The 55,044-nt window shown below is 58.8% G+C and carries 55 protein-coding genes, 2 tRNA genes and 1 other RNA gene (1 of these 58 running past the window's edge); 30 read left to right on the top strand and 28 right to left on the bottom strand.

What is annotated here, in order from left to right:
* The first annotated feature begins 527 nt into the window (after positions 1-527).
* Both gmk and ACYBHZ_RS08330 read left to right on the top strand, forming a co-directional pair.
* A complete protein-coding gene (gmk, locus tag ACYBHZ_RS08335; RefSeq protein WP_460273794.1) occupies positions 528-1,175 on the top strand; it encodes a guanylate kinase in 648 nt (215 codons plus the stop codon).
* Complete coding sequence (locus ACYBHZ_RS08330) at positions 1,172-1,699, top strand: gamma carbonic anhydrase family protein (protein WP_460273793.1); 528 nt, start codon at positions 1,172-1,174, stop codon at positions 1,697-1,699. The genes gmk and ACYBHZ_RS08330 overlap by 4 nt, the downstream gene beginning before the upstream one ends.
* A 35-nt stretch (positions 1,700-1,734) precedes the next feature.
* On the opposite strand, the gene ACYBHZ_RS08325 is transcribed toward ACYBHZ_RS08330, so the two are convergent.
* A complete protein-coding gene (locus tag ACYBHZ_RS08325) occupies positions 1,735-2,151 on the bottom strand; it encodes a hypothetical protein (protein ID WP_460273792.1) in 417 nt (138 codons plus the stop codon).
* A gap of 252 nt (positions 2,152-2,403) precedes the next feature.
* Between ACYBHZ_RS08325 and ACYBHZ_RS08320 the strand changes: the two genes are divergently transcribed.
* The 8 genes from ACYBHZ_RS08320 (at position 2,404) to ACYBHZ_RS08285 (ending at position 10,805) form a co-directional block, all read left to right on the top strand.
* Positions 2,404-3,471 (top strand): sensor histidine kinase, encoded by a 1,068-nt coding sequence (locus ACYBHZ_RS08320; protein ID WP_460273791.1) that lies wholly within the window; start codon positions 2,404-2,406, stop codon positions 3,469-3,471.
* A 280-nt stretch (positions 3,472-3,751) separates the two neighbouring features.
* Complete coding sequence (locus ACYBHZ_RS08315; protein ID WP_460273790.1) at positions 3,752-4,783, top strand: substrate-binding domain-containing protein; 1,032 nt, start codon at positions 3,752-3,754, stop codon at positions 4,781-4,783.
* 145 nt (positions 4,784-4,928) lie between these two features.
* Positions 4,929-6,392, top strand: coding sequence for a phosphate ABC transporter permease subunit PstC (pstC, locus tag ACYBHZ_RS08310; RefSeq protein WP_460273789.1), 1,464 nt, complete (start codon positions 4,929-4,931; stop codon positions 6,390-6,392).
* Positions 6,392-7,738: a phosphate ABC transporter permease PstA gene (gene pstA, locus ACYBHZ_RS08305; protein WP_460273788.1), complete on the top strand. Its 1,347-nt coding sequence runs from the start codon at positions 6,392-6,394 to the stop codon at positions 7,736-7,738. The genes pstC and pstA overlap by 1 nt, the downstream gene beginning before the upstream one ends.
* A gap of 23 nt (positions 7,739-7,761) precedes the next feature.
* Positions 7,762-8,559 carry a phosphate ABC transporter ATP-binding protein PstB gene (gene pstB, locus ACYBHZ_RS08300; protein ID WP_460273787.1) on the top strand — a complete coding sequence of 266 codons (798 nt, stop codon included), beginning with the start codon at positions 7,762-7,764 and terminating at the stop codon, positions 8,557-8,559.
* A gap of 14 nt (positions 8,560-8,573) precedes the next feature.
* The gene (gene phoU, locus ACYBHZ_RS08295; protein WP_460273786.1) at positions 8,574-9,296 is read left to right on the top strand and encodes a phosphate signaling complex protein PhoU; all 723 of its coding nucleotides are present in this window, start codon (positions 8,574-8,576) and stop codon (positions 9,294-9,296) included.
* A complete protein-coding gene (gene phoB, locus ACYBHZ_RS08290) occupies positions 9,296-9,985 on the top strand; it encodes a phosphate regulon transcriptional regulator PhoB (protein ID WP_460273785.1) in 690 nt (229 codons plus the stop codon). Before phoU ends, phoB begins: the two co-directional genes overlap by 1 nt.
* A 154-nt stretch (positions 9,986-10,139) precedes the next feature.
* Positions 10,140-10,805: a GntR family transcriptional regulator gene (locus tag ACYBHZ_RS08285; protein ID WP_460273784.1), complete on the top strand. Its 666-nt coding sequence runs from the start codon at positions 10,140-10,142 to the stop codon at positions 10,803-10,805.
* 14 nt (positions 10,806-10,819) lie between these two features.
* Here ACYBHZ_RS08285 and ACYBHZ_RS08280 read toward each other — a convergent pair whose 3' ends face one another.
* From ACYBHZ_RS08280 to ACYBHZ_RS08255, 6 genes are all read right to left on the bottom strand, one after another.
* Positions 10,820-12,259, bottom strand: a complete 1,440-nt coding sequence (locus ACYBHZ_RS08280; RefSeq protein WP_460273783.1) for an aldehyde dehydrogenase family protein — start codon at positions 12,257-12,259, stop codon at positions 10,820-10,822.
* A 38-nt stretch (positions 12,260-12,297) separates the two neighbouring features.
* Positions 12,298-13,599 (bottom strand): NAD(P)/FAD-dependent oxidoreductase, encoded by a 1,302-nt coding sequence (locus ACYBHZ_RS08275; protein ID WP_460273782.1) that lies wholly within the window; start codon positions 13,597-13,599, stop codon positions 12,298-12,300.
* Between the two features lie 28 nt (positions 13,600-13,627).
* Positions 13,628-15,013: an aspartate aminotransferase family protein gene (locus ACYBHZ_RS08270; protein ID WP_460273781.1), complete on the bottom strand. Its 1,386-nt coding sequence runs from the start codon at positions 15,011-15,013 to the stop codon at positions 13,628-13,630.
* 343 nt (positions 15,014-15,356) lie between these two features.
* Positions 15,357-15,866: a YcbK family protein gene (locus ACYBHZ_RS08265; RefSeq protein WP_460273780.1), complete on the bottom strand. Its 510-nt coding sequence runs from the start codon at positions 15,864-15,866 to the stop codon at positions 15,357-15,359.
* A gap of 264 nt (positions 15,867-16,130) precedes the next feature.
* Positions 16,131-16,205: transfer RNA gene (locus ACYBHZ_RS08260), tRNA-Asn, on the bottom strand.
* A gap of 82 nt (positions 16,206-16,287) precedes the next feature.
* Positions 16,288-17,178, bottom strand: a complete 891-nt coding sequence (locus tag ACYBHZ_RS08255; protein ID WP_460273779.1) for an MBL fold metallo-hydrolase — start codon at positions 17,176-17,178, stop codon at positions 16,288-16,290.
* A gap of 46 nt (positions 17,179-17,224) precedes the next feature.
* Here ACYBHZ_RS08255 and ACYBHZ_RS08250 point away from each other — a divergent pair, with 46 nt between their 5' ends.
* Positions 17,225-18,556 carry an ATP-binding protein gene (locus ACYBHZ_RS08250; RefSeq protein WP_460273778.1) on the top strand — a complete coding sequence of 444 codons (1,332 nt, stop codon included), beginning with the start codon at positions 17,225-17,227 and terminating at the stop codon, positions 18,554-18,556.
* A 59-nt stretch (positions 18,557-18,615) separates the two neighbouring features.
* Here the strand turns inward: ACYBHZ_RS08250 and ACYBHZ_RS08245 are convergent.
* Positions 18,616-18,692: transfer RNA gene (locus ACYBHZ_RS08245), tRNA-Ile, on the bottom strand.
* Positions 18,693-18,811: 119 nt separating this feature from the next.
* Here ACYBHZ_RS08245 and purM point away from each other — a divergent pair.
* From purM to rnd, 3 genes are all read left to right on the top strand, one after another.
* Complete coding sequence (gene purM / locus ACYBHZ_RS08240) at positions 18,812-19,858, top strand: phosphoribosylformylglycinamidine cyclo-ligase (protein WP_460273777.1); 1,047 nt, start codon at positions 18,812-18,814, stop codon at positions 19,856-19,858.
* A complete protein-coding gene (purN, locus tag ACYBHZ_RS08235) occupies positions 19,855-20,466 on the top strand; it encodes a phosphoribosylglycinamide formyltransferase (RefSeq protein ID WP_460273776.1) in 612 nt (203 codons plus the stop codon). The genes purM and purN overlap by 4 nt, the downstream gene beginning before the upstream one ends.
* A 261-nt stretch (positions 20,467-20,727) precedes the next feature.
* Entirely contained in the window at positions 20,728-21,885 is a 1,158-nt protein-coding gene (rnd, locus tag ACYBHZ_RS08230) for a ribonuclease D (protein ID WP_460273775.1), read from the top strand.
* Between the two features lie 9 nt (positions 21,886-21,894).
* Here rnd and ACYBHZ_RS08225 read toward each other — a convergent pair whose 3' ends face one another.
* The 4 genes from ACYBHZ_RS08225 to mazG all read right to left on the bottom strand — a co-directional run bounded on the left by ACYBHZ_RS08225 (position 21,895) and on the right by mazG (position 25,438).
* Positions 21,895-22,383: a GNAT family N-acetyltransferase gene (locus ACYBHZ_RS08225; RefSeq protein ID WP_460273774.1), complete on the bottom strand. Its 489-nt coding sequence runs from the start codon at positions 22,381-22,383 to the stop codon at positions 21,895-21,897.
* A 207-nt stretch (positions 22,384-22,590) separates the two neighbouring features.
* On the bottom strand, positions 22,591-23,079 hold the full coding sequence (locus ACYBHZ_RS08220; RefSeq protein WP_460273773.1) for a GNAT family N-acetyltransferase: 489 nt from the start codon (positions 23,077-23,079) through the stop codon (positions 22,591-22,593).
* Positions 23,080-23,480: 401 nt separating this feature from the next.
* The gene (locus ACYBHZ_RS08215) at positions 23,481-24,488 is read right to left on the bottom strand and encodes a Fe(3+) ABC transporter substrate-binding protein (RefSeq protein ID WP_460273772.1); all 1,008 of its coding nucleotides are present in this window, start codon (positions 24,486-24,488) and stop codon (positions 23,481-23,483) included.
* A gap of 116 nt (positions 24,489-24,604) precedes the next feature.
* Positions 24,605-25,438, bottom strand: coding sequence for a nucleoside triphosphate pyrophosphohydrolase (gene mazG, locus ACYBHZ_RS08210; RefSeq protein ID WP_460273771.1), 834 nt, complete (start codon positions 25,436-25,438; stop codon positions 24,605-24,607).
* Between the two features lie 191 nt (positions 25,439-25,629).
* Here mazG and cysS point away from each other — a divergent pair, with 191 nt between their 5' ends.
* From cysS to ACYBHZ_RS08195, 3 genes are all read left to right on the top strand, one after another.
* Positions 25,630-27,045, top strand: a complete 1,416-nt coding sequence (cysS, locus tag ACYBHZ_RS08205) for a cysteine--tRNA ligase (RefSeq protein ID WP_460273770.1) — start codon at positions 25,630-25,632, stop codon at positions 27,043-27,045.
* 112 nt (positions 27,046-27,157) lie between these two features.
* Positions 27,158-28,798, top strand: a complete 1,641-nt coding sequence (gene cimA, locus ACYBHZ_RS08200; protein WP_460273769.1) for a citramalate synthase — start codon at positions 27,158-27,160, stop codon at positions 28,796-28,798.
* A gap of 12 nt (positions 28,799-28,810) precedes the next feature.
* Positions 28,811-29,590, top strand: coding sequence for a squalene/phytoene synthase family protein (locus ACYBHZ_RS08195; RefSeq protein WP_460273768.1), 780 nt, complete (start codon positions 28,811-28,813; stop codon positions 29,588-29,590).
* Here ACYBHZ_RS08195 and ACYBHZ_RS08190 read toward each other — a convergent pair.
* From ACYBHZ_RS08190 to ACYBHZ_RS08140, 11 genes are all read right to left on the bottom strand, one after another.
* Entirely contained in the window at positions 29,563-29,796 is a 234-nt protein-coding gene (locus tag ACYBHZ_RS08190) for a ribbon-helix-helix domain-containing protein (protein ID WP_460273767.1), read from the bottom strand. The genes ACYBHZ_RS08195 and ACYBHZ_RS08190 overlap by 28 nt on opposite strands.
* Positions 29,793-29,972, bottom strand: a complete 180-nt coding sequence (locus ACYBHZ_RS08185) for a DUF4169 family protein (protein WP_460273766.1) — start codon at positions 29,970-29,972, stop codon at positions 29,793-29,795. The genes ACYBHZ_RS08190 and ACYBHZ_RS08185 overlap by 4 nt, the downstream gene beginning before the upstream one ends.
* Positions 29,973-30,056: 84 nt before the next feature.
* A complete protein-coding gene (locus tag ACYBHZ_RS08180; RefSeq protein ID WP_460273765.1) occupies positions 30,057-30,398 on the bottom strand; it encodes a hypothetical protein in 342 nt (113 codons plus the stop codon).
* 115 nt (positions 30,399-30,513) lie between these two features.
* Positions 30,514-31,908 (bottom strand): class II fumarate hydratase, encoded by a 1,395-nt coding sequence (gene fumC / locus ACYBHZ_RS08175; protein ID WP_460273764.1) that lies wholly within the window; start codon positions 31,906-31,908, stop codon positions 30,514-30,516.
* A gap of 261 nt (positions 31,909-32,169) precedes the next feature.
* On the bottom strand, positions 32,170-32,661 hold the full coding sequence (locus ACYBHZ_RS08170) for an SspB family protein (protein ID WP_460273763.1): 492 nt from the start codon (positions 32,659-32,661) through the stop codon (positions 32,170-32,172).
* Between the two features lie 61 nt (positions 32,662-32,722).
* Positions 32,723-33,976, bottom strand: coding sequence for a chromate efflux transporter (gene chrA, locus ACYBHZ_RS08165; RefSeq protein ID WP_460273762.1), 1,254 nt, complete (start codon positions 33,974-33,976; stop codon positions 32,723-32,725).
* Positions 33,977-34,051: 75 nt separating this feature from the next.
* Positions 34,052-34,810, bottom strand: a complete 759-nt coding sequence (locus tag ACYBHZ_RS08160; protein WP_460273761.1) for a phytochelatin synthase family protein — start codon at positions 34,808-34,810, stop codon at positions 34,052-34,054.
* Between the two features lie 113 nt (positions 34,811-34,923).
* Positions 34,924-35,349 (bottom strand): ester cyclase, encoded by a 426-nt coding sequence (locus ACYBHZ_RS08155; protein WP_460273760.1) that lies wholly within the window; start codon positions 35,347-35,349, stop codon positions 34,924-34,926.
* A gap of 169 nt (positions 35,350-35,518) precedes the next feature.
* Positions 35,519-35,894: a transfer-messenger RNA gene (ssrA, locus tag ACYBHZ_RS08150) on the bottom strand.
* Between the two features lie 80 nt (positions 35,895-35,974).
* Positions 35,975-37,015 carry an extracellular solute-binding protein gene (locus ACYBHZ_RS08145; protein ID WP_460273759.1) on the bottom strand — a complete coding sequence of 347 codons (1,041 nt, stop codon included), beginning with the start codon at positions 37,013-37,015 and terminating at the stop codon, positions 35,975-35,977.
* Between the two features lie 204 nt (positions 37,016-37,219).
* The gene (locus tag ACYBHZ_RS08140; RefSeq protein ID WP_460273758.1) at positions 37,220-38,443 is read right to left on the bottom strand and encodes a multidrug effflux MFS transporter; all 1,224 of its coding nucleotides are present in this window, start codon (positions 38,441-38,443) and stop codon (positions 37,220-37,222) included.
* Positions 38,444-38,634: 191 nt separating this feature from the next.
* On the opposite strand from ACYBHZ_RS08140, the gene ACYBHZ_RS08135 reads away from it, so the two are divergent.
* A complete protein-coding gene (locus ACYBHZ_RS08135) occupies positions 38,635-39,432 on the top strand; it encodes an IclR family transcriptional regulator (protein ID WP_460273757.1) in 798 nt (265 codons plus the stop codon).
* Here ACYBHZ_RS08135 and ACYBHZ_RS08130 read toward each other — a convergent pair.
* Positions 39,429-40,142 carry a FadR/GntR family transcriptional regulator gene (locus ACYBHZ_RS08130; protein WP_460273756.1) on the bottom strand — a complete coding sequence of 238 codons (714 nt, stop codon included), beginning with the start codon at positions 40,140-40,142 and terminating at the stop codon, positions 39,429-39,431. The two genes, ACYBHZ_RS08135 and ACYBHZ_RS08130, sit on opposite strands and share 4 nt — an antisense overlap.
* Positions 40,143-40,244: 102 nt before the next feature.
* Between ACYBHZ_RS08130 and ACYBHZ_RS08125 the strand changes: the two genes are divergently transcribed.
* The gene (locus ACYBHZ_RS08125; RefSeq protein WP_460273755.1) at positions 40,245-41,234 is read left to right on the top strand and encodes an MDR family oxidoreductase; all 990 of its coding nucleotides are present in this window, start codon (positions 40,245-40,247) and stop codon (positions 41,232-41,234) included.
* Positions 41,235-41,301: 67 nt separating this feature from the next.
* The gene (locus tag ACYBHZ_RS08120) at positions 41,302-42,123 is read left to right on the top strand and encodes a sulfite exporter TauE/SafE family protein (RefSeq protein WP_460273754.1); all 822 of its coding nucleotides are present in this window, start codon (positions 41,302-41,304) and stop codon (positions 42,121-42,123) included.
* Positions 42,124-42,177: 54 nt separating this feature from the next.
* On the opposite strand, the gene ACYBHZ_RS08115 is transcribed toward ACYBHZ_RS08120, so the two are convergent.
* Genes ACYBHZ_RS08115 through ccmI form a run of 3 tightly spaced genes read right to left on the bottom strand, consistent with a single transcriptional unit; the run spans position 42,178 to position 44,128 of the window.
* A complete protein-coding gene (locus tag ACYBHZ_RS08115; RefSeq protein ID WP_460273753.1) occupies positions 42,178-42,423 on the bottom strand; it encodes a DUF1289 domain-containing protein in 246 nt (81 codons plus the stop codon).
* On the bottom strand, positions 42,423-42,896 hold the full coding sequence (ruvX, locus tag ACYBHZ_RS08110; RefSeq protein ID WP_460273752.1) for a Holliday junction resolvase RuvX: 474 nt from the start codon (positions 42,894-42,896) through the stop codon (positions 42,423-42,425). The genes ACYBHZ_RS08115 and ruvX overlap by 1 nt, the downstream gene beginning before the upstream one ends.
* Positions 42,893-44,128 carry a c-type cytochrome biogenesis protein CcmI gene (ccmI, locus tag ACYBHZ_RS08105; RefSeq protein WP_460273751.1) on the bottom strand — a complete coding sequence of 412 codons (1,236 nt, stop codon included), beginning with the start codon at positions 44,126-44,128 and terminating at the stop codon, positions 42,893-42,895. Before ccmI ends, ruvX begins: the two co-directional genes overlap by 4 nt.
* 222 nt (positions 44,129-44,350) lie before the next feature.
* Between ccmI and ACYBHZ_RS08100 the strand changes: the two genes are divergently transcribed.
* The 4 genes from ACYBHZ_RS08100 (at position 44,351) to rarD (ending at position 47,710) form a co-directional block, all read left to right on the top strand.
* The gene (locus tag ACYBHZ_RS08100) at positions 44,351-44,512 is read left to right on the top strand and encodes a hypothetical protein (protein ID WP_460273750.1); all 162 of its coding nucleotides are present in this window, start codon (positions 44,351-44,353) and stop codon (positions 44,510-44,512) included.
* Between the two features lie 296 nt (positions 44,513-44,808).
* Positions 44,809-45,408: a superoxide dismutase gene (locus tag ACYBHZ_RS08095; protein ID WP_460273749.1), complete on the top strand. Its 600-nt coding sequence runs from the start codon at positions 44,809-44,811 to the stop codon at positions 45,406-45,408.
* 142 nt (positions 45,409-45,550) lie between these two features.
* Positions 45,551-46,711 (top strand): amidohydrolase, encoded by a 1,161-nt coding sequence (locus ACYBHZ_RS08090; RefSeq protein ID WP_460273748.1) that lies wholly within the window; start codon positions 45,551-45,553, stop codon positions 46,709-46,711.
* A gap of 63 nt (positions 46,712-46,774) precedes the next feature.
* Positions 46,775-47,710: an EamA family transporter RarD gene (gene rarD / locus ACYBHZ_RS08085; protein ID WP_460273747.1), complete on the top strand. Its 936-nt coding sequence runs from the start codon at positions 46,775-46,777 to the stop codon at positions 47,708-47,710.
* Here the strand turns inward: rarD and ACYBHZ_RS08080 are convergent.
* On the bottom strand, positions 47,662-48,231 hold the full coding sequence (locus tag ACYBHZ_RS08080; RefSeq protein ID WP_460273746.1) for an LOG family protein: 570 nt from the start codon (positions 48,229-48,231) through the stop codon (positions 47,662-47,664). The genes rarD and ACYBHZ_RS08080 overlap by 49 nt on opposite strands.
* A 142-nt stretch (positions 48,232-48,373) precedes the next feature.
* On the opposite strand from ACYBHZ_RS08080, the gene ACYBHZ_RS08075 reads away from it, so the two are divergent.
* The 6 genes from ACYBHZ_RS08075 to ACYBHZ_RS08050 all read left to right on the top strand — a co-directional run.
* Positions 48,374-49,612, top strand: coding sequence for a LysM peptidoglycan-binding domain-containing protein (locus ACYBHZ_RS08075; RefSeq protein ID WP_460273745.1), 1,239 nt, complete (start codon positions 48,374-48,376; stop codon positions 49,610-49,612).
* 131 nt (positions 49,613-49,743) lie between these two features.
* A complete protein-coding gene (locus ACYBHZ_RS08070; RefSeq protein ID WP_460273744.1) occupies positions 49,744-51,573 on the top strand; it encodes an ABCB family ABC transporter ATP-binding protein/permease in 1,830 nt (609 codons plus the stop codon).
* A 67-nt stretch (positions 51,574-51,640) separates the two neighbouring features.
* Positions 51,641-53,035, top strand: a complete 1,395-nt coding sequence (locus tag ACYBHZ_RS08065) for a cryptochrome/photolyase family protein (protein ID WP_460273743.1) — start codon at positions 51,641-51,643, stop codon at positions 53,033-53,035.
* An 85-nt stretch (positions 53,036-53,120) separates the two neighbouring features.
* Positions 53,121-54,383: a class I SAM-dependent methyltransferase gene (locus ACYBHZ_RS08060; RefSeq protein WP_460273742.1), complete on the top strand. Its 1,263-nt coding sequence runs from the start codon at positions 53,121-53,123 to the stop codon at positions 54,381-54,383.
* Positions 54,384-54,406: 23 nt separating this feature from the next.
* A complete protein-coding gene (locus ACYBHZ_RS08055; RefSeq protein ID WP_460273741.1) occupies positions 54,407-54,847 on the top strand; it encodes a TrgA family protein in 441 nt (146 codons plus the stop codon).
* Positions 54,838-55,044: the start of an NUDIX domain-containing protein gene (locus ACYBHZ_RS08050; RefSeq protein WP_460273740.1), read on the top strand. It continues 666 nt past the right edge of the window; only the first 207 of its 873 coding nucleotides appear in the window; it begins with the start codon at positions 54,838-54,840; the stop codon falls past the right edge of the window. The genes ACYBHZ_RS08055 and ACYBHZ_RS08050 overlap by 10 nt, the downstream gene beginning before the upstream one ends.

Below are 55,044 nucleotides of genomic sequence, written 5' to 3'. Positions count from 1 at the left end.
TCTGAACACTGTTCCGACGCCTGTGATGGCCTCGGATGTTCCCGCAGTTGCATTTGATTTTTGGTCTGACCAGAAGGCTGGTCGCCTTGTTGACCCGAATATGCCACGAACTTGCCTGATTTGGTGGAAAATCCTAACGAATGGTTAACATGAAACAAAATGATGGCGTATTGGAAATTCCCATAATGACGTAAGGGTAATCTTCTGTTCTGTGCAAAAAATGGAAAGCAAAAGTAAAACAAGACGTTGTTTTTCTTGCACGATGGGCTCGCGAGGCCATTCCCGAGGTTTCACAACTGAGGTTGTGGCATTTTCATCTCTTTTGCTCCGTCCGCTTTGAGGTGTTGCGAAGCGTTTTCGCTGTGTAGGTTGTAACGATACCGCTGAGTCTTTTTTGTTGAAGTGCCGCATTTAGGCCTTAATTGAGGTCGCCTTTTTCATGCGGTGTCTCATTGGTTGCCTGCTTTCCAAGCCGCATAGGGGCTGCTAAGGACGGATCAAGCATTGGCACAGGGGAGATCTTGCACATGACTGCCGACCGGCGTGGCCTTTTGATTATTCTGTCCTCGCCCTCGGGCGCAGGGAAATCCACGCTCGCGCGTCGCCTGATGCAATGGGACGAGAGCCTGAATTTCTCCGTATCTGCGACGACCCGTTCCCCCCGCGAGGGGGAGGAGAATGGCGTCCACTATCACTTCGTTGATGAGCCGGAGTTCAAAAAGATGGTCGATGAAGGCGAGATGCTGGAGCACGCCAATGTGTTCGGCAATTACTATGGTTCCCCGGCCGGTCCTGTCCGTGAGGCGATCGAAGAGGGGCGCGATGTTCTGTTCGACGTCGATTGGCAGGGGGCGCAACAAATCTCCAATTCCGTGCTGCGCGATCACGTGCTGTCGGTGTTCATCCTGCCGCCCTCGATCACCGAGCTGCGTCGTCGTCTCGAAGGGCGGGGTGTGGACGCGCCCGAGGTAATCGCCAAGCGGATGAAGCAAAGCTGGGACGAGATCAGCCATTGGGATGGCTATCACTATGTTCTGGTGAATGACGATCTCGACGTGACTTTCGAACGCTTGAAGACCATCGTATCGGCGGAGCGGCTGAAACGTGCGCAACAACCGGGCCTCATGGGCTTCGTGCGCAAACTTCAGGCGGAATTCGAGGAGGTCGAGGGATGACGCTGTATACTTTGGACGATCACGCGCCGGTTCTGCCGGAGAATGGCGACTATTGGGTCGCGCCGGATGCGAATGTGATCGGTAAGGTTGTGCTGGAAGAGGCCACGAGCATTTGGTTTGGCGCAACGCTGCGCGGTGACAATGAGATGATCTTCGTGGGCGAGGGGACGAATATCCAGGAAAGCACGGTCTGCCATACGGATATGGGCTATCCTTTGAGCATCGGCGCGGGCTGTACCATTGGGCATAAAGCGATGCTGCATGGCTGCACGATCGGGGAGAACACCCTGATCGGAATGGGCGCGACGGTTCTCAATGGCGCGAAGATTGGCAAGAACTGTCTGATCGGGGCCTGTGCGCTGATCACGGAAGGCAAGGAAATTCCCGATGGCTCTTTGGTGATGGGAAGCCCGGGCAAGATTGTCCGCGAGCTGACCGAGGCACAGATCGCCGGGCTGAAGGCCTCTGCCTTGCATTACCAACAGAATGCGCGACGGTATCGCGACGGTCTAAAAGCGATCTGATCTTGGGGGGGCCTGCGGGGCCCCTTATTTCTGGCTCAGTGCACAATAGCCGGGGCGATATCATCTTCCGGGCGCAGCACGTCCAGATCAAGGTTCGGATACAAGGTGCGAAGCTCTCTCTTGATCATGTCCGGACGCGGCATGCCGCGCGCAATGATATGAAGCATGCCCTTATATCCGGACATGGTGAGAAAATCCGCCAGATTCAGGCAATCGAAAGTGTCGGTGAGAACCGGTGCAACAACACTCATCGGGCCAATGCTGCTCAAAAGCTCCGGGGTGAGCTCAGAAAATTCGATAAAAAAGTCGCCGGTACGGTGGGGGAAATAGGTATTGAGGGTGTGCGGGGACTGAGGCGCGCCCACCATAAGAACCAGACCTTCCTCGTCGGCCTGTGATCCGAGCGTTCCGGTCGCGAGCTGCGCAAATGCTTTTTGTCTAATGCTGCCCATGTGCCCGATGTCCTATTTTATTTGTTTCGTTTTCTGCGACAAAACGAGCAAAAGTACAGATAATGCAACAATATTTTTCTCAAAATGGGAAATAGTTGCATGTTGCAAGGGTTGTGATCTTGGGCAGAGCAAACATCTGTATGTGCCGCGCAGGGTTTGGCAACACAACAGAGCCGGTCGGGTTTGATCTATTCGACCTGTCATGAAAGGGTTACATGCCCGCTATAGGCAGCCTGCAATCAGGATTTTTCGATGCAATACACTGTGACAACTCGGTCTCACGACAGCGACATGGTCGGCGCCCTCGCGGATGCCATGCCATTCCCTGTCGTCGCCATTGGGCGTGATGAGCGGATCATGGCGGCCAATGCGCCCGCGCGTGCGCTGTTCAATGAGCAGATGGTCGGGCGGCATTACATCACTGTTCTGCGGCAACCGATGCTTTTGGATGCGATTGAGAACGTGTTGCGCCTGTCCGAACCGGCCGAGGCGGTGTATCGGATCACGGAGAGCCAGCGCGAACTGGTCTATGATGTGGTGCTGCGCCCGGTGATCGCCGGGGATTTCGCCTGTGTCACCGTCGCCTTCGAAGATAAGACCGAACTCTACGAGGCCGGGCAGATGCGCCGCGACTTCGTGGCGAATGTGAGCCATGAGTTGCGGACGCCTTTGACGGCGGTGCTTGGGTTCATTGAGACGCTCTTGGGGCCGGCGGCAGAAGATTCCAAGGCCCGCGAGCGCTTCCTCGGAATTATGGACCGTGAAGCCAAGCGGATGAATCGGATCGTTGGTGATTTGCTGTCGCTGAGCCGTGTGGAATCGGAGCGCCGGGTGCGCCCGACCGATCAGGTCGATGTGGCCGCGCTTCTGCGGTCGGTCGTGTTGAGTTTGCAGCCCGTGGCCGCCGCGCAAAACGTGACGCTTATTGTCGAAGGTGCCGAGGGCAGCGAAGAGGTGCCGGGAGATCACGATCAGCTGACACAGGTGTTCACCAACCTGATCGAGAACGCGATCAAATACGGCGGGCGCGACCGCGAAGTGCGCGTGTGTCTGACCTCTCATACCGATGAGCCGACCATGCGCTCTCAGGCCGTGCGCGTCGATGTGTCCGATCAGGGCGAGGGAATCGCGTCTCAGCATATCCCGCGCCTCACAGAACGGTTCTACCGCGTCGATTCGCACCGCTCTCGAGAAATGGGTGGAACCGGGCTTGGCCTTGCGATTGTGAAGCATATTCTGAACCGTCACCGTGGACGGCTCAGGATTGAAAGCCATGCGGGGCAGGGCAGCTGCTTCTCTGTGATCCTGCCGTATGAATAAACTGTCATAAAAGGCAGATTCTTCAGGTCCCAATGCGGGAATTGATCGGCTTGAAAGGTTAATTCACTGTCACAATCATGAACGACATGACGGTCTGTAGCGGGCTTTTTGCCTGAATTTCTTCGTTTTTTCTGGGCTAATTTGAAAGATGTCTAGGATTTCTATGCGCTTTGTCATGAAGCTGTTACATTACTTTCACAAAAGCATTGCACCACGATCCTAAACCGCCTTCCGAGAGAGCAATACCGCTCTCGGACATACAGCAAATCAGGAGCATACGATGTCCTTTGTGAAACTGACCGCTTCCGCGATCGCGATCGCCGCAGTCTCCGCCTCCGCCGCAGCGGCCCGTGACAATGTGCAGGTTGCCGGTTCCTCCACCGTTCTGCCCTACGCTTCCATCGTGGCCGAAGCCTTCGGTGAAAACTTCGACTTCCCGACCCCGGTCGTTGAATCCGGTGGTTCCTCCGCTGGTCTCAAGCGCTTCTGTGAAGGTGTTGGCGAAAACACCATCGACGTTGCCAACGCGTCCCGCAAAATCAAAGACAAAGAAATCGCTGCCTGTGCCGAAGCTGGTGTCACCGACATCATCGAAGTGCGCATCGGTTACGATGGCATCGTGTTTGCCTCCCAGATCGACGGTCCGGCCTTCACCGCTTTCGAGCCGGCTGACATCTACAACGCTCTGGCTGCCAAAGTCCTGAAAGACGGCGAGCTGGTCGACAACACCTACGCTCAATGGTCCGAGTTCAACGCCGAGCTTCCGGCGGCTGACATCATGGCCTTCATCCCGGGCACCAAGCACGGCACCCGTGAAGTTTTCGAAGAAAAAGTCCTCGTGGCTGGCTGTGAAGCCACCGGCGCTATGGAAGCCATGGTTGCTTCCGGCATGTCCGAAGACGACGCTGAAGGCGCTTGTATGTCTGTCCGCACCGACGGCAAATCCGTGGACATCGACGGCGACTACACCGAAACCCTCGCTTCCATCGACGCCAACCCGAACGGCATCGGCGTGTTCGGTCTCGCCTTCTACGAGAACAACACCGACAAGCTGAAAACCGCGACCATGTCCGGCGTTGAAGCCACCACCGACAGCATCGCTTCCGGCGACTACCCGGTGTCCCGTCCGCTGTACTTCTACATCAAGAAAGCGCACATCGGCGTTATCCCGGGCCTGAAAGAATACGCTGAATTCTTCGTCTCCGACGACATGGCTGGCCCGGATGGCCCGCTCGCCGAGTACGGCCTCGTCTCCGACCCGGAACTGGCTGCCACTCAGGCTGCTGTTTCCGACGAAACGATCATGCAGTAATTCGCGCATAAGCTTCGACCTCTAGGTCAACAGGCGCGGCGCGGGTTTCACTCGCGCCGCGTCTCATCCGGAACACCGGTTTAAACTTATCTTGCAATGGACACATGCGGTTGCCACGGATCGCGTCCAGCACAAGGAGCGGCACATGCCCGTATTGTGGCTTATCATCCTTATTTCGGCTCTTAGCCTTGTTGGTTTCATTTCCGGGCGCAAACGTGCCCTGAACAATGCGGGCGGGGATGTCCGACTGCTTCATTCTTTGCCGAGCTACTATGGCTCCAATGTTTTTCTGGCGACCCTGATCCCCGGTGTCGCTGTCCTGCTGCTCTGGCTGATCTTTCAACCGATGGTCATCCATGGTCAGGTGTCCTCGCTGATCCCCGAAACGGCTTACACCGATAAGGGCTCGCTGAATCTCGTCATGTCGGATGTGAACCGTGTGGCTGACGGTCTTGACACCGCGGTGCGCGAAGGCGCGATGACCGCTGCGCAAGCCAGTGACATCCGCGCCGAATTCACCGACATTCGCGGTCGTCTCGGCGCTGTCGGCGTCGCGCTTGGCTCCAATGTTGAGCCTTATGTTTTGAAGGCCGCGCAAGAATATCGTGCGATGAACATGGTCGGTCACTGGATGATGACCGTGGTTGCTCTGGCCGTAGCGCTAGGGGGCTTCGCCTACGCGTTTCTGCGGACGAACAAGGAATACCGCGCCCGCAATCATGTGGAAAAAGTCATTCTCGGACTTCTGATTGCCGCCGCCTCCATCGCCATTCTGACCACCTTGGGGATCGTCCTGTCGCTGATCTTCAATACGCTGGAATTCTTTAAACTCTATCCGGCGAAGGATTTCTTCTTCGGCACCACTTGGGCTCCATCTTTCGGTGGCGGTTCCGAGCTTGGCATCCTGCCGCTGTTCTGGGGTACGTTCTACGTGTCCTTCATCGCGCTGGTCGTCGCTGTGCCAATTGGCCTTTTCGCTGCCGTGTACCTGTCTGAGTATGCAGGCCCGAAGGTGCGCGCGATTGCCAAGCCGGCCTTGGAGGTTCTCGCGGGGATCCCGACCATCGTTTACGGTCTCTTCGCGCTTCTGACCGTCGGTCCGCTTCTTATGTCGGTCTTCGGCGATGACGGGCTGGGCTGGATGCAGGGCGGGCGCTCGGTGATGACCGCAGGCCTCGTGATGGGCGTGATGCTCATCCCCTTCGTGTCCTCGCTCTCTGATGACATCATCAACGCCGTGCCGCAGTCGATGCGCGATGGCTCCCTCGGCCTTGGTGCGACCAAATCCGAAACCGTGAAACAGGTCGTCCTTCCGGCCGCTCTGCCGGGGATCGTCGGTGCCATCCTTCTGGCCGCCTCGCGCGCCATCGGTGAGACCATGATCGTGGTGATGGGGGCAGGGGCTGCGGCCAAGCTGAACCTGAACCCGTTCGAGGCCATGACCACCGTGACGACGCGGATCGTGTCGCAGCTCACGGGGGATGCCGACTTTGCCTCTGCCGAAGCCCTGGTCGCTTTCGCCCTCGGTATGACGCTGTTCGTCATGACCCTCGCGCTTAACATCTTCGCGCTCTTCATCGTGCGCAAATACCGGGAGCAGTATGACTGATGTCCGACTTCACCGCTGATAACGGCCCCGCCAAATCGTCTCTGTTCACGGAGACCGCCCGCACGAAACGCCGCAATGCTGCCGAAACCCGGTTCAAAGCCTATGGTATCGGCGCCATCGCACTCGGCCTGTTCTTTCTGGTCGCACTGTTGTTCTCGATCATCGGGAACGGTGTCGGGGCGTTCAAACAGACCTTCGTCACCATTCCGGTGGAACTCACGGAAGCCAAGCTCGACAAGACGGGCAACCGCAACCCTGAGGAAATGGCGAAAGTGTCGACCTTCGGCTACAAGCCGATTGTGACCGCGTCCTTGGTCAAGGCTCTGAAAGATGCCGGGATCGAGATCCCCTTCGCCAAGGAAAAGGATGTCGAAGACATTCTGTCCGCCTCCGTTCCGGCGCAGGTGCGTGACACTGTGCTCGCCAACCCCGATCTGGTCGGTCAAACCGTCGAATTCCGGATGCTGGCGTCCTCGCGTGTCGATGGCTATTTCAAAGGCCGTGTGACCCGCGAAAGCCTTGCGCGTGACAAGAACCTTGATGCCGAGCACCTCGATATCGCCGATCAGATGGTGAAAGCGGGGATGATGAAAACATCGTTCAACCTCGCCTTTATCACCGGTGCGGACGCCTCTGAAAGCCGTCCAGAACAGGCCGGGATGGGCGTCTCGATGGTGGGCTCTCTGTTCATGATGCTGGTGGTGCTGGTTCTGGCCCTGCCGATCGGTGTCGCCGCCTCGATCTATCTTGAGGAATTCGCGCCGCAGAACAAATGGACCGACCTCATCGAGGTGAATATTTCGAACCTCGCCGCCGTGCCGTCGATCGTCTTCGGTATTCTCGGTCTTGCGGTGTTCATCCAATTCGGCGGACTGCCGCAATCCGCGCCGCTGGTGGGGGGGCTGGTACTGACGCTCATGACGCTTCCGACGATCATCATCTCGACGCGCGCGTCACTCAAAGCCGTGCCGCCGTCGATCCGCGACGCGGCTCTGGGTGTGGGCGCGTCCAAGATGCAGTCGGTGTTCCACCATGTGCTGCCGCTGGCAATGCCCGGCATTCTGACCGGGACCATCATCGGTCTGGCGCAGGCGCTTGGGGAATCTGCACCGCTCCTGTTGATCGGGATGATCGGCTACATCGCTTCGAACATGCCGGACGGGATCACCGCTGGCCTGCTGTCGCCGAACTCCGCTATGCCCGCTCAGATTTACGAATGGGCCAAACGTGCCGACCCGGCGTATTATGAACGCGCCTGGGGCGGGATCATCATCCTTCTCGTGTTCCTGATGACGATGAATATCATTGCCGTCATCTTGCGCCGTCGCTTCGAGCGCCGTTGGTAACGAGGTCAGTTGAGGTTAAACCAATGAACGATATGCGAATTGTGAGAAAAGACGTGGACATGAACGACACCAAAATCTCGGCCAAAGGCGTACAGGTTTTCTACGGCGACACCCACGCGATCAAAGACGTGGACGTGGAGATCAAAGACAAGACCGTGACTGCCTTCATCGGCCCGTCCGGGTGTGGCAAGTCCACCTTCCTGCGGTGTCTGAACCGCATGAATGACACGATCGACGTCTGCCGCGTGGAAGGCGAGATCAAGCTCGATGGCGAAAACATCTACGACAAGCGCGTCGACCCGGTGCAGCTGCGCGCCAAGGTCGGCATGGTGTTCCAGCGTCCGAACCCGTTCCCGAAGTCGATCTATGACAACATCGCCTATGGTCCCCGTATCCACGGTCTGGCCAAGAACAAGGCCGAGCTTGATGAGATCGTCGAAAAGGCGCTGCGCCGCGGGGCGATCTGGGATGAGGTCAAAGACCGTCTTGATGCGCCGGGCACTGGCCTCTCTGGTGGTCAGCAACAGCGTCTGTGTATTGCCCGCGCCGTGGCGACCGAGCCGGAAGTTCTGCTGATGGACGAGCCGTGCTCCGCGCTCGACCCGATTGCAACGCTTCAGGTCGAGGAGCTGATCGACGAGCTGCGCGAGAACTTCTCCGTTGTCATCGTGACCCACTCGATGCAACAGGCCGCCCGTGTGAGCCAGAAAACCGCCTTCTTCCACCTCGGCAACCTCGTGGAATACGGCGATACCGAACAAATCTTCACCAACCCGAAAGATGAGCGGACTGAAAGCTACATCACGGGCCGGATCGGCTAAGGGAGAGAGACGAGATGCATAACGATACCAAACACATCGCTTCGGCGTTCGATCGCGATCTCGAAGCCATTCAGGCCATGATCATGAAAATGGGCGGGCTTGTTGAAGCTGCCATCAAGGATGCCGCGCAGGCGCTCGAAGAGCGTGACGTGGAGCTGGCCGAAAAGGTCCGCCAGTCTGACAAAGCCATCGACCTGCTCGAGGAAGACGTGAACGAGGAGGCCGCGCGCCTCATCGCGCTGCGCTCTCCCACGGCGTCTGACCTGCGCACGGTTCTGACGGTGATGAAAATCTCCACCAACCTTGAGCGCTGCGGCGACTATGCCAAGAACCTCGCGAAACGCACCGGCGTTCTGGTCAACATGCACCCGATTGAGGGGGCGGCTCCGTCGATCCGCCGCATGGCGCGCGAAGTCGAAGAGATGCTGAAACTGGCGCTCGACGCTTATATCCAGCGCGATGTCTCTATGGCCAACGAAGTCCGTCACCGCGATCTCGATGTTGATCAGATGTACAATGGCCTGTTCCGCGAATTCCTCACCTACATGATGGAAGACCCGCGCAACATCACCGCCTGTATGCACTTGCATTTCATTGCCAAGAACATCGAGCGCATGGGCGATCATGCCACCTCGATTGCCGAGCAGGTGATCTATCTGACGACCGGCGAAATGCCGGAAGACCCGCGCCCGAAAGGTGATTTGACCTCGCAGGCCGTGGATGCGGAGGATCTCTGATGTCCGCTGACCAACCCCGCGTCCTTGTTGTCGAGGACGAACCTGCGCAGCGGGAAGTGCTCGCCTACAATCTTGAGGCCGAAGGCTTTGCCGTTTCCAAGGCCGAGAACGGCGATGACGCGCTTTTGTATGTCGATGAAGACAACCCCGATATCATCGTCCTTGACTGGATGCTGCCGGGTGTGTCGGGCATCGAGATTTGCCGTCGTCTGAAGACCCGTCCCGATACGCGCGACATTCCGATCATCATGCTTTCGGCTCGTTCCGAAGAGGTGGATCGGGTGCGCGGTCTCGAAACCGGTGCCGACGACTATGTCGTAAAGCCCTATTCGGTGATCGAGTTGATGGCGCGCGTGCGCACCCAGTTGCGCCGCGTGCGACCGGCGGCCACGGGACAGGTCCTTGAATACGAAGACATCCGTCTCGACAGCGAGACCCACCGGGTGACGCGCGGGGAGGACTCTTTGAAGCTTGGTCCGACGGAATTCCGTCTTTTGTCCACATTCATGGAGAAGCCGGGCCGAGTTTGGTCGCGTGAACAGCTTCTCGACCGTGTTTGGGGCCGTGACATCTATGTCGACACCCGGACGGTCGATGTTCATATCGGGCGGCTCCGCAAAGCGCTTTGCCAGCATGGCGGGCAAGATCCGGTCCGCACGGTGCGCGGTGCAGGCTACGCTCTCGGCTGAGACCGGTTGAGATTGTAAAATTTAAGCGCCAGCCCCGAAAGCGGCTGGCGCTTTTCTTGTCTGATCCGTTGGGGCCCGTGCATGCCTTGCTGTCCGAGGTAAAATTTGCTCAGATGTCTGGAGCAAAATTTAAACCGGTGGGCCCAAGCTGAACATGACGGATCTTACACTCAAAGAGCCCGCACATTTGCGGACCTATCGCGGCATTCGCGAGCTGATCCTGTCCGGCGATTTGGTGCCCGGCGAACCGGTGACGATTCAGGGGCTGACCGACCGTTTGGGGGCGGGGATGACACCCGTGCGCGAAGCGATCCGGCGGCTGACGTCCGAGGGGGCGCTGATCTTTCACGGCAACCGCCGTGTGACGGTGCCGACGCTGACCTTATCGGAAGTGGATGATCTGATCTTTGCGCGTCTGGCTCTTGAGCCGGAACTGGCGCGGCGCGGCGCGGAAAAAATGACGGAGCAGGGCATCGCCACCTTGATTGAGGTTGATCGCGAAATTGACGCGGCGATGAGCGTCGGGGACATGCGCTGCTATATGGTCCATAACCATCGCTTCCACATGGAGCTCTATGCGCCCGGACGCAGCGAGGTGATCACTCCGATCATCGACACGCTCTGGCTGCGTTCCGGTCCTGAGCTTCGCGTAATGTGTACCCGTTTTGGCAATCAGAATCTGCCGGACATGCACCGGGTCGCCATTCAAGCGCTCCGTGACAAAGACCCGGAAGGTGTCGCAGAAGCGATCCGGCGCGATATTCTCCAAGGCATGGAGAATATTCGCGCCATCGTTGCCGAGCGGGACGGTCTGCCCTAAGTCTATACCTTAACTCAGGCGGTTATCACCTTGATTTCGCAGAAATCCTCGATGCCGTAGATGCCACCTTCACGTCCGTTCCCCGAGAGTTTATAGCCCCCAAAGGGAGAGCCGGTTGAGAGGTCCGAGCCGTTCAAACGCACCATCCCGGCGCGGATGTCACGCGCCATAGCCATGCCGCGCGCTTTGCTTTCCTCAGAAGCACCGGTCTGGATATAGGCGGCAAGCCCGTAGGGGGTGTCGTTTGCGATCCGAACCGCGTCCTCGTCATCTTCGTAGGAGATCATCGCCAGAACCGGACCGAAAATCTCTTCCTGTGCAATGCGCATGTCGTTGGTCACGTCACCGAACACGGTCGGGCGCACGAAATAGCCACGGTTGAATCCTTCGGGACGGCCAAGGCCACCAGCGACCAGCCGTGCACCGTCTTCGATCCCGGCCTGAATAAGGCTTTGCACGCGGTCGTATTGCATCTGCGAGACAAGCGGGCCGATGTGATTGCCGGGCTGTGACGGAAGGCCGACGGTGGTCGCTTCTGCGACCTCTTTGGCAATCTCCATCGCGGTCTCATAGTGGCTCTGCGGGATCAGCATACGGGTCGGTGCGTTGCAGGACTGGCCGGTGTTCTGGAAACAGTGTTTCACACCGCGTTTGACCGCATCTTCAAAGTCGCAATCATCAAGCAGGACATTCGGGCTTTTGCCGCCCAGTTCCAGCGTGACGCGTTTCACGGTCGGTGCGGCGGCTTTGGAAATTTCCACGCCTGCGCGGGTGGAGCCGGTGAAGGACATCATGGCCACGTCAGGATGCGTGGAAAGGGCCGCGCCCACCGTTGGGCCGTCGCCGTTGACGAGGTTGAACACGCCCTTCGGGACACCGGCTTCATGCAGGATTTCGGCATAGAGCAGCGCGTTCATCGGGGTCAGTTCGGACGGTTTGAGAACCATGGTGCAGCCCGCTGCCAAGGCCGGAATGACCTTCAGCGCGATCTGGTTGATCGGCCAGTTCCACGGGGTGATGAAACCGCAGACGCCGATGCCTTCATGCACGATCAGATCGCCCGGCGCGTTGCGATGTTCAAACTCGAACTCTTCCAAGGCTTTCACAACGCCGTCCAGATGCCCGATGCCGACGGCGGCTTGCGCCCGATCCGAGAGCGAAATCGGCGCGCCCATTTCCTCGCTGATGGCGGCGGACATTTCGTCGTAGCGCGCCTGATAGGCTTCACGGATCGCAGCCAAAAGCTCAAGCCGCTCGGCTTTCGTGGTGCGCGAAAAGGACGGGAAGGCGGCTTTCGCGGCGGCGACAGCGGCATCCACATCGGCGGCACTGCCCATTGCGACCTCGGCGAAAATCTCTTCGGTCGCCGGGTTGATCACATCCATCGTGGTTCCGCCCAGAGGCGCGATCCATTCGCCGTTAATATAGAAACGGTTGGTTTTCAGCTCTGACATATTCGCCTCTTATCCTGTTGAAACTTATATCTTGTCGCTCAGATTTTATCGCGCAAAGCATACCACGTCATCGCGGCAGCTAGAAGCGGGGTCCGAAGCGCTGGCCCGCCCGGAAAGCGGGGGCTGGGTAGTGATTGCATGAGATCGAAACGCGCCGCCTGACCCTCGACGGCTTCCGCAGCGATTTGCCCTGCGAGGGTGGCCAGCGCGACGCCCTGACCGGAGAAACCGGCTATCGACATGGCGCTCGGGCCAAGCCGCGCGAAATGTGGCAGGCGCGACATCGTGATCCCCAAAGTCCCGCCCCAAGCGTAGTCAAGTTTGGCGTCCTTCAGTTCCGGGAACACGCCCAGCATCGGCCCGCGTACCTTGGCGCGCAGGTCGGACGGGAACTTGTAGCCATAGCTCTCGCCGCCGCCGAAAATCATCCGGTTGTCGGGCGACATGCGGTAGTAATTGATCACGAACCGACTGTCCGCAACCGCATGACGGTTCGGGAGCAGTTTGGCGGCGAGATCATCGGGCAGGGGTTCCGTCACCGCGATGAAATTGTTGATCGGCATCACATGGTGGGCGATATCGCTGTCGAGATTGTTGTGATAGCCATTGAGCGCCATGATCAGATGATCGGCCTCGACGACGGCTGTGTCGGTGTGGATGCGTGGCTTGCCCTTGGTCTCAATGCGCGTGACGCGCGACATCTCATGAATGCGCGCACCTGCGGCTTCCGCCAGACGGGCGATGGCGAAGGCGTAGCGCAGCGGGTGCAGGTGGCCCGAGCCCATATCCAGAGTGCCGGAATGATAGTCGTCGGAGCCAGTTTCGCGCCGCACCTCATCGCGGTCGAGATAACGGATTTTGTCGTAACCGTAGACCTTTTGCATGTGTTCGACATGCTTTTGCGACTGGTGCGAAAAGCGCGCGCGGTGGTTGGCATGGATGACCCCATCACGCCAATCACAGTCATCGCCGCTTTCTTTGAGGATCGCTTTAACCAGATCGACCGCCTCGGCACCCATGTTCCAGAGCATCCGGGCGTCGTCCATGCTGACATGGGTCTCAAGCTCGTCTTGCTCAAGACGCTGACCCATCGAGACCTGACCACCATTGCGCCCCGACGCCCCGGAGCCAACGCGGGAGGCCTCCAAAAGCACCACGTCGAGACCCCGCTGCGCCATATGGAGCGCAGCGGACAGGCCCGCGTAACCGCCACCGACGACGCAGACATCGGCTTTCACCGTGCCGGTTGCTGCCGGATAGGGGCCGGGGGCTTCTGCCGTCGCTGCGTACCACGATTGCGGATGCTCGCCGGGGCGGTCGTTGATGGTCAGGATATCCATGCTCTGGTCCTTGCGGTCAGGTCTGAGATCAGACGTTCAGCCCTTCCGCATTGATCCGCTCAAGGGTCTCGTCCAGCGATTTGCGCGCGCGTTCGATCAGCAGATCAACTTCGGCTTTCGTGATGGTCAGCGGCGGCGAGATCACCATACGGTCACCGACATGGCGCATCACCAGATTGTTGGCGAAACAGCGCTCGCGGCAGATGTAGCCAACAGTGCCGCCCGGCGCTTTGAACTTCGCGCGGGTTGCTTTGTTCGGGGTCATCGCGATGGAGGCCATCAGACCGACAATCTTGGCTTCGCCCACAAGCGGATGCTCGGCAAGCGCTTCCCATTTTTCTTTGAGATAGGGCGCGATTTCCTTGCCAGCGCGCTCAACGATGCCTTCTTCTTCAAGCAGGCGGATGTTTTCGAGCGCAACCGCACAGGCGACCGGGTGGCCCGCGTAGGTGTAGCCGTGAGCGAACTCGTCACCTTCGTCGATCACTTTCGCCACTTTGTCGGACACGATGGAGACGCCGAGCGGGACATAACCGGAGGTGATGCCCTTGGCGCAGGTCATGATGTCCGGGGTGATCCCCAGCGTCTGCGAGCCGAACCAGTTACCCGTGCGGCCAAAGCCGGTGATAACCTCGTCCACGATCAACAGGATGTCGTATTTCTTCACGATCCGCTGGATTTCCGGCCAGTAGGTGTCCGGCGCAACGATCACACCGCCAGCGCCCTGCACGGGTTCCGCGATAAAGGCCGCAATGGTTTCCGGGCCGAGTTCGAGGATTTTCTCTTCAAGCAATTGCGCGCGCTGGAGGCCGAACTCTTCGGGCGTCATGTCGCCGCCCTCGGACCACCAGTCAGGCTGGTCGATGTGGTGAATGCCGGGGATCGGCAAGCCGCCTTGGGCGTGAATACCCTTCATTCCGCCAAGCGAGCCGCCGCCCATGGTGGAGCCGTGATAGCCGTTCCAGCGCGAGATTACGTTGAACTTCTCGGGCTGACCTTTGATCTCCCAGTAATGGCGCACCATCCGCAGGTTGGTGTCGTTGCTGTCTGAGCCGGACCCATTGTAGAACACATGGTTCAGATCGCCCGGCGCGAGTTCAGCGAGTTTCTTCGCGAGCATGATCGCCGGGACGTGGGAGGTCTGGAAGAAGGTGTTGTAATAGGGCAGTTGCTTCATCTGGCGTGCGGCGACGTCGGCCAGCTCTTCGCGACCATAGCCCACGTTCACGCACCAAAGACCAGCCATACCGTCGAGAATTTCTTCGCCTTCGCTGTCGGTCAGCCAGACGCCCTTGGCCTTGGTGATGATGCGCGCGCCTTTCTTGGCCAGTTCAGCCCCGAAGGTGAACGGGTGCATGTGATGCGCGGCGTCGAGTGCTTGCAGCTCGGCGGTGGGCAGATGGTTGTCTTGCATCGCTTTGATCCTTTGTCTTCCTCCCGTGACAGCGACAGCTTTGCGTCGTCACCTGTCCGGGGTGGGGCGTTTGAACCTGTTTTTCTCGTCTATTCGTAGAAAGATTTAGGCAGGTCGGGCGCGGTCTGTGTGCTTGGTTGAGAAATATGATCAAATTATTTGCCGGTCAAGCCACGCCAGCTGTGCGCAACCACTCAGGGGCATGTGTGCCTTAAGATTACGCAGATGATTGCCAAAGCGCAGACTTTCGCTGGGGAAAGCGCGGTCTCCCGCCTCGGAAGGCGACATGATGCGTGGCTTTTCTCCAGGTCGAAAGCAGTCCCGCCTCCTGTGTTTGCTTCGTTTAGCCGTTCCAACTCCGCACCGGCCCAGTGTCGACATGAACGAATCCATGGCGCGGATAGTAGCCGACACCACCAGCGCCGAGCGACAGGGCGATGTTGCGCAATTCTCGGGTGGAGAGATCGGCCCGGAAAATGTCGAGCGCTTGCCCCTTAAGATGGTAGGAATGCTTTGAAGCGTTGCGAATATGGCTGTTAGTCTCCGGCGTGCGGTAGCCCGAGAGCAGGCGGAAGGGCTGATCGGATCCGGCTTTTTCGCAGATCGCCGAGAGAAGAGACAGGAGACGCAGGTCCATGTCGTGTTCTGCGTTCACATGATAGTCGCGCGTCACGGAGCGAAACTGCTCCACCTCGGCCTTATTGACACGGCCCGTGAACGGGAGGGCGAAACTTTCGCCCGTATGTACGTTTTGAACTTGAAGATTGGGAACGCTGAGCGCGAGAGCAGGCGTGGCGAGGGTGGCACCCGCCGCGAAGGCGGATGAGATGAATGCGCGTCGTGTGAGAGTCATGAAGTGTCCTTCGTTGTGCGGGGCGTGTCGTCCGGGCGTGTCGTGTGGGGTGTCCCGTCACGGCCTTCTTTCGCCGGGCATCGCCTAGAAGGGAAATCACACTCAAGGAACGGCGCTGTGATCGGTAAACTTCCGCCGATCAATGGAGCTTTCCGGGAGTTCAAGCGTTAGAGTGTGGATCGTTTTGTGAACTGTGCCCCAAACGACAAAAAGCGATCCTATCGGATCGCTTTTTTGCTTATTTCCAAACCCTTGGAGGGGATTTGGCTCCGGCGGTAGGGATCGAACCTACGACCAATTGATTAACAGTCAACTGCTCTACCGCTGAGCTACGCCGGAACATGTGGGGGTGTATAGCTATGGGATTTGGGGCGTGCAAGAGGGTTTTGTGACAAAAAATGAAAATTTCATCATTTTTCTATCAAGGCACTGAAAACAATGCATTTATGTCGATTTCAGGTTCCGCGATCAGTCGCTTTTGTTGGTGCAGGTCGATCAAATGCGCCAGCGTATTGCGTGCTGCGGCAGGCAGGTGGGTTTCGGGCAAATCGGTATAGACCATGCGGGTCAGGCTCATGAGGTCCGTCGGTGTTTGACTAAGCGCAGCAAGGATTTGTGCCTCCCGATCCGCACGATGCCGCAGGAGAAAAGCGATCCGGTCGGTCGGCGCATCGACGGGGGCTCCGTGGCCGGGAAAGAGTCGTTCGGGCGCATGTTTCAAAACCATGGTGCAACTTGCGCGAAACGCTGCGGCATCGCCATCGGGGGGCGAAATAAGTGAAGAGGACCAGCCCATGATCAGATCGCCGGAAAACACTGTGTCTTGCCAGGCGAAACAGAGGTGATTGCCCATATGGCCGGGGGTATGGAGCGCTTCTATGTCGCCCGCCGGTGTGTCGATGACCGTTCGATGAGGCAAGGTCACATCAGGTTTGAAAGACTTATCGACACCTTCACCTCCACCGATGTTATCCGACAGTTGTGCCATGTGGGCGCTGCGCCCAGCCAAAGCGTCACCAAAGGCCAAGATGGGCGCTCCGGTCTCTTTAGAGAGTTTCGTGGCGCCTCCGGAATGATCCAGATGAGCGTGGGTGATAAGGATGTGGCTGATCTCGACGCCAGCGGGCAGGGCGGCCAGAATGGCGTCTCGATGCGCGGGCAGGTCGGGGCCGGGGTCGATCAGCACACGGTGCTGATCTTCGCCCAATATAAATGTGTTCGTCCCCCAATAGGTCATCGGAGACGGATTCGGCGCGAGAATGCGTGTGAGGCCGGGGGCCAGTTGGGTGATCGTGTCCGGGCGGTTCTGCACGCGATTTCTCTTTTCATCTGGGGCTTTGCAAGGCTACCAATAGCCCATGTTTTTCAATTGGCTCAAAAGATATCTGCCGCGCGGGCTTTATGCGCGGGCCGCACTGATCCTTCTGGTCCCTGTTGTGGTGATCCAGCTGGTCGTGATGATCGCGTTTTCCCAACGGTATTTTCAAGATGTCACGCGCCAGTTGACGCAGGGCGTGGTGGGAGAGATTAGGCTTTATATCGGGTCCATCGAGAACATGACGGAGCCACAGCTTTCCGTTGTTGTCAGTGAGTTGGATCACCGTCTAGGCTTTGAGACCGAGCGTGGGGCTGCGGATCCGGTGAAGGACAGTCGTCTCTGGTATGATGTCTCCGCACGGGTGATCAACAATGACCTGCGGGCCAGTATTCCCGGCCTCGAAGGTGTGGATTTCGCCACTGATACCCGTCAGGTGTTCTTGTCTGTCATGACCGATCAAGGGCGCTTGTCTATTGAGCTGCCGCGCCGCCGGGCGTCCGCCTCGAATCCGCACCAGTTGCTCGTCTTGACGGCGTTGACCGGCATCTTGATGACGGTGATCGCCTTTATCTTCCTGCGCAATCAGTTGCGTCCGATCCGCCATCTGGCGCGCGTTGCCGAGGCTTTCGGGCGCGGCGAGAACAAGTCATACCGCCCGGCGGGGGCTTTGGAAGTGCGCTCGGCGGGCACTGCGTTCCTTAATATGAGGGCGCGGATCGAGCGGCAGATCGAGCAGCGCACGCTCATGCTCTCGGGGGTGTCGCATGATCTGCGCACGCCTCTGACCCGTATCCGCTTGGGCCTGTCCATGTTGGACGTTCCGAAAAGCGACGCCGGGGAAATTACGGCAATGCAGGCGGATCTCGATGAAATGGAAAAACTCATCGACACTTTCCTCGATTTTGCACGCTCTGACGCCACCGAGGAACCTCGCCCTGTCGATCTCAAGACCTTGATGCGCGAGGCCGTCGCGCGCTCGGAACGGGCAGGGGCGCAGGTCGAGATTGCCGATATGCCCTCAGAAACCGTCGAACTCATGGCGCGGCCTGCGGCCCTGTCGCGGGCGCTCGACAATTTGCTGTCGAATGCCAAGCGCTACGGCACGCGGACGCGGATCAGCGTGCATCTCTTTGAACGTGCGGCCGTGATTTCCGTCGAAGACGATGGTCCGGGGATTTCACCCGAGGCGCGGGATCGGGCTTTGCAGCCTTTTGTGCGTCTTGATGCCTCTCGCAACCAGAATCGCGGCTCGGGTGTCGGGCTGGGCTTGGCGATTGCCCATGACGTTGCGCGACGCCACGGCGGGACGCTGCGCCTCGGCGAAAGTGATGCTTTGGGTGGGCTGAAAGCCGATCTGGTTCTGGCGCGATAAGGTCCGATTGCGCCAACAGACACAGTCTTTGGAGCTATGCGGCGGAAATACTTGGATTTTGGTAGGCCCGGCAGGACTTGAACCCGCAACCAAAGCGTTATGAGCGCTCTGCTCTAACCAATTGAGCTACAGGCCCGCCTGACGCTCTGATTATTGTGACACCGCAGCGGGGTCAAGTGGTACACGCGGGCCTTTTCAAGTTGGAATAAACCGCGTAAACGGGCCGCAACGTCAGTTTCGCGGGGAGCCTTTGCCATGACGCAGGGAAAAAACGGTCTTACTTACGCCGATGCGGGTGTCGATATCGATGCGGGCAATGAGCTGGTTGAACGGATCAAACCGGCAGCCAAAAAGACCACACGTCCGGGTGTGATGGCCGGCTTGGGCGGTTTCGGTGCGCTTTTCGATCTTAAAGCGGCGGGCTATGAGGATCCGATCCTCGTCGCCGCAACCGATGGTGTGGGCACCAAGCTGCGCATCGCCATTGATACGGACAACGTCAAAACCGTCGGCATCGATCTCGTCGCCATGTGCGTCAACGATCTCGTGTGCCAAGGTGCGGAGCCGTTGTTCTTCCTCGATTATTTCGCCACGGGCAAGCTCAAGCTCGACAACGCCGCAGCTGTGATCGAAGGCATCGCTCAGGGCTGTGCCGATTCCGGTTGCGCACTGATTGGCGGTGAGACGGCTGAAATGCCGGGCATGTATGAAGACGGCGATTTCGACCTCGCGGGCTTTGCTGTCGGCGCGATGGAGCGTGGCTCGGATTTGCCGGATGGCGTGCAGGATGGTGACGTGCTTTTGGGCCTCGCCTCCAACGGTGTGCATTCCAATGGTTATTCTCTGGTCCGTAAAACGGTTGAGATTTCGAGCTATAAATGGACCGATATCGCGCCGTTCTCCGACAACACCTTCGGCGAAGAACTTCTGCAGCCGACGCGGCTCTATGTGAAACAGGTGCTCAAAGCGATCCGCGCTGGCGGCGTGCATGCGTTGGCGCATATCACGGGCGGTGGTCTGACGGAGAACCTTCCGCGTGTTCTGCCGAACGGGATGGGCGCAGATATCGATCTGACCGCATGGACCTTGCCGCCGGTGTTCCGTTGGCTGGTTGATACGGCAGGTCTGAGCCAGCATGAGCTGTTGAAAACCTACAACGCCGGGATCGGCATGGTCGTTGTCTGTGCCGCAGATCAGGCGGACGCGCTCACCACGCTTTTGCAGGGCGAGGGCGAAACGGTTTACCGCATCGGTCAAGTGACCACGGGCAATGGCGTGACCTATGAGGGTGAGCTCAAGTGAGCACATCCGCGCATACCGAGCACAAGAAGGTCGCAATTCTGATTTCCGGCGGCGGCTCCAATATGGTGTCGCTGGCGAAATCCATGACCGGCGATCATCCGGGGCGCCCCTGTCTTGTGCTGTCGAATGTGCCTTCTGCGGGCGGTCTTAAGAAGGCCGCCGACATGGGCATCCCGACCGCTGTGGTGGATCACCGTAACTTTAAAGGCGACCGTGAAGCCTTTGAAGCTGAATTGATTTCCGTGATCGACGCCTATGCGCCGGATGCCTTGGCGATGGCCGGATTTATGCGCATCCTGACGCCGAAATTCATCACGCATTACGCGGGCAAGATGCTCAACATCCACCCGTCTTTGCTGCCGAAATACAAAGGTCTTCACACCCATCAGCGCGCCATTGAGGCGGGCGATGCGGAGGCCGGATGTTCCGTTCACGAGGTCACCGCAGAACTCGACGGCGGCCCGATCCTTGGACAGGCGCGCGTGCCTGTTTTGCCGGGGGATACGGAAGACGATTTGGCCGCGCGGGTTCTGGTGCAGGAGCATGCGCTCTATCCGGCCGTTTTGAAACGGTTTCTTGAAGGTGAAAAATCGCTTTTGACGCTCTGAGCGACGCCTGACTGGCGCAGTCAGGGCCTCGGCCAACGGTCAGGGGACGGTGTTAAAGAACTGTGTTAAAATCACACCGGCTCCGAATGCGCTCACATGATCATTGAAACGAACGGCGTTTTGCCGACCTTCTGAGCCGTCACTGATGTTGCGTGACTGGGGCGGGGCGCGCCATGCCCCTTTGTTCTTTTCTTTCGTGAAAAACCTGCGTATCAAAGCCTAATCGACGGGATGACCCCGCGCCTCAGGTAAGAAAAACATATGATCACAATCACGACGACCGAAGGCCTTCAGGCCTTTTGTGACCGCGCCAAAGACCGTCCCTATGTGACCGTCGATACCGAATTCCTTCGGGAACGCACCTATTACTCGAAGCTTTGCCTCGTTCAATTGGCGCTTCCCGGCGACGCTGAGGAAGACGCTGTTCTTCTCGATCCGCTCTCCAAAGGGATCGACCTCGCGCCGCTCTACGAATTGTTCCGCGACGAGAGCATTGTCAAAGTCTTCCACGCCGCGCGCCAAGACCTCGAAATCTTCTACATTCAGGGCAATGTGATCCCGGCACCGCTGTTCGACACGCAGGTTGCTGCCATGGTCTGCGGCTTTGGTGAGCAGGTCGGCTACGAGACGCTGGTGCGCAAGATCGCCAAGCAAAGCCTCGACAAAACCTCGCGCTTTACGGATTGGTCGCGTCGCCCGCTGACCCCGGCGCAAGAGAATTACGCTTTGGCGGATGTGACCCACCTTCGCGTGATCTATGAATACCTCTCGACGGAGATTGCGCGGACCGGACGGGTGAAATGGGTCGAGGAAGAGCTTGAGATTCTGACCTCGCCCGCGACTTATGTGATCGAACCGGATGAGGCCTGGCGCCGTGTGAAAACGCGTACCAGCTCGGGGAAATTCCTCGCTGCCGTGAAGGAGCTTGCAGCCTTCCGCGAATTTTATGCTCAAAGCCGTGATATCCCGCGCAACCGTGTGTTCAAGGACGACGCGCTGTTAGAGTTGGCCTCGACCAAACCCAAAACGCCGCAAGACCTGTCGCGCTCCCGGCTGTTGCTGAGAGAGGCGCGCAAAGGTGAGATCGCTGACGGTATTTTGCAGGCGATTGAGAAAGCCTCTAATTACGCCGCCGCAGAGATGCCGAAGCTGGATCTGTCGCGCGACAAGTTGCAGGTGAACCCGGCTCTGGCCGATATGCTTCGCGTGCTTCTCAAGGCCAAATCGGATCGTTTCAACGTGGCGTCGAAAATGATCGCCTCCGCTGCGGACCTCGATCTGATTGCTGCGGGGGAGCGCGGGCTGCCGATGTTCAAAGGCTGGCGCGCTGAAGTCTTCGGCAACGATGCGCTTCGGCTTTGCAAGGGCGAGATCGGGCTGGCGGTGAAAGGCCAGAGGGTCGACGTGATCACCCTCTGACCGTCTCTGTCACGACAGTTGCATGGCAAAGCGCTCGCTGCTGTACGGCGCGGGCGTGAAGCCGCAGGCGAGGTAGGTGTTCTGGGCGCGCGTGTTGTGCGACTGCGTGGACACAGTCAGGCGGACACAACCGAGTGTTTTGGCCAAATCTTTGCTCGCCGCAATCAACTGACGCGCAACACCCGTGCCGCGGGCGGCTTCTTCGACATAGAGATGATGCAGCTCCATGATTTTCTTGCCGTGCTGGAGCTGCACGCCCGGCACGAGGGCGGCGTAGCCCAGAAGGCGACCGTTTGCGCCTTCCGCGACGAGCATCCGAATCCAAGGCAAATCCGCATTCAGAAGATCGATCAGGGCGGATAAATCCAGCTCCGGAGCGTCTCCATGATGCGCGGCAAGCGCATGGATCATCTGTAAAAGCGCATCCTTATCGCCCCAACGGGCCTGTCGGATCGTGAGGGCCTCAGAGCCCACCGTAATGTTTTGCATGAGGGTCATTTTTCTCTCCTGTGTCGCGCCACAGGGGAGTTCAACCATTAAAAAAACCGCCCTGCGGCGGCCTTTCAATGTTCCATGACTGTCGGACCGCGCTCTATGTCAGCTCGGACCAATAAAAGACAGTCATGATGATCGTGTGTTTCATGCCGACACCCTGCGCCAGCGAGAGATGGCTGTCAACGGCAATTTTTAGGGGGAACCTAAAGATCACACAGGAATGACGTAATGCGTTTTGTTTGAGGCCGGTTTCTCAAACCCCAAAGCGCGGTAAGCCGCTTTCGCGCCATCCGTCGTGCGAGCAACGGCGACAGACAGGGTCTCGCATCCCAGCGCCCGCGCCGTGGCCATTGCCGAACTCGACAGAGCGCGCCCGACGCCTTGGCGCCGGTGGTCCGGCTCAACATAGATGTGATGCATTTCCATGGTGCGTTCGGCCGGATTGATCTGAAGCCCGCCAACCAGCGCGACATAGCCGATCACGATGCCATTCACTTCCGCGACGAGAAGGCGAATCCACGGGTTCGGCGCATGGAGAACATCGATCAGACCAAGCTCATCCAGGTTGAGCCGGTCTTCGGTCAAAGGTTCAACCACGCGGATCATGTCCATCAGACATGCGAAATCGCGCCCTTCTGCGAGGCGGATGGTCAGTGCGGTTGTAGAGCTCTGCAAGGCGAGCGGTGTCTGAATGGACATGGAGCTGTCAGTGTATGTGTGGTGCGCTGTATTTGTGGACATCCCGGCGCGAAGAAAGCCCATAATCCTTAAAGGCCGCTTATCGCCGGGATAAAATTTTCATGACCTGATGGCCATAAGTTGCGGCTCATATGGGGGGAGGAACAATTTCTGTCAATCGCTCTGATTTGAATGTTTGGTAAAATTGTCGCGCGAAACCTGCACAAGCGGGAATTTGCGCAAAAACTTCGTGTTTTGGGGCGTTTTGGGCCGCATTTGGTGCGAAAATGCGATGGTGGCCCTGCGAGCCGACTGGGTAGGCTGAGTTGCTCCTTGTCGCCTCATCCTGTCAAAATGCCCGACCAAAGAATTGGCCGGGCATTGGATGCCGTATTGGTCGTTTTTTGGAACTGCCGCCCAGATCAGCCGTCGTAATCGACTTCTTCCGTGAGGCGCAGGGCTTCGCCGCGCTGGTTGGCGATTTCCATCAGGCTGAGATTGTCCGGCGTAAAGCTGCCCCAGCTTGCGACAAGCTCCGACGCCTCTGCGCCCGGTGCGACCGGATACTCAGAATTGGCTTCCGCGTAAATCTTCTGCGCTTCGTCAGAGGACAGGAACTCAATGAATTGAATGGCTTCCTCTTTGTTCTTCGCGGCTTTCGTGAGGGCGACGCCGGAGATGTTCACATGGGTGCCGCCGCCGGGGACATCGAAGACCGGGAAGTCCAGGCGAACGGAACCGGCCCAGACGCGCTGTTCCTCATCGGCGAGCATTTCACCCATGTAATAGGTGTTGCCCAGAGAAATGTCGCATTCTCCGGCCCAGATCGCTTTCACCTGCGCGCGGTCATCGCCTTGCGGACGGCGGGCGAGATTGTCTTTGAGGCCTTGCAGCCAGACCTTCGCCTCCTCCGGGCCATGGTGGGCGATATAGGCGGAGGTCAGGGCGATCATATAGGTGTGCATGCCGGAGCGGGTGCAAATGCGGCCTTTCCATTTCGGATCGGCGAGGTCTTCGTAGGTGGTCACTTCCCCCGGCGCCACGCGATCTTTGGAGGCGTAAACGATCCGCGCCCGCGTGGTCATGCCCCACCATTGCCCGTCCGGCGCGTGGAAGGCGGCGGGGATGTTGTGCTCCAGCGTTTCGGTCATCAGCGGTTGAGTCACACCGGCTTCCACCGCTTCGGTCAGGCGCGCGATATCGACGGTCAGGATCACGTCAGCGGGGGAGCGATCGCCCTCGGCCTTGAGCCGTTCGACCATGCCTTTTTCAAGAAACGCCACATTGACGTTGATGCCCGTCTCCTCGGTGAAGGCGTCGACCAGCGGTTCGATCAACTCGGGCTGACGGTAGGAGTAGACATTCACATCGGCCAGCGCCGGGGCGGCGGCGAGGAGGAGAGGCAGGGCGAAGCTGAGGCGCTTTTGCATAAGGAGGCTCCGTAGACGTTCCTGAAAATCTGTCGCGCCCGTTAAATCCGAGCAAAACGCTCGGGTCAATGCGCGATTGTGGCCCTAAGCGCTTTGTGATCGCGCAACTGTCTTTCTCAGTCCGGCCCCGGGGATTTCGCGGCTTTCTCCTCAGCCTTGATCGCATCCCAAAGCGCGTCCATCTCCGCGAGGTCGCTGTCGTGCGGCGTTTTCCCGTTGGCGTGAAGGCGATCTTCAATGCCATTGAAACGACGCGTAAATTTGGCATTGCAGGCGCGCAGGGCCTCTTCGGCATCGACGCCGAGATGACGCCCCAGATTGACCACGACGAAAAGCAGGTCGCCAAACTCTTCGAAGACCTCGTCCTGCGTGAGCGTGTCGCGCGCCTCTTCAAGCTCCGCGGCTTCTTCGCGAATTTTGTCGAGGACATGCGAGGTGTCCGGCCAATCAAACCCGACACGGGCCGCGCGTTTCTGGAGCTTCTGCGCCCGCATCAGGGCGGGCAGCCCCATCGCTACACCGTCGAGCACCCGGTGCTCGCCGCGCCGCGCGCGTTCCTTGGCTTTCTCGACCTCCCAATCCTTCGTCTGCTGCTCCGGCGACTTCTGGTTGCTCTCGTCGCCAAAGACATGCGGGTGGCGGGAAATCATTTTGGAAGCAATCGCTTGCGCGATGTCGTGAAAGTCAAACAGGCCCTTGTCAGAGGCAATTTGCGCCTGAAACACCGACTGGAACAACAGATCGCCCAGCTCGGATTTCAAATCCTCCATATCACCGCGCGCAATCGCGTCATCGACCTCATAGGCCTCTTCGATCGTGTAGGGCGAGATCGTCGCGAAATCCTGTTCGATGTCCCAAGGGCAACCGCCCTCGGGATCGCGCAACCGGCGCATGATTTCGAGGAGCTGTTCAATGCCTGCGGGCACGTCGTGAATGGGATCCTGTGTCATAGCGACAACCTGACCCTCGAAAGAGGGCTTTGCAAGCGCGAAAACCGGTCCTATAAGACACCCATGACCAATCGTGCCGCTACCATTATTTGCTGCTGCATTATCCGCTGACATCGTCGCGCGGGTCCGGTCTCTTTTCACCTGAAATGGAAGCTGATAAGCCCGCGGGGGACACCCTGAGGGACAGGCTTATGACCATCAAGCTCACCAATTCGAAGACGCGCAAAAAAGAGATTTTCGAACCGATCGACCCCAATAATGTACGGATGTATGTCTGTGGACCGACGGTTTATGACCGCGCCCATATCGGCAACGCGCGGCCCGTCATCGTGTTCGATGTGCTCTATCGTTTGCTGCGTCATGTCTATGGCGCGGAACATGTGACCTACGTGCGAAACTTCACGGATGTCGATGATAAGATTAACAAAAAGGCGCAGGACACCGGGCGGACGATCAAAGAGATCACCGATGAGACCACCCAGTGGTATCTCGACGATATGCGCGCTGTCGGCGCGATGGACCCCGACCAAATGCCGCGCGCGACCGAGTTTATCGGCGCCATGATTTCGATGATCGAGGGGCTGATCGCGCAGGGCCATGCCTATGAGGCGGAAGGCCATGTGTTGTTCTCGGTCGAGAGCTATAAGGATTACGGCAAGCTCTCCGGCCGCTCCATTGACGATATGATCGCCGGGGCCCGCGTCGAAATCGCGCCGTATAAGCGCAATCCGATGGATTTTGTGCTCTGGAAACCGTCCTCCGACGATCTGCCCGGTTGGGACAGTCCTTGGGGCCGGGGGCGTCCGGGCTGGCACATCGAATGCTCGGCCATGTCCTATGAGCTTTTGGGCGAGACGTTTGATATTCACGGTGGCGGCAACGATCTGATGTTCCCGCACCATGAAAACGAGATCGCCCAAAGCTGCTGCGCCCATCCGCAAGGCGGCTTCGCGCGCTATTGGCTGCATAACGAGATGTTGCAGGTCGAGGGCAAGAAAATGTCCAAATCTCTGGGCAATTTCTTCACCGTGCGGGATTTGCTCGATGGCCACGACGGGATGCCGGGGGTGCCGGGTGAGGTGATCCGGTTCGTGTTCCTCTCCACGCATTACCGCAAGCCGATGGACTGGACCGCAGAGAAGGCGGAGCAGGCGAAGGCGACGTTGAAGAAATGGCGCAAGATGACAGAAGGTGTTGAAGCAGGAGAGCCTGCGTCTGAAGTTGTCGCGGCAGTGGCTGACGATCTCAATACGGCTGGGGCGATTTCGGTTCTTCATGGGATCGAAGATCCGGCTGTGCTTCTCGCTTCCGCCAATCTTCTCGGTCTACTGACGCCAGAGCTTGGCGGTTGGAATGTTGATCAAGATTTGGCGGATAATGTCAGAGACCAGATAGAGCGCCTTGCAAGGAAATGGATTGAAGCACGACGGGCAAAAGACTGGGGAACCGCTGATCGCATCCGCGACAGTTTGGGAGAGTTGGGCGTAAATCTCAAAGTTGAAAAGACAGATGCTTCTGAATGGTCCTATGAAAATCCTAATTGGTCCGGGGATAGAAAAAATGAACAAAGGCTTTCAGAACTCGTGAAGCTGGAGGGTCTCCTCTAATGCGCAGTTCTGTAAACAGAGGGCGGAGCCTGCCTTGGCGGGCGCATGTGCGCCTGCCGGTGGGAAGGCAGGCGCAGCCCGTGGTGCCCACGGGCAAAAAGGGGAGCGAGCAATGACCACAGCAAGCGAAAAAGACAGGCTTTATCTCTATGACACCACACTGCGCGACGGGCAGCAAACCCAGGGCGTGCAATTCTCCACCGAGGAAAAGCACCTGATCGCCGACGCGCTCGACCATCTCGGCGTCGATTACATCGAGGGGGGCTGGCCGGGGGCGAACCCGACCGACAGCGAATTCTTCGCCGAGGCGCCGCAGACCAAAGCCAAGTTCACCGCCTTTGGCATGACCAAACGTGCGGGCCGCTCGGCCGAAAATGACGAAGTGCTCGCGGGCGTACTCAACGCCGGAACCGACTCCGTTTGCCTCGTTGGCAAAACCCATGATTTCCATGTGACCACCGCGCTCGGAATCACGCTTGAGGAAAACGTCGAGAACATCGAGAAATCCATCTCCCACACGGTCGCGATCGGCCGCGAGGCGCTGTTCGATGCCGAGCATTTCTTCGACGGTTACAAAGCCAACCCGGACTACGCCATTGCCTGCTGCAAGGCTGCTTATGAGGCGGGCGCGCGCTGGATCGTTCTCTGCGACACCAATGGCGGCGCGTTGCCCGGCGAGGTCTACGAGATCACCGGGAAAGTCATCGCAGCGGGCATTCCGGGCAGCCATATCGGCATTCACACCCATGACGATACCGGCAACGCCGTCGCCAACTCGCTCGCCGCCGTCAACGCCGGTGCGCGGCAGGTGCAGGGGACGCTCAATGGTCTCGGCGAGCGCTGCGGCAATGCCAACCTGACGACGTTGATCCCGACATTTCTGTTGAAAGAACCGTACAAATCGACGCTTGATACCGGCGTGACGGAAGAGGCGCTGCAAAGCCTCGTCAAAACCTCCCGCATGTTGGACGACATCCTCAACCGTGTACCGCTGCGTTCTGCGCCTTACGTCGGTGCGTCTGCCTTCGCGCACAAGGCCGGGCTCCACGCCTCTGCGATCCTCAAAGACCCGACCACATACGAGCATATCCCGCCTGAAACTGTCGGCAATGCCCGGATCGTGCCGATGTCCAATCAGGCCGGGCAGTCGAACCTGCGTAAGCGGCTGGCGGATATGGGGCTTGAGGTGTCGGAGAAAGCCGATCTGGGGCGTATTCTCGAACGCATCAAACAGCGTGAAAGCGAGGGCTATTCCTACGACACCGCGCAGGCCTCCTTCGAGCTGGAAGCGCGCCGCGAATTGGGCCTCATGCCCGCGTTCTTCGAGGTGGAGCGGTACCGCGCCACGGTCGAGCGACGCCGCGATGCCAAGGGCCGCGAAATTCACCTCTCCGAGGTCACGGTCGTGGTCAATGTCGGCGGCGAGCGGCACCTGTCTGTGTCCGAGGGTATCATGGCCGACGGCAATGACGGTGGCCCGGTCAATGCGCTCTCAAAAGCGCTGGTGAAAGATCTCGGGCCGTATTCCGACATGATCTCCGACATGGAACTCGTTGATTTTAAAGTCCGTATCACCAATGGCGGGACCGAGGCGCGCACGCGTGTCATCATCGATCACGAGGACAGTCTTGGGCGTCGTTGGTCCACGGTCGGCGTGTCGTCGAACATCATTGACGCCTCTTTTGAAGCGCTGCTCGACGCGGTGCTTTGGAAGCTTCTGCGTGACGGCGCGCAGGCGCTCGGCGCGGAATAAGAGAGGCAAATCATGTCGGTTCAGGCCTGCGCAGAACTGGTTCAAAAAGGCGACGAGGATCGCTTTCGCGCCACCATGGCCGCGCCGGTGGAGGCGCGCGAGGTGCTGTTTCCGATCCATGCGTTTTGCCTTGAGGTCGCGAAAGCGCCTTGGGTGACGAAAGAGGCGATGATTGCCGAGATGCGGTTGCAGTTCTGGCGCGATGTTCTGACTGAACGCGCCCAAGGCAAACCGCCGCGTGCCCATGAGGTTGCGGCACCGTTGCACGCCGTGCTGGATGAAGCCTCAGCTCTGGCGATGGATGAGGCCGTCACCGTGCGGCAATGGGACATCTACCGCGATCCGCATGAGGATGAGGCAGCGCTTCACAGCTATTTGCACCGCTCCTATGTCATCCCGCTCCATATCGCCGCCCGCCGCCTTGGCGCGCCGGAGGAAGCTGTGAAAGCGCTCAATCGTCTCGGATTTGCGGGGGCTTTGGCGCGCTACCTGATGGCCATTCCGGACCTTGAGGCGCAGGGGCGTGTGCCTTTGGTCGATGGCCGCCCGGAAGAGGTGTCCCGAATGGCAAAAGAAGCCTATGAGCAGGGACGTTGGGGCGCGCAGCAAATGTCCAAGCTCACCAAAACCGCGCGCGCGCCGATGATCGATGCAGTGGTCCATTTGCCGGTGCTCAAACAAGCCTCGCGCGATCCGCAAGCGGTGAGTGAAGGTCGTTTGCAGCAGGGTGCCCTGCGCAAATCTCTGCGCCTCGCAGCCGCCTCTCAGTCGCCGACTTGGGCTTTTTTCTGATAGTATTCTAAGACATAGACCCGGATCGCTGAGGCCAACCCGCTTTCAACGCCGCGCATTTCATCGATCTCCGCCGCCAACACGTTGATCGGAATGACGCGCTCTTTCGCGATGGCGCGGAAGGCGCGCCAAAAGGGCTCTTCGAGGGAAACAGAGGTGCGGTGGCCGTGCAATGTCAGCGACCGTTTGACCGGGCGGTCCGTCATTGCGGGTCTTTCTTATGCGCATCCAACTCCGCGCGGGCCTTGTCGCGCTCAGCGTCTTCCAGCGCCTTTTGCGCCTTGGTTCGACCGAATTTCACAGCGTTCTCATCCCCTTGCACACGTTTGTCAGCACGGGCTTTTTGTTTGCGGAACTGGTTGAGATTTGTGACCTTTCTCATGGGGTAGGATATTACCCTGTTTCCTTTGCTGCGCAAATACTCAAAACGCCCCGGTGGGCCGGGGCGCTTGAGAAACGCATTGGATCAGTTTTGCTTCGGCGGCTCAGGGCGATGCTCTTTCATGACGCTCTCAACTTTCTCAGCCGTGAGAGAGGCATTGGCCTTTTGCAAGCAGCTCAGCATTTCCGGCGGCATGCCTTGACCCTCTGACGGGCGTTGCCCCGCATCCCCGGAGGCAGGTTTCGCGGGCGGGGCTTTGCTTTCTCCGGGCTCCGGGCGGTTGGCCTCAAAGCAGCTGTTGAGCTGCGCCTCGGTCACGCCAAGATCGCTGGCAATCTCAGCAGTCGGCATTTTGGGACCGCCTTGGGCAAAGGCCACGCCAGATGAAAGGGCGATCAGGGGCAGGGCAAAGAGCAGGTGTTTCATATATCTCTCCTCAAAAACTCGATGAGAGTAGAACGAAACAGTCACCGCTTTCTGTCGCGCAAAAGAAAAGGCGACCCGTAGGCCGCCTTCACGTTTTTGTCAGGTCGAGAGAGATTTAGTCTTTCGGACCGATCATTTTTTCCGGACGCACCACTTCGTCGAAGGTCTTCTCATCGACGAAACCAAGCGCGATGGCCTCTTCTTTGAGGGTCGTGCCGTTCTTATGCGCGGTTTTCGCAACTTTGGTGGCGTTGTCGTAGCCGATGGTCGGGGCCAGAGCGGTCACCAGCATCAGCGATTCATGCAGGAGCTTTTCGATGCGCGGCTCGTTGGCTTCGATGCCGACGACCATGTTGTCGGTGAAGGCCGACGCGCTGTCGCCCAGAAGCTGCATGGATTGCAGCACGTTGTAGGACATCATCGGGTTGTAGACGTTCAGCTCGAAGTGACCTTGGGACCCTGCGAAACCGATGGCGGCGTCGTTGCCCATGACGTGTGCGCAGACCATGGTCAGCGCTTCGGCTTGGGTCGGGTTCACTTTACCCGGCATGATCGAGGAACCCGGCTCGTTTTCCGGCAGGATCAGTTCGCCAAGGCCGCAACGCGGGCCGGAGCCCAGAAGGCGGATGTCGTTGGCGATCTTGAACAGGGACGCTGCCACGGTTTTCAGAGCGCCGGAGAACATCACCATCGCGTCGTGGGCGGCGAGGGCTTCGAACTTGTTCGGAGCTGTCACGAAGGGCAGGCCGGTGATTTCGGCCATATTGGCGGCGACTTTCTCGCCCCAGCCTTTTTTCGTGTTCAGGCCGGTGCCAACGGCGGTGCCGCCTTGGGCCAGTTCGTAAATCGCCGGCAGGCACATCTCAACGCGTTTGATGCCCATGCGGACCTGATGCGCGTAGCCGCCAAATTCCTGACCCAGCGTCAGCGGCGTTGCGTCCTGGGTGTGGGTGCGGCCGATTTTGATGATGTCTTTGAAAGCCTCGGATTTGGCTTCCAGCGCTTCGGCCAATTTGGTCAGGCCGGGGATTAGAACATCACGCGCCTGCATGCCAATGCCGACGTGCATCGCGGTCGGGAAAGTGTCGTTCGAGGACTGCCCCATGTTGCAGTGGTCGTTCGGGTGAACCGGGGATTTGGAGCCCATCACGCCGCCGAGCATTTCGATCGCGCGGTTGGAGATCACTTCGTTGGCGTTCATGTTGGACTGGGTGCCCGAACCGGTTTGCCAGACAACGAGCGGGAAGTTGTCGTCGAATTTGCCTTCGATGACTTCACCGGCTGCGGCGATGATCGCATCGGCAATCTCGGCGTCCATGTTGCCGTTTTCCTTGTTGGCCATGGCGCAGGCTTTTTTGATCACGCCGAGGGCGCGGATGATCGGAACCGGTTGATGTTCCCAGCCAATCGGGAAGTTCATGATGGAGCGCTGCGTTTGCGCACCCCAGTATTTGTCGGAAGGAACTTCCAGCGGGCCGAAGCTGTCGGTTTCGGTACGGGTGGTGGTCATCGGGGGATCTCCCTAGCTCTGCCAATCAGTTGTGTTGGCTATAGAGTGTCGCCCCGGCGCATGCAATGTATACCGAAGCATACATGCCTGTGTTTGCGCTAAAATATGAGTGATCTAGCTGAGCTTGTCCTACTGTGGCACGCGAGTACCCGCACGGGCCGGCGATTGGCCCAGACGCTGCATAATTTGACAGCAGGCAGGCCAGTCACAAACTTTCAAAGGGCGGCTATCGCCCCCCCATGAAACGTCCGCTTTTTCAGATTACTTCCGGAACTTGTCGAGAGACACGATCTCCGCCTCTTTCGGCGCGGCGGGCTTCTCGTCTTCTTCCTTGGGTTCGAAAGAGGTCACTTCCGCATCATGCGGAATCTCGTCTTCGTCCATTTCCTCGACATCGTAATCCTGTGTCTCGAACCGGAGGCCGAACTCGACGGACGGGTCCACAAAGGTGCGGATCGCGTCATAGGGGATGTAAAGAGGTTCAGGGCTATCGCCGAAGTTCAGCGTGATCGCGAACCCGTCTTCGGAAACTTCGAGATTGTCGAACCAATGCTGGATGACGATGGTCATTTCTTCCGGATAGCGATCGGAGAGCCAGTCGGCGAGTTCCACATCCGGGTGCATCGTGTCGAAAGTGATGAAGAAATGGTGCTCGCCGGGCAGGCCATCCTTGGCCACGCCTTCAAGCACCTTGCGGATCAGAGCGCGCATCGCGTCGTGCATCAGGTTGCCGTAATCGATTGATTTGGCCATCCCCAGTCCTTTCGTTCTTCGTTGTTTGCAGCATACGGGATTCTGCGGCCAAGGAAAGGGGTCACTGACCCGCAAGGCCGAGGGCAAGTCCAGCCAAGGCCACAAGGGTTATTGTGAGGATCAGGGGGCGTTTGAGGCCGAACAGAAGTCCGGCGGCGAGGGCGGCCAATAGACCCGAATACGGGGTAAAACTCATCACATCGGGCAGTGCGAGTCGGAACCAACCGATCTGAGATCGTGTGACGTCGGAGAAGAAGACATGCAGCGCGAACCAATAGGACAGGGAGGCAATGACGCCGACGACAGCCGCCGTGACGGCTTTTAACGCCGCATCGAGGCGCGGCCTTGTGGCGATCCAGTCAATGTAGGGCGCGCCCGCGAATATCCATAGAAAACAGGGGATAAATGTCACCCATAGCGTGACCAGAGCGCCCATCAATCCACCGAAAAGACCCAAGGGCGTTGCCGCCATGAAGCCGACAAACTCGGTCACAAGGATCAGCGGGCCGGGTGTTGTCTCCGCCAGACCGAGCCCGTCCAGCATGGCGTCCGGCGACAACCATCCCTGCGCCTCGACGACCTCTTGGGACATATAGGCCAGCACGGCGTAAGCGCCGCCGAAGGTGACGACCGCCAGTTTTGAGAAAAACAGGCCAATGGCCAAAAGCCGATCTTGTCCCGTGGCCCAGAGGACCGCCAGTGGTGCCACCCAGAGACACCCCCATGTGAGCACGGTGCGGGGCAGGTGGGCGGCGTTCGGCGGGGCGATTTGATCTGGTTTCGTCTGCGCTGTCAGCGCGCCGAAAAGCGCTGCGCCCAAGACGATCAGCGGGAAAGGAATTGCGAAGACTGCGATCAAGACGAAGGATGCGATGGCCAGCCCCCAACGGGCGGGGGTGCCGAGCGCCTTTCGTCCGAGGCGGATCAAGGCTTGCAGGACGACGATCACCACGGTGGCTTTGACGCCGAGGAATAGCGCTTCGGAGGCGGGCAAATGCCCAAAGCGCGCATAGAGCGCCGCGAGCGCCAGCATGACCAATGCGCCCGGAAGGACGAAAAACAATCCGGCGATGATCCCACCCGGCACGCCGCGCAAGCGCCAACCGCAATAGGTGGCAAGCTGCATGGCTTCCGGGCCGGGGAGCATCATGCAAAAGGAAAGGGCGGAGAGAAAACCGTCTTCCTTCATCCAACCGCGATCCTCGACCAATTCGCGGTGCATGACGGCAATTTGCGCGGCGGGGCCTCCGAAGGAGAGCAGGCCGATGCGGGCAAAGCTTTTCAGGAAGTCGGGAAAAGACGGCTGGGGCGTCATGGTCGGGCGCTCATGGTTATCTGGACCGGAAATCCGTCCCGACCTTGGTAAACGCCCCAGCTGATGGGTCAAGCCTTAGCTTTCGGGCGCGAGGCGGACAAAGCCTCCGGTCTGGCCTTCAAGCACGCCATGTTCGGCGGAGGTCGGTTTCAACATGGCCTCCAAAAGCACCGGGGCCGGGGTCCAATAGGGGATGTACCATTCCTGATCGACTTCGAGGATCAGAACCTCGTCCTTGTCCGCGTCATAGGCTCCGATCACGGAAACATGCGGGCCGTCCCAATCGCCGGTCACGACGCCTTGGTTGAAATAGACCATCATCACGTCTTCGGCGCTTTGCTCGTTCATTTTGAGCCAGTCACGCATGGTGTTGAGGCTCGCGGCGCTGTCGTCCGTGGGTTTGAACGCGGTGACGGTGTAGCCGTCGAGACCCGCGATCGGCAGGGCTTCCCCCGCGTATTTCACCAGATCGTCGAACATGACGCCATCGCCGCCCTCGGCGGAAATCTCGGACCAATGCGCGTCGCCCACGGCTTCAAGCAGGTCAGGCTGGGTCATCACCGTGTCTTCGGCATTGGCGGGAAGCCCGGCAAGACCGTTCACGGCGGCGGTGACGGAGGCGACGCCGCAGGCGGAGGTGGTGAATTGCGGTTTTACGAATTCAGAAAAGGCCCAGTAGTCGGGAGCAGGCGCGTTGCGCAGGTAGTCCGTTGCTTCGGTGACGGGGGTGGCGTTCGGCCCGAGTTTCGGCAGCGGTTCTTCCTGAGCGAAAGCGGATTGCGCAAGGGAAAAGAGCAGGACCGCGGAGGTCAGCATCAAGTCAGTGGATTTCATATTTCACCTGTTAGAAAAAACGGGCTGAACGATGAGTCGTCTCATCGGCCCATGCACATCACAGTCAGGTAAACTCCTATAAAAGCAAGAAAAACCAAAGCTCGCGCGCCCGGTCAGTTCAAAGTTTCTCCGGCCAGCATAAGTGCAACTGAATCTTTGGGCAGATTGCCCATTTGCTCGAAATAGCTGACGAAATCATAACTGTTGTGCGCCTCGATAATCTTGCCATTTCGGAGGCGCACCATCACCTGCCCGGAGATTTGGATCGGCGTCATGTCCTCCGCCTTCAGCGCATGGAGCGTCATGCGGGCCCAGACCTTGTCGCCCACCTCCATCGCGTCCTCGATTGTGATGCGCACATCGCGCAGCGCCTGAAGCACGGCGGGGACGAGCGTCTGGAAATCCTCAAGCTGGGCGGCAAAATCGCTCATGAGGCCGGATGCCAAAGCCTCAGTATCAAAAAACTCCGCCACGGCACCTAGATCGCCGTGAACCCAGACCCGGTCATACCATGTTTCGAGCAGTTCAAGGCCAGTCATCGCGCGGCCTCCTTTTCAATGCGGTTCTCGCAGGAGCATGACGCATAAAACTAAACGAAGTCTTTCTGGTGCGAACTGGCCCCCCTTATATTTTCGGAAAAGGTAAATCAGACACGCTCAGATCAGCGAGGCGAGCGATTGGAAACGAGGGTTTTGAGAGGGGGGAGGAAGTGCAGGTTTCTGTTGCCAGGTACCTGCGAACCCCGCCTTAAGCTGCTAGGCCTAAGGGCTTAGATTTCGATATTTCGCACAGCTTACGCTGCGAGAGCCATCGGAGCTTTGTTGTCGTTTGCAACTAGCTTAAGTGAACCGATAACGGTGGTATCTCACCGAGACAAAGCAAACCCCTTTAGACGTCCGTCGATCCTATTTCGTCCCCATGATCCAATCTCTTGCCAGTCTCAAACGAAGACTGAAGAGGGGTATTTGGTGGAGACGCCGGGTACCGCCCCCGGGTCCGATCCGCTTATTGCGAGCGCGTTTATGTCCATAGTTCCCGAAGGAACAGCGTATATGTAAGCGAAGCGCCGCGTGGTTTCAAGGGCCAGTAGAACGCGTAGCAAAACGAGAAACGCCGCCCCGAAATCAGGGCGGCGTTTGATTTAATCGTCAGAAAAATAGGAGCTTAGAAGCCAGCCTTAATCTTTTCGAACTCTTCGGACTGCTTCTCACGCAGCTCGACAGACATCGGCAGCTGAGCGAGGATCGGCGCGTCGATCGGCTCAAGGCCACCCGCGACGAGAGCTTCTTCACCCAGCGAGGCGAGGCCTTCGGTGTTGGAGATGCCATAGCCCGCATCCATCAGCACTTCGGCGTTGGACGCATCAAGGAAGCCGTTGATGAAATCATAGGCTTTGTCCTCGGAGCCGGGGCCGTCTTTCAGGTTGACGTAGCCGCAGAGCCAGAGCGAGGAGCCTTCTTTCGCTTCACGCTGGAAGCCGACCGGGAAACCCTCGTCGACGAGCGTCGGGTAGGTTTCGTTCCACGCCCAAGCGATCAGAACTTCGCCCGTCGCCATCAGCTGCGCCAGTTCCGCAGGGTCGGTCCAGTAGGTGCGCAGGTTCGGGTGGACTTCGCGCAGCCAAGCGGACGCAGCTTCGAACTGCTCATCCGTTGCAGTGGTCCAGTCGGTCGTGCCGGTGGCGAGATATGCCAGCGCATAGGCGTCATCGACGTTGTCCGGCAGGGTCATGCGGCCCGCGTATTTCGGATCTTTGAACACTTCGAGAGAGGCGACATCTTCGGCCGGAACTTCGTCGGTGTTATAGGCGATCGCGGTGGAACCGAAGTCGGTCGGGATGAAATAGGCGCTGGCAGCCGACACATCCTTGCCGACAAGGTTGCTGTCGAGCTTCGCGTAATCGGTGATCTTAGAGGTGTCCCACGGCTCCAGAATGTCGCTTTCTTCCCATTTCATCACCGAACCGGCGCAGACGTGGCTGACGTCGGCTTTGAAGCCAGACACCAGTTTTTGCAGCGCTTCGTCCTCTTCGCCGAAGAAGGCGAAAGACGGCACATCGCCATTTTTCTCGACGTATTTGGTGTGGAACGCCGGATCTTCGAAGCCGGAATAATCGAAGACGAGAAGATCGGGATCTTCGGCAAAGGCGCTGCTGGCAAAGGCGGTCAGCGCGGCGCTGCCAAGAAGGATTTTAAGAGCGTTCATAAAGGTCATCTCCCTGAAGTGGACCATTTCTGGGGGATGACGCTAGCACGGGTTTTATCTCGCGCAAGGGGCGTGAGATGTCTTGAGGCGGATTTTTAACAGCTCTGCCTTAAATTTGATCAAATTGCGCCAAGCTGGCGCGGCGACGCGTTCCGCCACACCCGCCTTGAGGCCGATGTGGCGGAACGCATCTGAGGGGGCGGTTCATTCCGCAGGCATGCGCAGCGCGTCCTGACGGGTCAGGAAGGTAAAGCTGACACTTGCCAGACCTGCGGCCACGAGAAGCACGAGCGCCATTGGCAGAGCACTGTCTTTACCCGCCAAACCAACAAGCGGGGAGGCAATGGCGCCAAGTGTGAACTGCAACGCCCCAAGCAGGGCGGAGCCGGTTCCCGCGAGTTGTGGCACCTGACCAATCGCCAGCGCACTGGCGTTGCCAAGAACGAGGCCCAGAGAGGCGATGGTGATGAACAGGGCGGGGAGCATGAACATTGCGCCTGCACCACTCAGGACACAGATCAGAGTCAACGCGCCCCCAACAAGCAACAGGATGAGGCCATAAAGCGTCAGTTGCCGCGGGCTTACACGTCCGACGAGCTTGGTCGAAATGGCGCTGACCACGGCGATCCCGATGGCATTGGCTCCGAAAGCGACCGGATAGGCTACGGTGGACAAGCCCAAAATGCCCTGGAAAACAAAGGGCGAGGCGGAGATGTACCCGAACAGCACCATAAACGCGAAAGACACCGTTAGAGTGTAGCCAACATATGCGCCGTTCTGGAGCACCTCTGCGATGCCACGTCCCAGAGCCGCCATGCCGCCGGGGCGACGGTCCTCGACGGGGAGAGATTCCGGCACGGTTTTAAGGACGCCGACCAAAGAGATAACGGACAGGATACCGGTGACGATAAAGACCGTGCGCCATCCGGTCGTTGAGACAATCAACGTCCCTGCCAGAGGCGCGACCACCGGAGCAAGCCCGCCAATGATCATCATGATCTGGAACAGACGGGCCGAAGCGGCAGCGCTCTCCGTGCGATCAGAGATCACGGCGCGCGCCAGAACGACACCAGCAGCCCCGCCCAAGCCCTGCAACGCGCGCAGGATGATGATGAGCGTGGCATTCGGTGCGACGACGATCAGCAGGCTGGAGACAATCGCAAGGACGGTGCCCAGAATGAGAGGGCGGCGGCGACCGAAGCGGTCGGACAGCGCACCGATGACAAGTTGCCCGGAGGCCAGTCCGAGCAGGAAGGCGGTCAGCGTGCCTTGAATCGTGGCCGCACCGACATCGAGGTCGCTGGCCATGTTCAAAAAGCCCGGCAGGTACATGTCGGTTGCAAAAGGCGCGACGGCAGACAGCAGCGCCAGGGTCAGAATGGTGATGGTTGGCAGCGCCTTTCCGCGCTGTGATTGAGAAGGGGACATATTGGATCTCGTCATTCGTGCGTTTGGCGTCGTTCGCAACGAAGCGCCAAGGACCATAATTCCGGGGCCGCCTTTGGTGCGCTTTTCCGGAAATACGGCGGGTGAATTCGGACTGTATCGCTTTGCGGTACAGTGTATTGCTCATTTATTGGCTTCATGACATTCTGTCAACGCGCTTGAATGCGTGGCTCATGCGTGATTTTGCACAAGCGGAGAAGAAGGGGATCGACATGCAGGACGATGCGCCGAAACAGGGTGGTATTCAGGTGATTTCGCGCGCCGCGGAACTGTTGCGCTGTTTGGCGGATCATCCTCAGGGTCTGAGTTTGGCTGGCATGGCGAGCGCGACAGGGCTTGCCCGTTCGACGGTGCAGCGGATCATTCAGGCGCTCGAAGACGAAGGCTTTGTCGAAAGCTCTGGCCGCGCAGGAGGGTTCCGGCTTGGCCCAACGCTTCCGGAACTGGTGTACCGCCGGCAGATCGACATCGTGTCCGGTGTGCGCCCCTATCTGGAAACGCTCTGCACCGATCTCGATGAAACCGTCGCGCTATATAAGTTGAGCGGCGGGCGGCTTGTTGCGCTTGATCGCTGTATCCCGGAGCGCCCCTTGCGTGTCGTTTTCCCGCTTGGGACGATCCCGTTCCCGCCGTATCAACTCGCTCCGGGGCGCGCGATGCTGGCTCAGATGCCACGTGACAGTGCCGAGAACCTGCTCAAAGATCAGCTCACGACTGAGAATCTTACTGAAGAACTGACGGCGCTTTCCAACCTTCCGCAGCGCAGGGAAGGGGCTGTCTTCCGTGACACCTTGCCGTTTATTCGGGACGTCGAGGGCTTCGCTGTTCCCCTTCAAACACGGCTTGGATTGCACGCGATTGCTGCGATTGTGCCGGAAAGCCGGAGCACCGGGCGCGACGCCGAATTCAGAGCAGTACTGAATGCATGCCGCAAAGACATAGAACTGAAATTCGGGCCGGGCAGGGCTTAGCTCAACGCCGTTCGTAAGGTTTGATCTTTCAGGTAATCCATGAGGATTTCGAGCCGTGATCCGACCCGCGCCTCAAGCGCGTCATACATCGCCTCGTGCAGGCTTATCACGGCATCTCTGTCTCTTTGGCGATAGGTCAGCATATTCATCAGGGGCTCGATCCCTTCGACCGCCGCCGCCAATTGCCACGACAGCAGCGGGTTGCCCGCCGCGTCCACCAAGGCACGGTGAAACGCGACATCAGACGCGCAGAAGGCCTCGTCGCTCAGATCAGGGTCTTTCTGGCGTTCGATCTCTCGCTTCATGATCTCAAGATGTTCGGCCTCGCGATGTTTTGCCGCGAGCCGCATGCAGCCACGTTCCAAGGCAAAGCGCGCTTCGCAGGCGGTGGCCAGATCGACCTCGTTGAGACTGATCAAAAGCGTGGCCTTGGAGGCAAGATCGGAATAGGCGTCCTGAAAGGACTGCCGATACACAAAAGCACCGCCCGTCGCGCCGCGTTTCGTTCGGATCAAACTTTGCGCGGCAAGGCGCTTGAGCGCCTCTCGCACCGTTGCGCGGGAAACACCGTGTGTCTCTGAGAGCTCCGATTCCGAGGGCAGGCGAGTATCGGCCATCAATGCGCCAGACAGGATATCCTGCCGGATCGCATCCGCGATGGCGCTTGATAAGTCTTTGGTGGTTTTTTTGTTTTCTTTATTGTCTGACATTTAGGTTATCGCCTGATCTATTTGTCAGACATTTGCTTGCATCCGATATTTAATTGTCAGACAAATATGGCAACACAGAGAGTATTTGGCAAGGAGGACCGTATGAAAGCTCTGGTCATGGAACAAACCCCGGAAGGGCTCGCAGAAGCGCAGATCAAGGACATTCCCGATGACGCGCTTCCGGCTGGCGATGTGACGGTGCGGGTTGACTATTCGACGCTGAACTACAAAGATGGTCTTTGCCTCTCGGCCAAAGGCGGCGGTCTTGTCCGCGCCTATCCGCATGTGCCGGGGATCGATTTTGCAGGCACGGTTGAAACCTCTGACAACCCGGATTTCAAACCGGGCGACAAGGTCGTTTTGACCGGTTGGCGCGTCGGCGAAGTGCATTGGGGCGGCTACGCGGAAAAGGCTCGCGTGAAATCAGATTGGCTTGTGCCTCTGCCAGAAGGACTGACGACACGTGAAGCGATGGCCGTGGGAACGGCGGGGTTCACCGCCATGCTCGCTGTCTTGGCGCTGGAGGATCATGGGTTGAAACCGGACCACGGCCCCGTGCTGGTGACCGGGGCATCGGGCGGGGTCGGCTCTGTTGCGACAGCGATCCTTGCGCATTTGGGCTATGAGGTTGCCGCCGTGACAGGACGTCCCGAAGGGGCTGGCTATCTCAAATCTCTGGGCGCGAGCCGGATCGTTCCGCGCGATGAGATCAACGAGATCGTCAAACGGCCCTTGGAGTCCGAGACATGGGCAGGCTGTGTCGATGCGGTCGGCGGAGAGATGTTGGCGCGTGTCTTGGGGCAAATGAAATACGGCGCCTCCGTTGCTGCGGTCGGTCTCGCAGGCGGCGCGGCGCTGCCGACCTCTGTCATTCCGTTTCTCTTGCGCGGCGTAAACCTGCTCGGGATCGACTCGGTCATGCAGCCGAAAGAGAACCGCATTCGCTGTTGGAACCGCATCGCGCGTGATTTGCCGATGGAGAAACTTGAAGAGATGATCCAACCCGCGACACTCGAAGATTTGCCTGCATTGGGGGCCGCGATCCTCAAGGGTGGTGTGAAGGGGCGTGTGGTCGTGGACCTGTCCGCATAAACGCAAAACCTGTTCTTTGAAAACGCGCTCTTCTCATGGGCGCGTTTTGCAAGTAACCAATCGCCTTATGGATATTTCGACGCTTCTTCCCTTCGCCGCCCTGATCGCCGTGATTGGCGCTTTCGCGGGCATTCTCGCGGGTCTCTTGGGCGTGGGGGGCGGTATCGTCCTCGTGCCGGCCTTTTACTACGCCTTTGTCGGGCTGGGGTATGACAGCCCGCAGCTCATGCAGATCTGTCTGGCGACATCTTTGGCGACGATCATCGTGACCTCGATCCGCTCGGTCTCTGCGCACCACAAAAAAGGTGCCGTGGAATGGCCGATTCTCAAAAGTTTCGCGCCCGGGATCGTGATCGGTGCCATCATCGGCGTGCTGGTCGCTTCGTCTCTTCGTTCGACCACCTTGCAAATGATCTTCGGCGGTGTCGCGACCTTCATCGGGCTATATATGGCGTTCGGAAATTCAGCCTGGCGGCTTGGCACGGAAATGCCCAAAGGCGTGATGCGTGCGGTTGTCTCGCCGCTGATCGGATTCCTGTCGGTGCTGATGGGGATCGGCGGCGGCTCCTTCGGGGTGCCGACCATGACGCTTTACGGCGTACCGATCCATCGTGCGGTCGCGACGGCGGCGGGTTTTGGCGCAATCATCGCCATTCCTTCTGTGATCGCGTTCCTCTTCGTCGGTCTTCCTGCGGACGTCACGCCCCCCTTTACAGTGGGCGCAGTCAATATCGCGGCGTTCCTGTTGGTGATCTGCATGACCCTGATCACCGCGCCTTTGGGGGCGAAAATCGCGCATGCGATGGATCCGAAGCCTCTGAAACGTGTGTTCGGCGGGTTTCTGATCCTCGTGGCGCTGAACATGCTGCGCAAGGCGCTGATGGGCTGATCTGTTTTGAGTATTTGGCAGCAAAGGAGACGGTTTCCTTTGTTGTTAAAATACTCATTCCATCCGTTTCAAACGTCCCGCACGCCCGCCACGGCGTTTGGTCGGCGCGGGGTGGCGGCTCGGCAGCTCGGCCATGATGGCCCGGCGTTCGTCCGAGGACATCGTTGACCAGCGGCCGATTTCATCCAGAGACCGCGCGCAGCCGAGGCACAGCTTTGTGTCCGGGTGGATTTGACAGATCTTCGTGCAGGGGCTTTCGATCTCGTCGCGTTTCCAGATGTCGTCGCTGTCTCCGGACATCACAGGTTCCTCAGCCGATCCAAGGCGCCCTGTAGGATCACGCCCGCCGCCACCTGATCGATTTTCTCGGCGCGTTTGGCGCGGGACATGTCGGCCTCAAGCATCGCACGGTCGGCGGCAACCGAAGACAGGCGTTCATCCCAAAAGGTGATCGGCAGTTCGGTGAGCTGACCGAGATTGCGCGCAAAGGCGCGGGTTTTCTGGCAACGCGGCCCCTCAGAGCCGTCCATGTTGCGCGGCAGGCCCAGAACGATGCCACCGACTTCGCGGGAGGTCAGGAGCTTGAGCAGGGCCTCTGCATCGAGCGTGAATTTCTTGCGCCGGATCGTGTCCGTCGGGCTGGCCACAGAATGCAGACGGTCGGAGATCGCCACGCCGATCGTCTTGTCACCAAAATCGAGCCCGGCGAGCGGGGTCATGGCGGGCAGGGCGGCTTTGAAATCTGCGATATCGTCGGTGATGAAAGCGCTCATTCGACCAGCCCCGCGGTTTCTGCGCCCTGACGGACAACGCTCAAGGCCTCCGGCGTGTCGCCGAAAATGACCTGTGCCTCGCCCCAGATCGCTTTCGCGCGCTCCGTTTCGCCCAGCATGCCGAGAGAGGAAATCAGACGCGACCATTCTTCCGGTGTGCCGCCCTCATTGGCGAGGCGGGCGGACAGGCCTTCGACCATGCCTTGGATCATCTCTTGGCGCTCTTCCGGGGTCATGTCTGCGGCTGCGGCCATATCCTCTGAGGTCGGGCCGCTCAGCGCGTTTGCGGAGGGAGTTGGGGGCATTGTGTAGCGGATGCCAGCGGCCTGCGCGACGCTTTCAATCTGTTGCCGGATCGGCAGAATCCAAGGATCGGAAGCTGTGGAAGAGGAGAGCAGCGGCTGCCAAAGTCGGAATGTCATGTCGGGCCGCCCGGTCTGGGCGAACATGAGACCGGAGTAATAGATCGCAGTGCCGTTGTTCGGGTCGCGTTGCAGCGCTTTCGTCAGCGCGTCTTCGGCTTCGGGGGAGACAAAACCGCCCGCCGCGAGGATCATCATATCGGCGAGATCGGCGTAATCATCGGCGGTGGCCGCCGGGCCTTTGATCCGGATGACTTCTTCTTGTGCCTCATAGGCGCTGTGATAATTCCCGGCGACGGCTTCATTGCGAGCGAGAAGGATATGACCCTGTAGATCATCGGGGCGGGTCGCCAACGCTTCGCGCAATTGGCCGAGCAGCGTGGTCAAACGCTCATCCGGCTCTTGAATGGGCGGTGAGGGCGGTCGCATCGTTTCAATTGCGTCCTGTGTCGGGCGGTTCGCGCGGGCCTCATTGGCCAGTTCCAAACGGCGGCTGAGCGGCAAATCTTCATATCCGGAGGCACCGAGATCGGCGTAGAGCCAGACCGCACCGCCGCAGATCGCGGCAAAGAGCATCGCAGCGGCCCAAAGCGGCGCGCGAGCAGAGCTGCGTTTTTCACTCTCGCGCGCCTTATCCGCATCAAGCAGGCGGCGGGAGACTTCGATCCGGGCGCGCTTCGCATCTTCCTCAGACAAGACGCCGCGCGCCTCGTCGCGATCCACTTCCTTGAGTTGGTCGCGATAGACTTTCATCTCCACTTCGGCGGTCGAACTGTCCACATCGCCGATCCCGTGTGCGCGCCAGAGGGCAAGCGCCAGCGGGATGGCGGAAAGAAAAGCGATGGCGCTGGCGATGATCCAAAAGGTCATATCGGGGTCCGTCAAAGAGAAGTCTGTTGCGAAGGTGTATCCGGCGGGTCGCTCTCGGGGAACCCCAAATGACACAGGTGTGACGCAATGGCCGGTTGTCGGAAGAGGCCATCGGCGGGAACCGTTCCGCGGTTTGCCGCGTTAAATCCCTGAACGCGACCGGCGGCTTGATGCTTTTGACGGCAGTGAGCACCCGGTGGCCAGAGAAATAAGGAGACAGACATGAGCAATAATTCTGGCAACGGAAACACGGGGCTTGGTATCATCATCGGTGCCCTTGTTGTCGTGGTGGCGGGCATTGCCTATTATCTTTTCACGGGTGGGGACGTGCCGCCGCTCGGCGACGAGCCGGAAATTCAGATCGACCTGCCGGACGCAAATTAAAGCGTTTCGACTTTAACTTGATCTCTCACATAAAGTCGAAACGCCCGCTCCGCTTGGACGTTGCACCGCGTTTCTGCTCAAACCCTGATTCAGGTTTAAGTAGAAACGCTTTAAGACGTCACTGGCGTTTTGCTGTAGGCTTGCAGCAGGACGGAGAGGCAAATGGTTGAACCTTGAACAGCCCGTGTTCATGATTTTTGGAATGATTCCAAAGTTTCACCCTTGACCCGAGCCGGTCATCGGATCAGGTATATGTCCGACAGAAACGCACAACTTCTGAAATTTAGGAGGCCCCAATGGCTTTTGAACTTCCCGATCTTCCCTATGCACACGATGCTCTTGCTGATCTTGGCATGTCCAAAGAGACGCTCGAATATCACCACGACCTGCACCACAACGCTTACGTGACCACCGGCAACACGCTGATCGCTGGCACCGAGTGGGAAGGCAAATCGGTCGAAGAGATCATCAAAGGCACCTACGATGCCGGCGCTGTCGCTCAAAACGGCATCTTCAACAACGCCTCCCAGCACTGGAACCACACCCAATTCTGGGAAATGATGGGCCCGGGCGAAAAAGCCATGCCGTCCGAGCTTGAAAAAGCTCTGGTCGAGTCCTTCGGCTCCGTCGAAGAGTTCAAAAAACAATTCTCCGCAGCTGGCGCGTCCCAGTTCGGCTCCGGCTGGGCTTGGCTCGTGAAAGACACCGACGGCTCCCTGAAAGTGACCAAAACCGAGAACGGCGTGAACCCGCTCTGCTTCGGCCAAACCGCACTTCTGGGCTGCGACGTGTGGGAACACTCCTACTACATCGACTTCCGCAACAAGCGCCCGGTCTACCTGTCGAACTTCCTCGACAAACTGGTGAACTGGGAAAACGTCGCCTCCCGCATGTGATCTGCTGGAAAACGTATTTCGGAAAGGGCATCCCGCGTGGGTGCCCTTTTCTTTGCGGATATGGTCCTCTCCCTCACGATTTCTTGGGGCGTTGGCCTTGCGATAGGGGCTGTGGGATGGGACACCGGGGCAGGAGGCACACATGACAAATATTCCGATCCCGAACGCTTGGACACTTTCCGCCAAAACTCTGACGGAGGCCGTGGCCCTGCGCCATGAGTTGCACCGGTTCCCGGAAGTGTCCGGCGCAGAGTTTGAGACCGCCAAGCGTATCGCATCGCGGATGCGGACTTTGGGGGCCGAAGTCGTCGAAGGTCTCGGCGGCACAGGCGTTGCCGCCGTGTTCGGGGCCGGGGACAAGACCCTGATGATCCGCGCCGAGTTGGATGCTTTGCCGATCCTTGAGGACCATGGGCCGGAGTACCGTTCTGAACACGAGGGCGTTGGGCATTTGTGCGGTCATGATGGTCATATGGCGACCCTCTGTGCGGTGGCCAATGCGCTGTCGCGCCATGCGCCGGATTGCCGGGTGGTGTTGCTGTTTCAGCCCGCGGAGGAAACCGGGGCCGGGGCGCGGTTGGTGTTGGCCGATCCGATATTTGAGACACTCAAACCCGATCTGGCGATCTCGATGCATAATCTGCCGAAATTGCCCTTGGGCGCGGTTGCGCTGAAAGAAGGCCCTGTCGCCTGTGCCTCGCGGGGGCTCCACATTCGCCTGACGGGGCAGACCTCGCACGCGGCGCGTCCGGAGAATGGTCGCTCGCCCGGATTGGCGCTGTCGGAACTCATCCCCGCACTTGGCGCGTTGTCACGCGATCTTCCGACCGATGATCCGGGTTTTCGGCTTTGCACAGTCACCCATGCGCGTCTCGGTGTGCCCTCGTTCGGGATCAGCCCCGGAGAGGCGGAGCTGCAAATCACTCTGCGGACGCTTTTGAATAGCGAAATGGCTGCGCTTGAGGCGGAGGCTCGTGGCTTGATCGGAACGGCTGCCGCCGCCTTTACGCCAGAGATCACCATCCACGATGCGTTCAGCCATTCGGTCAACGCGCCGGAAGCGACCGCGCTGTTGGACGCGGCCTGCGCTGGTCTGCCGCGCGCGGAAGGCGCGATCCCGATGCGACCGTCGGAAGACTTCGGTCTCTTTGGAACGGAAATCCCAGCGGCGATGCTGTTTCTGGGATCCGGCATAGACCAGCCCGAGTTGCACAATCCGGATTTCGATTTTCCCGATGCGCTCATTCCTGTGGGGGCGGAAATTTTCCTGCGGGCGATACACCAATTTTCCACGCAGAATTGAACTTCGCCCTGTGCGGATTTCCTGTCTTGCCAAAACGCCGCTCGGCAGCGCTTTGTGATCGGCATGACGGACACGCAAAAAGGCTTCATTGCCCTCTTCATCGCTCAGACCTCTTGGGGTCTATCGCCGCTTTATTACAAGGCGGTCGCCGATGTGCCTGCCTTCGAGGTCTTGGCGCATCGCACGCTTTGGACCTGTGTCCTGTTCGGGCTTTGGATCGGATTTCAGGGGCGTTTGGGAGAGTTGCGGGACCTGATGACCGGGCCGCAGGCGAAGAAAGTCTTGATCGCGGCCCTGTTCGTTTCCGTCAATTGGGGCCTCTTCATCTATTCGATTCAGTCCGGGCAGGCGCTTGAGGCGTCCTTTGGCTATTACATCTTCCCGCTTGTCGCCACGGTGATTGGCATGGTGGTGTTTCGCGAGTGTCTCTCAATCATGCAATATGTGGCGCTCGGATTGGCCACGCTCGCCGTTGTCGTTTTGGGCGTTGGACTTGGAAACCTGCCGTGGATCGCGCTGTCGCTGGCGATCACCTTTTCGATCTATGGCGCGATCAAGAAAACCTTGGACGCTGGCCCGATCCTGTCCGTGACCGCAGAGGTCGTCTTGCTTGTGCCGATTGCCCTTATTTGGCTGTTCGGCGCGCATGCCTTTGGCTGGGGCGGCTCAGAGTTGCAGCCTGCGGGCGCTTTCGGTCATACGTTGAAAGACACGCTTCTGCTGATTTTGGCCGGTGTGGTGACCGGCGTGCCTTTGATCTTCTTTACGGCGTCAACGCGGCTGCTGCCCCTGACTGTTGTCGGCATGGGGCAATATTGGAATTCGACCCTGCAATTCCTTGTTGCCGTCTTGATCTTTGCCGAGCCATTCACCCATTGGCACGGCATCGCGATGCCGCTGATCTGGCTCGCTTTGGCGCTTTACACCGTCGAGGCGCTGCGGCGTGAGGCTCAGGCGCGGAGGAGGCGCAAAGCTTCGGTCAATTCCTCGACCGTCTGAACAGTCTCGTAAAAATGCGCCGTCGACAGCGGCGCGAAGCCTTCGTCGATGATGTGCTCGATCAGCGCTTCCAAAGGTTTCCAGTAATTCTCGGTGGAGAGCAGGAAGATCGGTTTGTCATGTAGGCCGATCTGCTTCCATGTCAGAACTTCGAAAAACTCATCCAGCGAGCCTGCGCCGCCGGGCAGAACCACGATGGCGTCGCAATTCATGAACATCACCTTTTTGCGCTCATGCATGTTCTCGGTGATGATGAACGTCGACAGGTCGCGCTTGCCCACTTCTTTCGGGAGAAGGTGGGTCGGGATGACGCCAAAGGTCTCGGCGCCGTGATTTTGCGCGGCACGCGCAACGGCTCCCATCAACCCGACATCGCCTGCGCCATAGACCAAACGCCAGCCTTCCGCCGCGATCATTTCTCCGACTTGTGTGGCGGCCGCTTCGTACTCAGGCTTGCCGCCGGGACGCGATCCGCAAAAAACACAGACGGAAAATGATGCGGATTCTGGCGTTGTGAGCATGGCGGTCACTTTATAGCTGATGGGAAAAAAGGAAGTCTTTGACCCTTGTTAGCCCCGTTGCTAGGCTGTCTCAACCCTTGATCTCACGGTTGCGATAACGGTCGGATGCCAAGGGACGGGACATTAGGGGGCAAAGCCGGAAATGGCGACAAAAAACGGATGGATGATGCCAGCGGCAGGTGTTGGCGCTGGGGTGATTATCGTGGCGATCGGCGCGGTTTTGTATCTCGGAAGGCCGGTGCAAAATATCGAACCAGATATGGAGCCGCAGCAGGTTGCCGTTGTGCCGGAGGTTGATCCCGAGGTCGAAACCGGAGCTGCGCCAGCGGAGAGCGAAGAATCCGTTCCTACCCCGGTTCAGATCGCGCCCGCTTTCGATCTCGTCCGCATTCCGCCCGAAGGGCTCGCAACGGTTGCCGGTCGCGCCGAGCCCGGTAGCACCGTTCATATCCTCGTCGATGGATCAGAGGTCGCCAAGGCCGACGCCAATGACCGGGGCGAATTTGTTGCTTTGTTTGATCTTGAGGCCTCAGAGACGCCCCGAGAGATGCAACTCGTCAGCGGAACGGGGGATGCGGCGCAGAGCAGTGCCGAGAGTGTCATCGTCGCGCCAGTCCCGAATTCGGGGATTGTGGAAGGTGCCGATGCGGATGTGATGGTTGCTGATGAATCCACAGATGACGAAGAGGTCGCGACAGCAAATGGCGGTGCGCCGATGGCCTCCGCAAGTGCAGGGTCAGCCATCGCAGGGAAGATTTTGGACGCGCAACCTCCGAAACAGCCAACCGTGCTCATGGCGGATGACGAAGGTGTCAAAGTTCTTCAACAGGAAGGCACAGCGCAGGCTGAACTTCGGATTGATGCCGTGAGCTATGATCCCGAAGGACGTGTTTTCGTGTCAGGGCGTGCCGCGCCGGGGACGACGCTGCGGTTCTATCTGGATGACACATACACAACCCGGACCGCTGCGGACGCGGACGGGCAGTGGCGCGAAGAGCTCAAGGATGTCGCTGCCGGGCGCTACACGCTCCGCGCGGATCAGGTCGACGAATGGGGCGCTGTGATGTCGCGGGCGGAAATTCCGTTCCACCGCGAAGAGGTTGCTTTGCTTGCTCAAATCGCCGGGAATACGCAGACGCCGTCTGACACGACATCCGAGACGTCAGAGACAGCTGAGGCAACCTCCGAGAACGACGTGCCAACGCCTGAATCCCGGATCGCCTCCGTGACGGTGCAGCCGGGCAACACGCTTTGGGGCATCGCCTCCAAACGCTACGGAGACGGCTATCTCTATGTGCGCGTGTTCGACGCCAACCGTGACCAGATCAGGAATCCCGACCTCATCTATCCCGGACAGATTTTCCAACTGCCTGAGGAGTGACCGGACCGGTCCTGTGATAAAATAACTGCGCACAAAGCGATAAAGGGGTATGCGGGGCTGATCTCTTGCCTTGCTGCGCCTTTTTCGCGATTGTCGCACGCCTTATTTCCGATCTAGCCCGAAAGGTTGCCATGAGAGGTATGCGTCCCTCCGTCACCACAGACCGTAACCCAGAGAACGGGTGGCTCGTCCTGCGCAAGGTCGCGCCCTATCTCTGGCCCAAAGACAACACGTCCGTGCGTGTGAAAGTGGTGATCTCGATTGCCCTTCTGGTCATTGCCAAGCTCACCGCCGTGGCAACACCGTGGTTCTACAAGGCAGCTGTCGACAGCCTGTCGGGAGAAACGGCACAGGATGCGGCCTGGTTCGTCGCTGTGGGAGCAATCGGGCTGACCGTCGCTTACGGCATGGCGCGGATCATGGAAGTCGGGTTCCAGCAGCTCCGGGCAGCCGTGTTTTCTCCGGTGGAGCAAGGCGCGCTGCGTGTGATCGCTCTGCAGACGTTCCAGCATATTCATAAGCTTTCACTGCGATATCACATGACGCGTCGCACCGGGGGACTGAGCCGGATCATCGAGCGCGGTGTGAAAGGCGTGGCCTTCCTTATGAACGTGCTGATCTTCGGCATCGCGCCGCTGATCTTCCAACTGGGGTTGGTGCTTATCATCCTGTGGGGAGCGTTTGGCTGGACCTATATGGGTGTCGTGGGACTGACCGTTGCGGCCTATATCCTTTTCACGCTGAAGGTCACCGAATGGCGGGTGAAAATCCGCTACGAGATGAACAAACAGGATACGGATGCCAACCAGAAGGCGGTCGATAGCCTTCTCAATTTCGAAACGGTCAAGTATTTCAACGCCGAAGCGGGCGAAGCGCGGCGATATGATCAAGCGATGGCTGGCTATGAAAGCGCGGCGATCAAGACCGAACGCTCGCTGGCATTCCTGAATTTCGGCCAAACCTTCCTGATCACCTCCGGCCTGATCGGGGTCATGGTTCTGGCCGCGCTTGGGGTTCAGAAGGGGACGTTGACGGTCGGCGATTTCGTCATGGTCAACGCCTATATGATCCAGATCACCATGCCATTGAACTTCCTTGGCTCGATGTACCGCAACATCCGGCAGTCGATTGTCGATATGGAGGATATGTTCTTCCTTCTCGAACAACCCGCCGAGATCAAGGATGCGCCGGACGCCAAGCCGCTCAAGGTGACGGGGGGGACGGTGACGCTGGATCATGTGGAATTCTCCTACGATCCGTCACGGCCGATCCTGCATGGCGTCGATATCGAAGTGCCTGCCGGGCGCACGCTTGCCATCGTCGGACATTCCGGCTCGGGTAAATCCACCATCGGGCGGCTGTTGTTCCGCTTTTATGACGTGACCGGCGGACGGCTGATGATTGATGGCCAAGACCTGCGCGATGTGACGCAAGACAGCCTTCATGCCGCCATCGGTGTGGTGCCGCAGGACACGGTGCTGTTCAACGACACGGTGCGCTACAACATCGGCTACGGCCGCGACGGGGCCAGCTATGACGAGATCGTCGAGGCTGCGAAAAAGGCCAAGATCCATGATTTCATCATGGGGCTGCCGGACGGCTATGAGACACAGGTCGGCGAGCGCGGGCTCAAACTGTCGGGCGGTGAAAAGCAGCGTGTCGGTATTGCGCGGACCTTCCTGAAAGACCCGCCGATCTTGCTTTTGGACGAGGCAACCTCGGCGCTCGACACCCAGACAGAGCGCGGCATTCTCGGCGCGTTGAAGCTTGCGGGCGAAGGGCGCACGGTGATCACCATCGCGCACCGGCTTTCGACGATTGCCGACAGTGACGAGATCGTCGTCTTGGAAGCGGGCCATGTGGTTGAACGAGGAACGCACGATAGCCTTCTGAAATCAGGTGGAAAATACGCTTCCATGTGGGCCGCGCAGGCGGAAGACCACGACGAGGCCGCAGCGTGATCGTTTGAGTGTTTCTCTGTGATGAAAACGCTCTATATCGTCCTGAAACCAAAGACGGGGAAGAACGATGACGGCAATCTGGTGGATCCGGCGAGACTTTCGCTTTGACGACAACCCGGCGCTGGTCGCGGCGGCGGGGCGCGGTGAGGTGTTGCCGGTTTTCATTCGGGATGCGAGCGTCGATGACCTCGGCGCGGCGCCGAAATGGCGGCTTGGATTGGGTCTCACGCATCTGATGGAACGCATCGCGGAGCAGGGCGGGCAGGTGGTGCTGCGTTCAGGGTCTGCGAAAGAGGTTCTGAGGCAGATTGTCGATGAGACGGGCGCGGAGGCGGTCTGTTGGAACCGGCTTTACGACAAGGCGGCGATCGAGCGCGACACCGAGGTCAAATCCGCATTGAAAGAGGCGGGCGTTGAGGTGCAATCCTCAAATTCGCATCTTTTGTTCGAGCCCTGGACCGTCTCGACGAAGACCGGCGGCTATTACAAGGTCTATACGCCCTATTGGAAAACGGTGCGGGAGATCGGGGCGAATGCGCCCCTGTCTGCTCCGAAAACCACATGGGCGACGCCATGCGAGAGTGAGGCGCTAGAAGACTGGACCCTCGGGGCAGAAATGCACCGCGGCGCGGCGGTGGTTCTGCCGCATTGCCATGTCGGCGAAGCGTCGGCAAAGCGTCGGCTTTCCGTCTTCCTCGAAGAGCATGTGAAAGACTACAAGGCTTTACGGGATTTTCCGTCGGAGCCGGTCTGCTCAGGGCTGTCCGAGAACCTGACCTACGGGGAAATCTCTCCGCGCACCATTTGGCACGCCGGGCGAGCCGCGATGGAAGAGGGCGCCGCTGGGGCGGAGCATTTCCTCAAGGAGCTGGTGTGGCGCGAGTTTGCCTATCATCTCCTGTATCACGAACCCGATCTGCCGGAAGAAAATCACCGCGAGGGTTGGGACGCATTTCCGTGGCGGGCGGACAATGAAGATGCGGAAGCCTGGCGGCGCGGACGCACGGGCGTGGCCTTTGTCGATGCCGCGATGCGCGAGCTTTTCGTCACCGGTGTGATGCACAACCGCGCGCGGATGATCGTTGCGTCTTATCTCACGAAACACCTGCTGACCGATTGGCGTGTCGGGCTTAAATGGTTCGAGGACTGTCTGATCGACTGGGATCCGGCCTCCAACGCGATGGGATGGCAATGGGTGGCGGGCTGTGGCCCCGATGCCGCGCCCTATTTCCGGATATTTAACCCCGATGGGCAGGCGGAGAAATTTGATCCCAAAAGCACTTATCTGCACCGCTGGATTGCCGAAGGGGAAGAACATCCGAGCGAGACGGCGTTGGCCTATTTCGACGCGGTTCCTCTTTCTTGGGGGCTGTCGCCAAGCGATGCTCCGGCTGAGCCTGCGCTGAGCCTTAAAGACGGGCGCGCACGGGCCTTGGAGGCCTATGAACAGCTCAAGGGGTGACGGATCGCATTTTTGCGGTACACTTCTTTGAAATAAGGCCGAATGGCCACGCAATTTCGCGAGTTGTTTCAAGGGGGGACAAGAGATGCTTGATAAAAAGGAGCATGGTGCGTCATCCGGGGATGGGGTGGCGATTTTTACCAATACAGCGGGGCAGGACGACCTGCCGCGATATTTTCCGCAGGTGTTCGCGATGGCGCAGGACATGGCCGCCGGACGGCTCGATTTCGTGCTTTCGGACGGGCGCGTGTTTCGTGCGGAAGGCCTCGCGCCGGGACCGGTGGCTGAACTGCATATCCATTCGGACGATGTCTTCGCCCGGTTGATCCGCGAAGGCGATCTTGGCTTTTGCGAAGACTATCTCGATGGTGGTTGGACGACGCCGGACCTGCAAGCTTTCATGGATCTGCTGCATGCTGGCAATGACGATCTTTACGACGGGTTTCCCGGTATGGGGCTGCTCCGCGCTTTTGAGCGTTTGCGCCATTGGATGAACGCCAACACTCGGAAACAAGCCAAAAAGAACATTTCCTATCACTACGATCTGGGCAATGATTTCTACCGCCTGTGGCTCGATGACACGATGACCTATTCCTCTGCGCTGTTTGAGAGCGGGCAGCAGAGTCTGGAGCAGGCTCAAAGGGCGAAATATGCGTCTTTGATTGATGAAATGGGTGTTTCCGAGGGCGAGCATGTGTTGGAGATCGGCTGCGGCTGGGGCGGCTTTGCGGAATATGCGGCGGGGGAACGCGGGTTGCGCGTCACCGGGCTGACGATCTCGGAAGAACAGTACAAATACGCCACGGACCGCATTCGGGATGCAGGGCTGTCAGACTGCGTTGAACTGAAATTGCAGGATTACCGCGACGAGGCCGGAACATATGATGGGATCGCCTCCATCGAGATGTTCGAAGCGGTGGGCGAGAAATATTGGCCGGCCTATTTCGGAAAGCTCCGCGACTGTCTCAAACCCGGCGCCAATGCGACATTGCAGATCATCACATTACAGAATGCGCGCTTTGAGACCTATCGAAAGTCCGTTGATTTCATACAGAAATACATCTTTCCGGGCGGCATGTTGCCAAGCCCAGAAGCCCTCAGAGAGCAGATCGACAAGGCCGGGTTGAGTTTTCGGCGCTCAAAGGAATTCGGCGAAAGCTACAGCCAGACGCTGAGACGCTGGCATGAGGTGTTCAATGCCGAATGGGAGCGCATCGAGGCGCTCGGGTTTGATGAACGATTCCGCAGAATGTGGAATTTTTACCTGACATCTTGCGCCGGGGCTTTCCACGGCGGGAATTGCGACGTAACACAGATCACAATGACGCGCCCGAGCCGCGAGATCTGATCAGGATAACAAACAGGTAGCAGATGCCCACAGCCGCAAAACTCGTCGCAGCCCTATGGTTCGCACTTCTGGCATGGTTCGCCGCTGAACTGGTGAAAGCCTATCTGCCGGAGAAAACGCAATTCGGCTTGATGTCTTATATCGCGGCGGGGTTCGGTTTTCTCACCGGTTGGATTTTCCTTGGCAAACGCGCGGGGGACACGATGTCTGCGGCACTCAGCTACGGTCTGTCGAGTTCGGTGATCCTCAGCTTCTGGTCGGTTTTCTATTTCGCCTTTGAAACGATGATCCATCGCTCGTTGGACCTTCGCTACCGCGGCCCGACAGAGGCCTTGATGGCGATGGTCGATTTGATGCGGGACTATGCGCATTTTGTGGTGAAATGGGATGTTCTGATTGTGCTGGTCCTTGGTGGCGTGTTCGGCGGCTGGCTCACGGAGAAGGCGGCGCGCAAATGGTCGTGAGTGATCTCTTCGCCCCTCTGAGTAAGACCTACAAGCCCGAACAAATCGATTTCCTGCGCGACGTATTGACGGGGGACGAGGCCTTTCTGTCTCCGGCATTGATCGCCTCTGCGGCGGAAGAGGTTGTGCTCTATCATGGCGAGCGTGAGGTCGAAGAGCTTCGTGTGCTTCGCTCTCTCATCTTCACGCGAGCTTGG

The sequence above is a fragment of the Celeribacter sp. ULVN23_4 genome (genome assembly GCF_054788345.1).
Note: the sequence above shows the minus strand (reverse complement) of the source record. Positions and strands in the feature narration are given on the sequence as shown.

What these genes read in the sequence shown, in the direction of transcription:
- gmk (WP_460273794.1), top strand. Translation starts at nt 528, where the DNA reads ATGACTGCCGACCGGCGTGGCCTTTTGATTATTCTGTCCTCGCCCTCG.
- ACYBHZ_RS08330 (WP_460273793.1), top strand. Translation starts at nt 1,172, where the DNA reads ATGACGCTGTATACTTTGGACGATCACGCGCCGGTTCTGCCGGAGAAT.
- ACYBHZ_RS08325 (WP_460273792.1), bottom strand. Translation starts at nt 2,151, where the DNA reads ATGGGCAGCATTAGACAAAAAGCATTTGCGCAGCTCGCGACCGGAACG.
- ACYBHZ_RS08320 (WP_460273791.1), top strand. Translation starts at nt 2,404, where the DNA reads ATGCAATACACTGTGACAACTCGGTCTCACGACAGCGACATGGTCGGC.
- ACYBHZ_RS08315 (WP_460273790.1), top strand. Translation starts at nt 3,752, where the DNA reads ATGTCCTTTGTGAAACTGACCGCTTCCGCGATCGCGATCGCCGCAGTC.
- pstC (WP_460273789.1), top strand. Translation starts at nt 4,929, where the DNA reads ATGCCCGTATTGTGGCTTATCATCCTTATTTCGGCTCTTAGCCTTGTT.
- pstA (WP_460273788.1), top strand. Translation starts at nt 6,392, where the DNA reads ATGTCCGACTTCACCGCTGATAACGGCCCCGCCAAATCGTCTCTGTTC.
- pstB (WP_460273787.1), top strand. Translation starts at nt 7,762, where the DNA reads ATGAACGATATGCGAATTGTGAGAAAAGACGTGGACATGAACGACACC.
- phoU (WP_460273786.1), top strand. Translation starts at nt 8,574, where the DNA reads ATGCATAACGATACCAAACACATCGCTTCGGCGTTCGATCGCGATCTC.
- phoB (WP_460273785.1), top strand. Translation starts at nt 9,296, where the DNA reads ATGTCCGCTGACCAACCCCGCGTCCTTGTTGTCGAGGACGAACCTGCG.
- ACYBHZ_RS08285 (WP_460273784.1), top strand. Translation starts at nt 10,140, where the DNA reads ATGACGGATCTTACACTCAAAGAGCCCGCACATTTGCGGACCTATCGC.
- ACYBHZ_RS08280 (WP_460273783.1), bottom strand. Translation starts at nt 12,259, where the DNA reads ATGTCAGAGCTGAAAACCAACCGTTTCTATATTAACGGCGAATGGATC.
- ACYBHZ_RS08275 (WP_460273782.1), bottom strand. Translation starts at nt 13,599, where the DNA reads ATGGATATCCTGACCATCAACGACCGCCCCGGCGAGCATCCGCAATCG.
- ACYBHZ_RS08270 (WP_460273781.1), bottom strand. Translation starts at nt 15,013, where the DNA reads ATGCAAGACAACCATCTGCCCACCGCCGAGCTGCAAGCACTCGACGCC.
- ACYBHZ_RS08265 (WP_460273780.1), bottom strand. Translation starts at nt 15,866, where the DNA reads ATGACTCTCACACGACGCGCATTCATCTCATCCGCCTTCGCGGCGGGT.
- ACYBHZ_RS08250 (WP_460273778.1), top strand. Translation starts at nt 17,225, where the DNA reads ATGTTTTTCAATTGGCTCAAAAGATATCTGCCGCGCGGGCTTTATGCG.
- purM (WP_460273777.1), top strand. Translation starts at nt 18,812, where the DNA reads ATGACGCAGGGAAAAAACGGTCTTACTTACGCCGATGCGGGTGTCGAT.
- rnd (WP_460273775.1), top strand. Translation starts at nt 20,728, where the DNA reads ATGATCACAATCACGACGACCGAAGGCCTTCAGGCCTTTTGTGACCGC.
- ACYBHZ_RS08225 (WP_460273774.1), bottom strand. Translation starts at nt 22,383, where the DNA reads ATGACCCTCATGCAAAACATTACGGTGGGCTCTGAGGCCCTCACGATC.
- ACYBHZ_RS08220 (WP_460273773.1), bottom strand. Translation starts at nt 23,079, where the DNA reads ATGTCCATTCAGACACCGCTCGCCTTGCAGAGCTCTACAACCGCACTG.
- ACYBHZ_RS08215 (WP_460273772.1), bottom strand. Translation starts at nt 24,488, where the DNA reads ATGCAAAAGCGCCTCAGCTTCGCCCTGCCTCTCCTCCTCGCCGCCGCC.
- mazG (WP_460273771.1), bottom strand. Translation starts at nt 25,438, where the DNA reads ATGACACAGGATCCCATTCACGACGTGCCCGCAGGCATTGAACAGCTC.
- cysS (WP_460273770.1), top strand. Translation starts at nt 25,630, where the DNA reads ATGACCATCAAGCTCACCAATTCGAAGACGCGCAAAAAAGAGATTTTC.
- cimA (WP_460273769.1), top strand. Translation starts at nt 27,158, where the DNA reads ATGACCACAGCAAGCGAAAAAGACAGGCTTTATCTCTATGACACCACA.
- ACYBHZ_RS08195 (WP_460273768.1), top strand. Translation starts at nt 28,811, where the DNA reads ATGTCGGTTCAGGCCTGCGCAGAACTGGTTCAAAAAGGCGACGAGGAT.
- ACYBHZ_RS08190 (WP_460273767.1), bottom strand. Translation starts at nt 29,796, where the DNA reads ATGACGGACCGCCCGGTCAAACGGTCGCTGACATTGCACGGCCACCGC.
- ACYBHZ_RS08185 (WP_460273766.1), bottom strand. Translation starts at nt 29,972, where the DNA reads ATGAGAAAGGTCACAAATCTCAACCAGTTCCGCAAACAAAAAGCCCGT.
- ACYBHZ_RS08180 (WP_460273765.1), bottom strand. Translation starts at nt 30,398, where the DNA reads ATGAAACACCTGCTCTTTGCCCTGCCCCTGATCGCCCTTTCATCTGGC.
- fumC (WP_460273764.1), bottom strand. Translation starts at nt 31,908, where the DNA reads ATGACCACCACCCGTACCGAAACCGACAGCTTCGGCCCGCTGGAAGTT.
- ACYBHZ_RS08170 (WP_460273763.1), bottom strand. Translation starts at nt 32,661, where the DNA reads ATGGCCAAATCAATCGATTACGGCAACCTGATGCACGACGCGATGCGC.
- chrA (WP_460273762.1), bottom strand. Translation starts at nt 33,976, where the DNA reads ATGACGCCCCAGCCGTCTTTTCCCGACTTCCTGAAAAGCTTTGCCCGC.
- ACYBHZ_RS08160 (WP_460273761.1), bottom strand. Translation starts at nt 34,810, where the DNA reads ATGAAATCCACTGACTTGATGCTGACCTCCGCGGTCCTGCTCTTTTCC.
- ACYBHZ_RS08155 (WP_460273760.1), bottom strand. Translation starts at nt 35,349, where the DNA reads ATGACTGGCCTTGAACTGCTCGAAACATGGTATGACCGGGTCTGGGTT.
- ACYBHZ_RS08145 (WP_460273759.1), bottom strand. Translation starts at nt 37,015, where the DNA reads ATGAACGCTCTTAAAATCCTTCTTGGCAGCGCCGCGCTGACCGCCTTT.
- ACYBHZ_RS08140 (WP_460273758.1), bottom strand. Translation starts at nt 38,443, where the DNA reads ATGTCCCCTTCTCAATCACAGCGCGGAAAGGCGCTGCCAACCATCACC.
- ACYBHZ_RS08135 (WP_460273757.1), top strand. Translation starts at nt 38,635, where the DNA reads ATGCGTGATTTTGCACAAGCGGAGAAGAAGGGGATCGACATGCAGGAC.
- ACYBHZ_RS08130 (WP_460273756.1), bottom strand. Translation starts at nt 40,142, where the DNA reads ATGTCAGACAATAAAGAAAACAAAAAAACCACCAAAGACTTATCAAGC.
- ACYBHZ_RS08125 (WP_460273755.1), top strand. Translation starts at nt 40,245, where the DNA reads ATGAAAGCTCTGGTCATGGAACAAACCCCGGAAGGGCTCGCAGAAGCG.
- ACYBHZ_RS08120 (WP_460273754.1), top strand. Translation starts at nt 41,302, where the DNA reads ATGGATATTTCGACGCTTCTTCCCTTCGCCGCCCTGATCGCCGTGATT.
- ACYBHZ_RS08115 (WP_460273753.1), bottom strand. Translation starts at nt 42,423, where the DNA reads ATGTCCGGAGACAGCGACGACATCTGGAAACGCGACGAGATCGAAAGC.
- ruvX (WP_460273752.1), bottom strand. Translation starts at nt 42,896, where the DNA reads ATGAGCGCTTTCATCACCGACGATATCGCAGATTTCAAAGCCGCCCTG.
- ccmI (WP_460273751.1), bottom strand. Translation starts at nt 44,128, where the DNA reads ATGACCTTTTGGATCATCGCCAGCGCCATCGCTTTTCTTTCCGCCATC.
- ACYBHZ_RS08100 (WP_460273750.1), top strand. Translation starts at nt 44,351, where the DNA reads ATGAGCAATAATTCTGGCAACGGAAACACGGGGCTTGGTATCATCATC.
- ACYBHZ_RS08095 (WP_460273749.1), top strand. Translation starts at nt 44,809, where the DNA reads ATGGCTTTTGAACTTCCCGATCTTCCCTATGCACACGATGCTCTTGCT.
- ACYBHZ_RS08090 (WP_460273748.1), top strand. Translation starts at nt 45,551, where the DNA reads ATGACAAATATTCCGATCCCGAACGCTTGGACACTTTCCGCCAAAACT.
- rarD (WP_460273747.1), top strand. Translation starts at nt 46,775, where the DNA reads ATGACGGACACGCAAAAAGGCTTCATTGCCCTCTTCATCGCTCAGACC.
- ACYBHZ_RS08080 (WP_460273746.1), bottom strand. Translation starts at nt 48,231, where the DNA reads ATGCTCACAACGCCAGAATCCGCATCATTTTCCGTCTGTGTTTTTTGC.
- ACYBHZ_RS08075 (WP_460273745.1), top strand. Translation starts at nt 48,374, where the DNA reads ATGGCGACAAAAAACGGATGGATGATGCCAGCGGCAGGTGTTGGCGCT.
- ACYBHZ_RS08070 (WP_460273744.1), top strand. Translation starts at nt 49,744, where the DNA reads ATGAGAGGTATGCGTCCCTCCGTCACCACAGACCGTAACCCAGAGAAC.
- ACYBHZ_RS08065 (WP_460273743.1), top strand. Translation starts at nt 51,641, where the DNA reads ATGACGGCAATCTGGTGGATCCGGCGAGACTTTCGCTTTGACGACAAC.
- ACYBHZ_RS08060 (WP_460273742.1), top strand. Translation starts at nt 53,121, where the DNA reads ATGCTTGATAAAAAGGAGCATGGTGCGTCATCCGGGGATGGGGTGGCG.
- ACYBHZ_RS08055 (WP_460273741.1), top strand. Translation starts at nt 54,407, where the DNA reads ATGCCCACAGCCGCAAAACTCGTCGCAGCCCTATGGTTCGCACTTCTG.